Annotated in this window: 64 protein-coding genes (2 of these 64 cut by a window edge); 56 read left to right on the top strand and 8 right to left on the bottom strand. The window is 47.7% G+C overall.

Going from position 1 to position 55,855, the window contains the following annotated elements; translation table 11 throughout:
* The 35 genes from rplC to cysM all read left to right on the top strand — a co-directional run.
* A protein-coding gene (gene rplC / locus J0A67_RS18940; RefSeq protein WP_206570958.1) for a 50S ribosomal protein L3 crosses the window boundary here: on the top strand, nt 1–126 show its final stretch. Its footprint begins 507 nt before the window's first position; the window shows 126 of its 633 coding nt (coding positions 508–633); its start codon lies beyond the left edge, outside the window; it ends in the stop codon at nt 124–126.
* Nucleotides 127–129: 3 nt separating this feature from the next.
* Nucleotides 130–759: a 50S ribosomal protein L4 gene (gene rplD / locus J0A67_RS18945; RefSeq protein WP_206570959.1), complete on the top strand. Its 630-nt coding sequence runs from the start codon at nt 130–132 to the stop codon at nt 757–759.
* A 4-nt stretch (nt 760–763) separates the two neighbouring features.
* A complete protein-coding gene (gene rplW / locus J0A67_RS18950) occupies nt 764–1,051 on the top strand; it encodes a 50S ribosomal protein L23 (RefSeq protein WP_206570960.1) in 288 nt (95 codons plus the stop codon).
* Between the two features lie 13 nt (nt 1,052–1,064).
* Nucleotides 1,065–1,889 (top strand): 50S ribosomal protein L2, encoded by an 825-nt coding sequence (gene rplB / locus J0A67_RS18955; RefSeq protein ID WP_206570961.1) that lies wholly within the window; start codon nt 1,065–1,067, stop codon nt 1,887–1,889.
* A gap of 2 nt (nt 1,890–1,891) precedes the next feature.
* Nucleotides 1,892–2,170, top strand: coding sequence for a 30S ribosomal protein S19 (gene rpsS / locus J0A67_RS18960; RefSeq protein ID WP_206570962.1), 279 nt, complete (start codon nt 1,892–1,894; stop codon nt 2,168–2,170).
* Nucleotides 2,171–2,172: 2 nt separating this feature from the next.
* A complete protein-coding gene (rplV, locus tag J0A67_RS18965) occupies nt 2,173–2,562 on the top strand; it encodes a 50S ribosomal protein L22 (RefSeq protein ID WP_206570963.1) in 390 nt (129 codons plus the stop codon).
* An 8-nt stretch (nt 2,563–2,570) separates the two neighbouring features.
* On the top strand, nt 2,571–3,314 hold the full coding sequence (gene rpsC / locus J0A67_RS18970; RefSeq protein ID WP_206570964.1) for a 30S ribosomal protein S3: 744 nt from the start codon (nt 2,571–2,573) through the stop codon (nt 3,312–3,314).
* Nucleotides 3,315–3,341: 27 nt separating this feature from the next.
* Nucleotides 3,342–3,761, top strand: coding sequence for a 50S ribosomal protein L16 (rplP, locus tag J0A67_RS18975; RefSeq protein ID WP_077346316.1), 420 nt, complete (start codon nt 3,342–3,344; stop codon nt 3,759–3,761).
* Between the two features lie 9 nt (nt 3,762–3,770).
* Nucleotides 3,771–3,953, top strand: a complete 183-nt coding sequence (gene rpmC, locus J0A67_RS18980) for a 50S ribosomal protein L29 (protein WP_206570965.1) — start codon at nt 3,771–3,773, stop codon at nt 3,951–3,953.
* A gap of 19 nt (nt 3,954–3,972) precedes the next feature.
* Nucleotides 3,973–4,236 carry a 30S ribosomal protein S17 gene (rpsQ, locus tag J0A67_RS18985; RefSeq protein WP_206570966.1) on the top strand — a complete coding sequence of 88 codons (264 nt, stop codon included), beginning with the start codon at nt 3,973–3,975 and terminating at the stop codon, nt 4,234–4,236.
* A gap of 2 nt (nt 4,237–4,238) precedes the next feature.
* Nucleotides 4,239–4,607, top strand: a complete 369-nt coding sequence (rplN, locus tag J0A67_RS18990) for a 50S ribosomal protein L14 (RefSeq protein WP_026966248.1) — start codon at nt 4,239–4,241, stop codon at nt 4,605–4,607.
* A 2-nt stretch (nt 4,608–4,609) separates the two neighbouring features.
* The gene (gene rplX / locus J0A67_RS18995) at nt 4,610–4,951 is read left to right on the top strand and encodes a 50S ribosomal protein L24 (RefSeq protein ID WP_236021340.1); all 342 of its coding nucleotides are present in this window, start codon (nt 4,610–4,612) and stop codon (nt 4,949–4,951) included.
* The gene (gene rplE, locus J0A67_RS19000) at nt 4,944–5,504 is read left to right on the top strand and encodes a 50S ribosomal protein L5 (RefSeq protein ID WP_206570967.1); all 561 of its coding nucleotides are present in this window, start codon (nt 4,944–4,946) and stop codon (nt 5,502–5,504) included. Before rplX ends, rplE begins: the two co-directional genes overlap by 8 nt.
* 2 nt (nt 5,505–5,506) lie before the next feature.
* Complete coding sequence (gene rpsN / locus J0A67_RS19005) at nt 5,507–5,776, top strand: 30S ribosomal protein S14 (RefSeq protein ID WP_206570968.1); 270 nt, start codon at nt 5,507–5,509, stop codon at nt 5,774–5,776.
* An 81-nt stretch (nt 5,777–5,857) separates the two neighbouring features.
* Nucleotides 5,858–6,253, top strand: a complete 396-nt coding sequence (rpsH, locus tag J0A67_RS19010) for a 30S ribosomal protein S8 (protein WP_206570969.1) — start codon at nt 5,858–5,860, stop codon at nt 6,251–6,253.
* A 9-nt stretch (nt 6,254–6,262) separates the two neighbouring features.
* Nucleotides 6,263–6,820: a 50S ribosomal protein L6 gene (gene rplF, locus J0A67_RS19015; RefSeq protein ID WP_206570970.1), complete on the top strand. Its 558-nt coding sequence runs from the start codon at nt 6,263–6,265 to the stop codon at nt 6,818–6,820.
* 6 nt (nt 6,821–6,826) lie between these two features.
* A complete protein-coding gene (gene rplR / locus J0A67_RS19020) occupies nt 6,827–7,177 on the top strand; it encodes a 50S ribosomal protein L18 (RefSeq protein WP_119476301.1) in 351 nt (116 codons plus the stop codon).
* A 5-nt stretch (nt 7,178–7,182) separates the two neighbouring features.
* A complete protein-coding gene (rpsE, locus tag J0A67_RS19025; RefSeq protein WP_206570971.1) occupies nt 7,183–7,701 on the top strand; it encodes a 30S ribosomal protein S5 in 519 nt (172 codons plus the stop codon).
* 5 nt (nt 7,702–7,706) lie between these two features.
* Complete coding sequence (rpmD, locus tag J0A67_RS19030) at nt 7,707–7,886, top strand: 50S ribosomal protein L30 (protein WP_111392761.1); 180 nt, start codon at nt 7,707–7,709, stop codon at nt 7,884–7,886.
* A 2-nt stretch (nt 7,887–7,888) separates the two neighbouring features.
* Complete coding sequence (gene rplO / locus J0A67_RS19035) at nt 7,889–8,335, top strand: 50S ribosomal protein L15 (protein ID WP_206570972.1); 447 nt, start codon at nt 7,889–7,891, stop codon at nt 8,333–8,335.
* Nucleotides 8,336–8,339: 4 nt separating this feature from the next.
* Nucleotides 8,340–9,659, top strand: a complete 1,320-nt coding sequence (gene secY / locus J0A67_RS19040) for a preprotein translocase subunit SecY (protein ID WP_206570973.1) — start codon at nt 8,340–8,342, stop codon at nt 9,657–9,659.
* Nucleotide 9,660: 1 nt separating this feature from the next.
* On the top strand, nt 9,661–10,434 hold the full coding sequence (gene map, locus J0A67_RS19045; RefSeq protein ID WP_206570974.1) for a type I methionyl aminopeptidase: 774 nt from the start codon (nt 9,661–9,663) through the stop codon (nt 10,432–10,434).
* Nucleotide 10,435: 1 nt separating this feature from the next.
* The gene (infA, locus tag J0A67_RS19050) at nt 10,436–10,654 is read left to right on the top strand and encodes a translation initiation factor IF-1 (RefSeq protein ID WP_009183359.1); all 219 of its coding nucleotides are present in this window, start codon (nt 10,436–10,438) and stop codon (nt 10,652–10,654) included.
* A gap of 6 nt (nt 10,655–10,660) precedes the next feature.
* Nucleotides 10,661–10,777 (top strand): 50S ribosomal protein L36, encoded by a 117-nt coding sequence (gene rpmJ, locus J0A67_RS19055; RefSeq protein WP_013927415.1) that lies wholly within the window; start codon nt 10,661–10,663, stop codon nt 10,775–10,777.
* 2 nt (nt 10,778–10,779) lie between these two features.
* Nucleotides 10,780–11,157, top strand: a complete 378-nt coding sequence (gene rpsM, locus J0A67_RS19060; RefSeq protein WP_206570975.1) for a 30S ribosomal protein S13 — start codon at nt 10,780–10,782, stop codon at nt 11,155–11,157.
* Nucleotides 11,158–11,172: 15 nt separating this feature from the next.
* Nucleotides 11,173–11,571, top strand: a complete 399-nt coding sequence (rpsK, locus tag J0A67_RS19065) for a 30S ribosomal protein S11 (RefSeq protein WP_026953287.1) — start codon at nt 11,173–11,175, stop codon at nt 11,569–11,571.
* A gap of 18 nt (nt 11,572–11,589) precedes the next feature.
* Nucleotides 11,590–12,195 carry a 30S ribosomal protein S4 gene (gene rpsD, locus J0A67_RS19070; RefSeq protein WP_206570976.1) on the top strand — a complete coding sequence of 202 codons (606 nt, stop codon included), beginning with the start codon at nt 11,590–11,592 and terminating at the stop codon, nt 12,193–12,195.
* 36 nt (nt 12,196–12,231) lie between these two features.
* A complete protein-coding gene (locus J0A67_RS19075; protein ID WP_206570977.1) occupies nt 12,232–13,221 on the top strand; it encodes a DNA-directed RNA polymerase subunit alpha in 990 nt (329 codons plus the stop codon).
* A 6-nt stretch (nt 13,222–13,227) separates the two neighbouring features.
* On the top strand, nt 13,228–13,752 hold the full coding sequence (gene rplQ, locus J0A67_RS19080; protein ID WP_206570978.1) for a 50S ribosomal protein L17: 525 nt from the start codon (nt 13,228–13,230) through the stop codon (nt 13,750–13,752).
* 116 nt (nt 13,753–13,868) lie between these two features.
* Entirely contained in the window at nt 13,869–14,966 is a 1,098-nt protein-coding gene (gene carA, locus J0A67_RS19085; protein ID WP_206570979.1) for a glutamine-hydrolyzing carbamoyl-phosphate synthase small subunit, read from the top strand.
* A gap of 22 nt (nt 14,967–14,988) precedes the next feature.
* A complete protein-coding gene (eno, locus tag J0A67_RS19090; RefSeq protein ID WP_206570980.1) occupies nt 14,989–16,272 on the top strand; it encodes a phosphopyruvate hydratase in 1,284 nt (427 codons plus the stop codon).
* Between the two features lie 95 nt (nt 16,273–16,367).
* Nucleotides 16,368–16,655, top strand: coding sequence for an FtsB family cell division protein (locus J0A67_RS19095; protein ID WP_206570981.1), 288 nt, complete (start codon nt 16,368–16,370; stop codon nt 16,653–16,655).
* On the top strand, nt 16,636–17,184 hold the full coding sequence (locus J0A67_RS19100) for a hypothetical protein (RefSeq protein ID WP_206570982.1): 549 nt from the start codon (nt 16,636–16,638) through the stop codon (nt 17,182–17,184). Before J0A67_RS19095 ends, J0A67_RS19100 begins: the two co-directional genes overlap by 20 nt.
* Before the next feature lie 19 nt (nt 17,185–17,203).
* Nucleotides 17,204–18,052 carry a serine O-acetyltransferase gene (locus J0A67_RS19105; protein ID WP_206570983.1) on the top strand — a complete coding sequence of 283 codons (849 nt, stop codon included), beginning with the start codon at nt 17,204–17,206 and terminating at the stop codon, nt 18,050–18,052.
* A gap of 76 nt (nt 18,053–18,128) precedes the next feature.
* Nucleotides 18,129–19,007 (top strand): cysteine synthase CysM, encoded by an 879-nt coding sequence (gene cysM / locus J0A67_RS19110; RefSeq protein ID WP_206570984.1) that lies wholly within the window; start codon nt 18,129–18,131, stop codon nt 19,005–19,007.
* A 182-nt stretch (nt 19,008–19,189) separates the two neighbouring features.
* Here the strand turns inward: cysM and J0A67_RS19115 are convergent, their stop codons facing one another.
* On the bottom strand, nt 19,190–20,104 hold the full coding sequence (locus J0A67_RS19115) for a sugar phosphate isomerase/epimerase family protein (RefSeq protein WP_206570985.1): 915 nt from the start codon (nt 20,102–20,104) through the stop codon (nt 19,190–19,192).
* A gap of 116 nt (nt 20,105–20,220) precedes the next feature.
* Between J0A67_RS19115 and J0A67_RS19120 the strand changes: the two genes are divergently transcribed.
* The 5 genes from J0A67_RS19120 to J0A67_RS19140 are packed head-to-tail and all read left to right on the top strand — an operon-like array spanning nt 20,221 to nt 27,679.
* On the top strand, nt 20,221–20,910 hold the full coding sequence (locus J0A67_RS19120) for a hypothetical protein (RefSeq protein ID WP_206570986.1): 690 nt from the start codon (nt 20,221–20,223) through the stop codon (nt 20,908–20,910).
* Nucleotides 20,911–20,934: 24 nt separating this feature from the next.
* Nucleotides 20,935–23,655: a TonB-dependent receptor gene (locus J0A67_RS19125; protein ID WP_206570987.1), complete on the top strand. Its 2,721-nt coding sequence runs from the start codon at nt 20,935–20,937 to the stop codon at nt 23,653–23,655.
* Nucleotides 23,655–24,809 carry a DUF4249 domain-containing protein gene (locus J0A67_RS19130; RefSeq protein ID WP_206570988.1) on the top strand — a complete coding sequence of 385 codons (1,155 nt, stop codon included), beginning with the start codon at nt 23,655–23,657 and terminating at the stop codon, nt 24,807–24,809. Before J0A67_RS19125 ends, J0A67_RS19130 begins: the two co-directional genes overlap by 1 nt.
* A complete protein-coding gene (locus tag J0A67_RS19135; RefSeq protein ID WP_206570989.1) occupies nt 24,802–26,055 on the top strand; it encodes a DUF4249 domain-containing protein in 1,254 nt (417 codons plus the stop codon). Before J0A67_RS19130 ends, J0A67_RS19135 begins: the two co-directional genes overlap by 8 nt.
* 31 nt (nt 26,056–26,086) lie before the next feature.
* A complete protein-coding gene (locus J0A67_RS19140) occupies nt 26,087–27,679 on the top strand; it encodes a hypothetical protein (protein ID WP_206570990.1) in 1,593 nt (530 codons plus the stop codon).
* On the opposite strand, the gene J0A67_RS19145 is transcribed toward J0A67_RS19140, so the two are convergent.
* The 5 genes from J0A67_RS19145 to tilS form a co-directional block, all read right to left on the bottom strand.
* Nucleotides 27,676–29,331 carry a mechanosensitive ion channel family protein gene (locus J0A67_RS19145; RefSeq protein WP_206570991.1) on the bottom strand — a complete coding sequence of 552 codons (1,656 nt, stop codon included), beginning with the start codon at nt 29,329–29,331 and terminating at the stop codon, nt 27,676–27,678. The genes J0A67_RS19140 and J0A67_RS19145 overlap by 4 nt on opposite strands.
* A gap of 65 nt (nt 29,332–29,396) precedes the next feature.
* Nucleotides 29,397–32,102, bottom strand: coding sequence for a hypothetical protein (locus tag J0A67_RS19150; protein ID WP_206570992.1), 2,706 nt, complete (start codon nt 32,100–32,102; stop codon nt 29,397–29,399).
* Between the two features lie 102 nt (nt 32,103–32,204).
* Complete coding sequence (gene mdh / locus J0A67_RS19155; protein WP_206570993.1) at nt 32,205–33,140, bottom strand: malate dehydrogenase; 936 nt, start codon at nt 33,138–33,140, stop codon at nt 32,205–32,207.
* Nucleotides 33,141–33,284: 144 nt separating this feature from the next.
* The gene (locus tag J0A67_RS19160; RefSeq protein WP_206570994.1) at nt 33,285–33,800 is read right to left on the bottom strand and encodes a Crp/Fnr family transcriptional regulator; all 516 of its coding nucleotides are present in this window, start codon (nt 33,798–33,800) and stop codon (nt 33,285–33,287) included.
* A 3-nt stretch (nt 33,801–33,803) separates the two neighbouring features.
* Nucleotides 33,804–35,117: a tRNA lysidine(34) synthetase TilS gene (tilS, locus tag J0A67_RS19165; RefSeq protein WP_206570995.1), complete on the bottom strand. Its 1,314-nt coding sequence runs from the start codon at nt 35,115–35,117 to the stop codon at nt 33,804–33,806.
* A 134-nt stretch (nt 35,118–35,251) separates the two neighbouring features.
* Between tilS and J0A67_RS19170 the strand changes: the two genes are divergently transcribed.
* The 13 genes from J0A67_RS19170 (at nt 35,252) to J0A67_RS19230 (ending at nt 48,392) form a co-directional block, all read left to right on the top strand.
* Entirely contained in the window at nt 35,252–36,919 is a 1,668-nt protein-coding gene (locus J0A67_RS19170) for an OstA-like protein (RefSeq protein WP_206570996.1), read from the top strand.
* A gap of 134 nt (nt 36,920–37,053) precedes the next feature.
* Complete coding sequence (locus J0A67_RS19175; protein WP_206570997.1) at nt 37,054–37,764, top strand: T9SS type A sorting domain-containing protein; 711 nt, start codon at nt 37,054–37,056, stop codon at nt 37,762–37,764.
* Between the two features lie 62 nt (nt 37,765–37,826).
* Nucleotides 37,827–38,732 carry an outer membrane protein assembly factor BamD gene (locus J0A67_RS19180; protein WP_438839595.1) on the top strand — a complete coding sequence of 302 codons (906 nt, stop codon included), beginning with the start codon at nt 37,827–37,829 and terminating at the stop codon, nt 38,730–38,732.
* Between the two features lie 27 nt (nt 38,733–38,759).
* Nucleotides 38,760–39,074, top strand: a complete 315-nt coding sequence (locus tag J0A67_RS19185; RefSeq protein WP_206570999.1) for a DNA-directed RNA polymerase subunit omega — start codon at nt 38,760–38,762, stop codon at nt 39,072–39,074.
* Between the two features lie 5 nt (nt 39,075–39,079).
* A complete protein-coding gene (gene coaBC / locus J0A67_RS19190; RefSeq protein ID WP_206571000.1) occupies nt 39,080–40,288 on the top strand; it encodes a bifunctional phosphopantothenoylcysteine decarboxylase/phosphopantothenate--cysteine ligase CoaBC in 1,209 nt (402 codons plus the stop codon).
* A gap of 28 nt (nt 40,289–40,316) precedes the next feature.
* Nucleotides 40,317–41,219: a type IX secretion system protein PorD gene (gene porD, locus J0A67_RS19195; RefSeq protein ID WP_206571001.1), complete on the top strand. Its 903-nt coding sequence runs from the start codon at nt 40,317–40,319 to the stop codon at nt 41,217–41,219.
* A 39-nt stretch (nt 41,220–41,258) separates the two neighbouring features.
* Nucleotides 41,259–42,911 carry a DNA repair protein RecN gene (gene recN, locus J0A67_RS19200; protein WP_206571002.1) on the top strand — a complete coding sequence of 551 codons (1,653 nt, stop codon included), beginning with the start codon at nt 41,259–41,261 and terminating at the stop codon, nt 42,909–42,911.
* Nucleotides 42,912–42,973: 62 nt separating this feature from the next.
* Complete coding sequence (locus J0A67_RS19205) at nt 42,974–43,789, top strand: enoyl-ACP reductase FabI (protein WP_206571003.1); 816 nt, start codon at nt 42,974–42,976, stop codon at nt 43,787–43,789.
* A 122-nt stretch (nt 43,790–43,911) separates the two neighbouring features.
* Nucleotides 43,912–45,501 (top strand): amidohydrolase family protein, encoded by a 1,590-nt coding sequence (locus J0A67_RS19210; RefSeq protein ID WP_206571004.1) that lies wholly within the window; start codon nt 43,912–43,914, stop codon nt 45,499–45,501.
* A gap of 191 nt (nt 45,502–45,692) precedes the next feature.
* A complete protein-coding gene (locus J0A67_RS19215; RefSeq protein ID WP_206571005.1) occupies nt 45,693–46,145 on the top strand; it encodes a MarR family winged helix-turn-helix transcriptional regulator in 453 nt (150 codons plus the stop codon).
* Nucleotides 46,146–46,222: 77 nt separating this feature from the next.
* The gene (locus J0A67_RS19220) at nt 46,223–46,777 is read left to right on the top strand and encodes a YceI family protein (RefSeq protein WP_206571006.1); all 555 of its coding nucleotides are present in this window, start codon (nt 46,223–46,225) and stop codon (nt 46,775–46,777) included.
* A gap of 60 nt (nt 46,778–46,837) precedes the next feature.
* Nucleotides 46,838–47,788, top strand: coding sequence for a ring-cleaving dioxygenase (locus tag J0A67_RS19225; protein WP_206571007.1), 951 nt, complete (start codon nt 46,838–46,840; stop codon nt 47,786–47,788).
* On the top strand, nt 47,781–48,392 hold the full coding sequence (locus J0A67_RS19230) for an alpha/beta hydrolase (RefSeq protein WP_206571008.1): 612 nt from the start codon (nt 47,781–47,783) through the stop codon (nt 48,390–48,392). Before J0A67_RS19225 ends, J0A67_RS19230 begins: the two co-directional genes overlap by 8 nt.
* A 169-nt stretch (nt 48,393–48,561) precedes the next feature.
* On the opposite strand, the gene J0A67_RS19235 is transcribed toward J0A67_RS19230, so the two are convergent.
* Nucleotides 48,562–51,594: an SbcC/MukB-like Walker B domain-containing protein gene (locus J0A67_RS19235; protein ID WP_206571009.1), complete on the bottom strand. Its 3,033-nt coding sequence runs from the start codon at nt 51,592–51,594 to the stop codon at nt 48,562–48,564.
* Nucleotides 51,591–52,820, bottom strand: coding sequence for a metallophosphoesterase family protein (locus J0A67_RS19240; protein ID WP_206571010.1), 1,230 nt, complete (start codon nt 52,818–52,820; stop codon nt 51,591–51,593). Before J0A67_RS19240 ends, J0A67_RS19235 begins: the two co-directional genes overlap by 4 nt.
* A gap of 209 nt (nt 52,821–53,029) precedes the next feature.
* Between J0A67_RS19240 and J0A67_RS19245 the strand changes: the two genes are divergently transcribed.
* From J0A67_RS19245 to J0A67_RS19255, 3 genes are all read left to right on the top strand, one after another.
* Complete coding sequence (locus J0A67_RS19245) at nt 53,030–53,554, top strand: septal ring lytic transglycosylase RlpA family protein (RefSeq protein WP_206571011.1); 525 nt, start codon at nt 53,030–53,032, stop codon at nt 53,552–53,554.
* 571 nt (nt 53,555–54,125) lie between these two features.
* On the top strand, nt 54,126–55,025 hold the full coding sequence (locus J0A67_RS19250; protein WP_206571012.1) for a hypothetical protein: 900 nt from the start codon (nt 54,126–54,128) through the stop codon (nt 55,023–55,025).
* Nucleotides 55,026–55,157: 132 nt separating this feature from the next.
* Nucleotides 55,158–55,855: the 5' portion of an efflux RND transporter periplasmic adaptor subunit gene (locus J0A67_RS19255; RefSeq protein WP_206571013.1), read on the top strand. It continues 370 nt past the right edge of the window; 698 of the gene's 1,068 nt are visible here — the first part of the coding sequence; it begins with the start codon at nt 55,158–55,160; its stop codon lies beyond the right edge, outside the window.

The raw sequence follows: 55,855 nt of genomic DNA on the forward strand, positions 1-55,855 counted from the left end.
ACTGGTGGTGACAGAGTAAAAGTGATCAACCTGAGAGTGTTGAAAGTCTATCCTGAGCAAAACCTTCTGTTGGTTTCTGGTTCAGTGCCTGGTCCTAAAAACTCTTTCGTAATTCTTGAGAAATAAGCCATGGAATTAGCAGTAATCAATCAAAAAGGACAAGACACAGGTAGAAAGGTGACTCTTTCTGACGAAATCTTTGCAATCGAACCAAACGATAACGCAATCTACCTGGATGTGAAGCAGTACCTGGCCAACCAAAGACAGGGAACCCACAAATCAAAAGAAAGAAACGAAGTAGCTGGATCCACCAAGAAGATCAAGAAGCAGAAAGGTACCGGTGGTGCCCGTGCAGGATCCTTGAAGGCTCCAAACTTCCGTGGAGGTGGTAGAGTATTCGGCCCTAAGCCAAGAGACTACTCTTTCAAACTCAATAAAAAAGTGAAGCAGTTGGCTCGTAAGTCCGCACTTTCTTACAAAGTGATCGAAAACAGCCTGGTGGTATTGGAAGACCTCGCATTTGATGCTCCAAAGACCAAAAACTACATCGCGTTGTTGAATGGACTTTCTCTTTCCGACAAGAAGACTCTTTTGGTTCTTCCTGAAGACAACAAGAACGTGTTCTTGTCAAGCAGAAACCTTCCAAAGGCGAAAGTAGTGACTGTGAATGATATAAATACTTACCAACTCCTCAATGCTGACCACTTGGTGCTGTGCGAAGGATCTGTAAGTAAGTTGGAAACCATTTTAGCGAAATAAGACAATGGATATTCTAAAGCAGCCTTTGATTACAGAAAAGATTTCTGCTGGAAACGAGAAGGGGGTCTACGGATTCATCGTGGAAAAGACCGCCGACAAGATCCAGATCAGAAATGCGGTGGAAAAAACCTACGGAGTGAAGGTGGTATCAGTGCGTACCATCCGCTATGCTGCGAAGCATAAGACTCGCTACACCAAGAACAAAATCGTATCAGGCTTCACCAATTCTTTCAAGAAAGCAATCGTGCAGGTAGCTGATGGTGAGGTAATTGATTTTTACGGAGAAATTTAATTGAATCAATATCATGGCAATTAAAAAGTTGAAGCCTGTAACTCCAGGGACAAGATTCAGAGTGGCTCCCGCTTTTGACGAGATTACCAAGTCAAAACCGGAAAAATCACTCCTTGCTCCTATCAAGAAGTCAGGCGGAAGAAATAATACAGGCAAGATGACCGCTCGCTACATCGGTGGTGGTCACAAGAGAAGACTCAGAATTGTAGACTTCAAAAGAAACAAGTTTGGTGTACCTGCGACAGTGAAAGCTATCGAGTACGATCCAAACAGAACGGCACGTCTAGCCCTACTATATTATGCTGACGGAGCTAAGGCCTATATTATCGCCCCGGAAGGTTTGTCAGTAGGGCAGACAGTGATTTCCGGCGAGCAGGTTGCTCCAGAAGTGGGCAACGCCATGCCAATGGCCAATATCCCGATGGGTACAATCGTGCACAACGTGGAGTTGAAGCCAGGTAAGGGTGGAGCCATGGCAAGAAGTGCCGGTGGATACGCTCAGATCGTAGCTCGTGACCCTAAGTATGTCACTGTGAAGCTTCCTTCTGGCGAAATGAGACTAGTGCTTGGTGCATGTATGGCTACCATTGGTACCGTGTCCAACGCTGACCACATGAACGTGGTGCTAGGTAAGGCAGGTCGTAAGAGATGGCTTGGAGTGAGACCTCGTACTAGAGGTGTGGCTATGAACCCAGTCGATCACCCTATGGGTGGTGGTGAAGGCCGTTCTTCAGGTGGACATCCTAGATCCCGCAAAGGTCTTCTTGCCAAAGGAAAGAAAACCAGAGCACCTAAGAAGTATTCAAACAAGTTCATCATCAGCAAAAGATCTAAATAATTATGGCACGTTCATTAAAAAAAGGTCCTTATATCGAGCACCATCTGGTGAAGAAAGTAGATGTCATGAACGAGTCCGGCAAAAAATCTGTCATCAAGACTTGGTCAAGAAAATCTATGATTTCTCCGGATTTCGTAGGCCATACCTTCGCAGTGCATAACGGCAACAAGTTTATCCCGGTGTTTGTCACTGACAACATGGTAGGTCACAAGCTGGGTGAATTTGCTCCTACCAGAAACTTCCGAGGCCACGTTGCTAAAAAAGATAAAGGAAAGAGATAATCATGGAAGCAATAGCAAGATTAAAAAACGTTCCTACATCCCCGCGCAAAATGCGCCTTGTGGCTGACCTCGTGAGAGGCAAGAGAGTAGGATTGGCACTTAGTATCCTGAAATTCACTCCTAACCATGGAGCTATGAAGTTGGAGAAACTTCTCCTTTCAGCGGTTGCCAACTGGCAGGCTAAAAACCCTGACGCGAAACTTGAGGAAGCTGATCTGTACGTCAAGACTATCATGGTAGACGAAGGCAGATCTCTCAAGAGATTGAGACCCGCTCCTCAGGGACGTGGTCACAGAATCCGTAAAAGATCCAATCATGTAACCCTCGTGGTCGACGCTTTTGTCGCAGGAGACGTTACCGCTGATGTAGTTACAAACGAAAAGGCAAATTAAGAGAGACTATGGGACAAAAGATTAACCCAATAGGATTTAGACTTGGTGTAGTCAAAGGCTGGGATTCCAACTGGTATGGTGGGAAAGACTTCGCCGAGAAACTTGCCGAAGATCAGCAAATCCGTAAATATGTCCTTGCCAGAATCCCTAAGGGAGGTATTGCCAAAGTGATCATCGAGCGTACGCTTAAGAGAATCACCTTGACGATCCACACTGCCCGTCCAGGAGTAGTGATTGGTAAAGGCGGAGCCGAAGTAGACAAGCTGAAAGAAGAGCTTAAGAAGATCACCAACAAGGATATTCAAATCAATATCTTCGAAATCAAGCGTCCTGAACTGGATGCCAAGTTGGTTGGTGAATCTATCGCACAGCAGCTTCAGGCTAGAATTTCCTTCAGAAGAGCAATGAAACAAGCCATTGCGGCATCCATGAGAGTGGGAGCGGAAGGAATCAAAGTTAAACTTTCTGGTCGATTGGGTGGTGCCGAGATGGCCCGCTCTGAAATGTACAAAGAAGGAAGAATTCCCCTTCACACCCTGAGAGCTGACATCGATTACGCACTTTCCGAAGCACTTACCGTGTACGGAATCATCGGAATCAAAGTCTGGATCTTCAAAGGTGAAGTGTACGGAAAAAGAGACCTTTCTCCTAACCAAGGTGCTGCAAACGAGCCAAAAGGCCAGCGCACTCCAAACCCTAAGGGTGGTCGTGGTGACAGAGAAAACGGTCCAAGACGCAGAAATAAGAAATAACTATTTTCACCGAATAAGTGAGAAATCATGTTACAGCCGAAAAGAACGAAATTTAGGAAAATGCACAAGGGCCGTGTCAAAGGCCTTGCTACTAGAGGGGCGGAACTCTCTTTTGGCAACTTTGGCATCAAATCCCTTGAGCCAGGATGGATTACTTCTCGCCAGATCGAGGCAGCACGTATTGCCATGACAAGAGCTATGAAGAGAGAAGGTCAGGTTTGGATCAGGATTTTCCCTGACAAGCCGATCACCAAAAAGCCCGCAGAGGTTCGTATGGGTAAGGGTAAAGGTGCTCCAGAATACTGGGTGGCTGTTATCAAACCAGGTACAATCCTTTTCGAAGCTACAGGCGTCAGCCTGGAGATTGCTCAGGATGCGTTGAGACTTGCGCAGCAGAAGCTACCCGTAAGTACAAGATTTGTGGTTCGTAGAGATTACGCAGAATAATCAGAAACTATGAAAAATACTGAAATCAGATCACTTTCCGTAAGTGAGATCGCAGAGCGAATTGTCGCAGAGCAGGAGAATCTAAGCAAGCTGAAATTTGCCCACTCGATTTCTCCAATTGAGAATCCTAACAGAATCAGAGAAGCCAAGCGTCTGGTCGCAAGATTGAAGACTGCATTAGCTTCCAAATAACTAGCTAACAGAAAAGAAAATGGCTACGATTGAGAGAAATCTTCGCAAAGAGAGAATTGGTAAAGTCGTAAGCAACAAAATGGACAAGTCTGTGACAGTCGCTGTGGAACGTAAAGTGAAGCACGGCATTTACGGAAAGTTTGTTGCCAAGACTACCAAATTTATGGTTCATGACGAGAAGAATGAGTGTCACCCAGGTGACATCGTAAAAATCAGTGAAACTCGTCCGCTGAGCAAGAACAAGCGTTGGAGATTGGTTGAAATTATTGAAAGGGCTAAGTAATCATGATACAGCAAGAATCCAGACTAGGCGTTGCAGATAACTCAGGTGCTAAAGAAGTACTTGTGATCCGCGTATTGGGAGGAACTGGGAAGCGTTATGCTTCGATCGGTGATAAGGTAGTCGTTACTGTAAAGTCGGCCCTATCTTCCAGCAACATGAAAAAAGGTACCGTTTCCAAAGCGGTAATCGTTCGGACTAAAAAAGAGATCCGTCGCAAAGATGGTTCTTACATCCGATTTGAAGACAATGCTGCCGTGTTGTTGAACAACAACGATGAGCCAAGAGGTACCCGTATCTTCGGCCCAGTGGCCAGAGAGCTCAGAGAGAAGCAGTTTATGAAAATCATTTCCTTGGCCCCTGAAGTATTGTAATCATGGAAAGAAAGACAAAAAAGCAGAAACTGCATATAAAGACCGGAGATACCGTTAAGGTGATCTCAGGTGATGACAAAGGAAAAACAGGGAAAGTCCTTTCTGTCGACACAGAAAAAAGCAGAGCTTACGTAGAAGGAATCAACATGATCACCAAGCACGTGAAGCCAACTGCTGCTAAACCACAAGGCGGCATCGAGAAGAAGGAAGCAGCATTGCACATCAGCAATCTGATGCTTGTCGATCCAAAAACTGGCGAAGCAACCCGTACAGGTCGTAAGGCTGGAGAAAACGGCAAACTAGTGAGGTATTCAAAGAAAACCGGGGAGGTGATCAATGGCTAATCCAAGAATGAAAGAAAAGTACCTGAACGATATCGTTCCGGCTTTGAAAGAAAAATTCCAGTATTCTTCTGTCATGCAGGTACCTGCTTTGACTAAGATCGTCCTTAACAAAGGGATCGGTGCCGCGGTAGCTGACAAAAAGTTGGTAGACCAAGGCGTGGAAGAGCTGTCTTTGATCACTGGCCAAAAAGCTGTGGCTACCAAGTCCAAGATTGCAGTTTCCAACTTTAAGTTGAGAGAAGGCATGCCTATCGGTGCTAAAGTGACCTTGAGAGGCGAGAAGATGTACGAATTCCTTGATCGTTTGATGACCGTAGCGTTGCCACGTGTTCGTGACTTCAAAGGAATCTCTGACAAAGGCTTCGACGGAAGAGGTAACTATACCCTCGGCGTTACTGAGCAGATCATCTTCCCTGAGATCTCTATCGAAAAGGTAAACAGAATCTCCGGTATGGATATCACTTTTGTGACTTCTGCCAAGACAGACGAAGAAAGCTTCACCTTGTTGAAGGCTTTCGGAATGCCATTCGTTAACAAAAACAAAGAAGAATAATCATGGCAAAAGAATCCATCAAAGCTCGTGAGAGAAAAAGAGAGCGTCTGGTAGCCAAGTATGCCAAGAAGAGAGCCGAGCTGAAAGCTGCTGGTGACTACGAAGCACTTGACAAATTGCCAAAGAATGCTTCCCCCGTAAGACTTCACAACCGTTGCAAGCTGACCGGTAGACCTAAGGGCTACATGAGGAAGTTTGGTATCAACAGGGTTACCTTTAGAGAGATGGCCTCAGCAGGCAAGATCCCTGGAGTGACCAAGTCTAGCTGGTAAAAAAACGACAGTAGTTTTTATTCTAAAAATCAATTCGTAACTTTGCACGCCCAAAATGGGTGGAGCTAGACTATAAATATCATGACTGATCCAATAGCTGATTATCTGACCAGGTTGAGAAACGCCATCAAGGCTTCTCACCGAATCGTTGAGATACCTGCTTCTAACATCAAGAAGGAGATCACTAAAGTACTGCACGACAAAGGGTACATCCAGAACTATAAGTTTGAGCAAAATGGCCCGCAAGGGACTATCAAGATCGCTTTGAAGTTCAATCCTACTACCAAGCAGAACGCTATCGTGAGCCTTGAGAGAGTTAGTACTCCAGGTTTGAGAAAATATGCCAAGCATGATGAGCTCCCTAGAGTCATCAACGGTCTGGGCATTGCAATCGTATCCACCTCCAAAGGTGTGATGACTGACAAAGAAGCCCGTACCGAAGGTATCGGTGGCGAAGTACTTTGCTACGTATATTAATTTACTATCATGTCTAGAATAGGTAAAAAACCAATAAATCTACCCAGCGGTGTTACTGTAGACGTGTCAGCTCATGGAACTGTCACTGTTAAAGGTCCAAAGGGTACACTGACTCAGGATGTGAATCCCGATATTCAGGTGAAGGTAGAAGGCAACGACATCGTTGTCACTAGACCTACCGAGTCCAAGAGACACAAGTCTATGCATGGACTGTACAGAGCATTGATCAACAACATGGTGATCGGTGTATCTACAGGCTACAAGAAAGACTTGGAATTGGTCGGTGTAGGTTACAAGGCTTCCAATCAGGGCCAGGTGCTTGAGCTTAGCTTAGGCTATTCTCACAGCATTTTCATGGCATTGCCTAGCGAGATTTCCCTTAAGACGGAGACTCCAAAAGGTAAAAACCCGGTGATTACTTTGGAAGGAATCGACAAGGAGTTGATCGGCCAAATCGCTGCGAAAATCAAATCCCTGCGTAAGGTTGAACCTTACAAAGGAAAAGGTGTGCGCTTCGTTGGTGAGCAAGTTAGACGTAAGGCTGGTAAAACTGCCGGTAAAAAATAATAGGTTATGGCATTTAATAAGAATTCCAGAAGACTTAGAATCAAGCAGGGTATCCGCAGAAAGATCTCCGGTACCGATTCCAGACCTCGTTTGTCAGTATTCAAGAGCAATACCGGCATCTATGCGCAATTGGTGGACGACCTTAAAGGTCAGACCCTGGCTCAGGCCTCTTCCAAAGAGCTTGGCGCCAAAGCCAATACCAACGTGGGAGTTTCCAAAGAAGTAGGCAAGAAACTTGCCGAAAGAGCCATAGCAAATGGCGTATCTGAAGTAGTTTTCGACAGAAACGGCTACTTGTATCATGGTAATGTAAAAGCTTTGGCAGACGGCGCCAGAGAAGGAGGCCTTAAATTCTAATCGTTATGTCTCAAGTAAGAAGAAAACCCATTAGGGCTACAGATACAGAATTGAAAGAGAAAGTAGTAGCTATCAACCGAGTAGCCAAAGTGGTAAAAGGTGGTAGAAGATTCTCCTTCTCAGCAATCGTAGTAGTAGGTGATGGCCAGGGTGTAGTAGGTTACGGATTGGGTAAAGCCAACGAAGTGACTGATGCGATCACCAAAGGCATCGAAGACGCAAAGAAAAACCTGGTGAAAGTACCGGTTTTGAAAGGCACTATTCCACACGAACAAATTGGTAAATTTGGTGGAGGATTTGTGTTGATCAAGCCAGCAGCGGCAGGTACCGGTGTTATCGCCGGTGGTGCGATGCGTGCAGTATTGGAATCAGCCGGCGTTACCGACGTATTGGCGAAATCCAAAGGATCTTCCAACCCACACAATGTGGTGAAGGCAACCATCGATGCGCTAGTTCAGCTAAGAGATGCAATCGCTGTATCACAGCAGCGTGGTGTGAAAATGGCTAAAGTCTTTAACGGATAATCATCATGGCGAAGATCAAGATCACACAGGTAAAAAGTACGATTGACAGACCAAAGGATCAGAAAGCAACAATCACTGCTTTGGGCCTCGGTCGTATCAGCAAATCTGTCGTAGTGGAAAACACTCCACAGATTGCAGGAATGGTAAATAAAGTGAATCACCTTGTAAAAGTGGAGGAAGCTTAATTATGAAACTATATACATTAACTCCAAACGAAGGATCTACCAAAAACCGAAAAAGAATCGGTCGCGGTACCGGATCTGGTAGAGGTGGAACTTCCACAAGAGGTCATAAGGGAGCCAAGTCACGCTCTGGATACAAGTCCAAGATCGGTTTTGAAGGTGGTCAGATGCCACTTCAAAGAAGAGTTCCTAAATTTGGATTCAAATCCATCAACAAGGTTGAGTTCAAACCGGTAAATTTGGATACATTGCAGGCCCTTTCCGAGCAATACTCTCTTACGGCGATCAATCTGGAAGCTTTGGTTTCCCATGGTATCGCTTCTAAGAATGACAAGATCAAAATCCTCGGAGGTGGTCAGTTGACAGCCAAATTAGACGTGACTGCCCATCAGTTTTCCGCTTCGGCTGTTGAAGCTATAGAGAAACTAGGCGGTACTGTAAACAAGATTTAAGTAAATGAAAAAGTTTATTTCGACAGTAAAGAACATCTTCTCAATCGAAGATCTGAGAATCAGGATCCTGAATACCATCGGATTTCTCATCATCTTCAGATTAGGGTCATTCATCGTTCTTCCCGGTGTGGATCCCTCCAAGCTGGGCGGGACTCCCGAAGGGATTTTCGGATTGATTGATACCTTCCTTGGAGGCGCTTTTAGCAATGCCTCCATCTTCGGTCTTGGGATCATGCCTTACATTTCTGCATCCATTGTGCTGCAGCTTCTCACTGTCGGAGTACCCTATTTTCAAAAAATGCAAAAAGAGGGTGAGTCCGGTAGAAAACGAATCAACCAGATCACTCGCGTATTAACCATTGCTATCACCGTGGCCCAAGGTATCGGGTACGTAAGTGCCACGATCCTTCCTACCGGTGCGGTGATGGTTAGTACCTCTCTTTTCATGTTCAGTTCCTTGGTTTTGCTTTCAGCCGGTACCATGTTCTGCATGTGGCTGGGTGAAAAGATCACTGAGAAGGGCATCGGGAATGGTATTTCCATGTTGATCATGATTGGTATCATCTCCAGATTCCCAGGAGCATTGATTGCCGAAGGCGTTGAAAAGGGCTCTTCAGGCATGCTCTTGTTGATCATTGAAGCTGTTGTCTTGTTCTTTGTGGTTGTTGGTGTGATTGCACTGACAGAAGCTACGAGAAGGATCCCGGTTCAATATGCTAAGCAAGTAGTAGGTGGTAAGGTGTACGGCGGTCAGCGCCAGTATATCCCAATTAAGGTGAATGCTTCTGGTGTAATGCCAATCATCTTTGCCCAGTCTTTGATGTTTGTGCCTGCTTTGATCGCTCAGATTTGGGCTGGGGAGAGTGACATTGCAAACTATATCGGTACCACTTTCAGTGATTTCACATCTTGGCAGTACAACCTCTTGTTTGCTTCTTTGATCATTATCTTTACCTTCTTCTACACAGCGATTACGGTAAATCCAGAACAGATAGCTGAAGACATGAAGCGGAACGGTGGTTTTGTACCAGGTATCAAGCCAGGCGCGCCTACTGCCGATTTCATCGATGGGATCATTTCTAAAATCACTCTTCCTGGTTCGGTTTTACTTGCTGCAGTGGCGATTTTGCCCGCTTTGGCAATCATCGCCGGGGTAGGTGGAGAGTTTGCCCAATTCTATGGTGGAACCTCCCTGTTGATCATGGTCGGTGTGATCATGGATACTTTGAGACAGATCGAGAGCTACCTGTTGATGAGACACTACGAGGGAATGATGAAAAGCGGTAATATGAAGAACAATCCTTCTAATTACCAAGTAGCTTAATATGATTCAATACAAGACTTCGGAAGAAGTTCAGTTGATTAAAGAAAGTGCTGACATACTCGGCCAAGCTCACGGAGAAGTTGCCAAGTATGTCAAAGAAGGGGTAAAGACCTCTTTTCTTGACAAGATTGCTGAAGAGTTTATAAGGGATCATAAAGCAGTGCCTTCCTTCAAAGGTTACAATGGCTTCCCTTCATCACTTTGTATCTCTGTGAACGAAGTTGTTGTCCACGGTTTTCCCAGTGATTATGAATTGAAAGATGGCGATATAATCTCAGTAGATTGTGGAGTCTTTCACCAAGGTTTTCATAGCGATTCCGCTTATACGTACCCTATCGGTGAGGTTTCCCCTTCTGTCATTGCATTATTAAAGGCCACCCGAGATTCGCTCTATCTAGGAATCGAGCAAGCCGTAGTTGGAAATCGAATCGGCGACATCGGACATACCATCCAAAAATTTGTCGAGGCTAAAGGCTACACGGTAGTCAGAGAGCTGGTCGGACATGGTTTGGGCAGGAAGTTGCATGAGGCACCCGAGGTTCCCAATTACGGAAAAAAAGGAAGTGGTCCCCTGCTCAAGGCAGGGATGGTGATTGCAATTGAGCCAATGATCAATCTGGGTACGCGAAACATCGTACAGGAGAGAGACGGGTGGACAATCCGAACTGCAGATCGGAAACCTTCAGCTCACTACGAGCATACGGTTGCAATATTGGAGAATAAAACAGAGGTCCTGACGACCCATAAATACATAGAAGAGAATTTTAAATTCTAAAATGGCCAAACAGACATCAATCGAGCAAGACGGAACCATTATCGAGGCGTTGTCAAACGCAATGTTTAAAGTGGAACTGGAAAACGGACATCAGTTGATTGCTCATATTTCCGGTAAGATGAGGATGAATTACATCAAGATCCTTCCTGGGGATAAGGTCAAATTGGAATTGTCTCCCTATGATTTGACAAAAGGCAGAATAGTATATCGATATAAATAGACTGACATGAAAGTAAAGGCATCTATTAAGAAGAGAAGTGCTGACTGTAAGGTGATCAGAAGAAAAGGAAAACTTTACGTCATCAACAAGAAAAATCCTAAGTATAAACAAAGACAAGGTTAATCATGGCTAGAATTGCAGGTGTAGACATACCAGACAATAAGCGCGGCGAAATCGGACTCACCTATATCTTCGGAATAGGAAGAAGCGCCGCCAAAGCGATCCTGAGCAAGGCCGGTATCTCTTTTGACAAAAAAGCTGGAGAGTGGAATGACGAGGAGTCTACCGCGATCCGTAACATCATCGCTGAAGAATATAGAACCGAGGGTGTATTGAAGTCGGAGATCCAATTGAACATCAAGCGTCTGATGGACATCGGGTGCTATAGAGGTTTGAGACACAGAAAAGGACTTCCTGTACGTGGTCAAGGCACTAAAAACAACGCCAGAACAAGGAAGGGTAAGAGAAAAACTGTTGCTAACAAGAAGAAGGCAACTAAATAAAACCTGATTTAGATTATGGCTCAGAAAAGAAACGATAAAGCAAAAGGTAAAAAAAGAGTAGTAAAGGTAGAAGCTGTAGGTCAGGCGCACATCAGAGCCTCCTTCAACAATATCATCATCTCTATTACCAATAATGCAGGTCAAGTGATCTCTTGGGCTTCTGCCGGTAAAATGGGCTTCAGAGGTTCTAAGAAAAATACTCCTTACGCTGCTCAGATGGCCGCCCAAAACTGTGGCCAGGTAGCATACGACTTGGGTTTGAGAAAAATCGAAGTGTTCGTAAAAGGTCCGGGTGCTGGTCGTGAATCTGCGATCAGAACATTGCAAAACGTAGGATTGGATGTGACCACGATCATCGACGTGACTCCAATGCCGCACAACGGTTGTCGTCCACCTAAGCGTAGAAGAGTTTAATTTTAAAAAGCTAACAGAATGGCAAGATATACAGGTCCTAAAGCTAAGATCTCCAGAAAATTCGGAGAAGCAATCGAAGGGCATAGCAAGGCGCTTCAAAAGAAAAACTACCCTCCAGGCCAGCACGGCCGAGGTAGAAGAAAGAAGCAGTCTGAATATGCAGTTCAGCTGGCAGAGAAGCAAAAAGCAAAATACATCTACGGTGTCTTGGAAAGACAATTCGCTAAGATGTTTGACATCGCTTCCAGAAAGTCCGGTATCACCGGTGAAAACCTCCTGCAGCTTCTTGAAGCACGTTTGGACAACACGGTGTACAGATTAGGAATCTCCCCGACCCGTCGTGGCGCAAGACAGCTTGTATCCCACAAGCACGTCCTGGTCAACGGAGAGGTGGTAAACATTCCTTCATATACATTGAAGCCAGGTGACGTAGTTTCCGTAAGAGAGCGTTCTAAGTCTTTGGAAGCAATCACCAGCAGCCTCGCAGGCAAAGCAGCAAACAGATATCCTTGGTTAGAGTGGGATAATGCTTCTTTGGCAGGCAAATTCGTCAGTGTTCCTGGTAGAGATGATATTCCTGAGAATATCAAGGAGCAGCTCATTGTCGAACTTTACTCTAAGTAATTTTACTATTTTCAGCTAAAAACCAGAACGAGATATATGTCCATACTAGCATTTCAAATGCCCGAGAAAGTGGTGATGGAAAAAGCCGATGACTTTCATGGCTTGTTCACTTTCAAACCACTCGAAAAAGGCTATGGAGTTACCATCGGTAACGCCCTGAGAAGAATATTGCTTTCTTCTCTGGAAGGATACGCCATCACTTCTATCAAAATCCCGGGAGTGGTTCACGAATTCTCAACCATCGAGGGCGTAGTGGAAGACGTGACTGATATCATTTTGAACCTGAAGCAAGTGAGATTCAAGAAAGTGCACGAAGCATTTGACGGAAAAATCACTGTGGAGATCAAAAACCAGTCTGTTTTCACCGCAGGGGACATTGCTAAGTTCACTTCTTCCTTCGAGATCCTTAACCCAGAGTTGGTCATTTGTCACATCGACGAAACCAAAAACTTCGAGATCGAGATCACTATCGAAAAAGGAAGAGGTTATCTACCAGCTGAAGAATCCAAACCCAAAGAGCAGGTATTCGGGCAAATCGCAATCGACGCGATCTTCACTCCTATCAAGAACGTGAAGTACAGCGTAGAAAATACCCGTGTAGAGCAGAAGACTGACTTCGAAAAACTGATCCTTGAAGTTTCTACGGATGGTTCTATCCACCCTGAGAAAGCTCTTCAGGAATCTGCCAAGATTTTGATCCAGCACTTCATGCTATTCTCCGACCAGACTATGGTCCTTGATTCTACCGGTGTAGCTGAGCCAGAGCCTATCGATGAGGAATTCCTTCACATGCGCAAGCTTCTCAAGACTTCTTTGAGCGACCTGGATCTTTCAGTCCGTGCGTTCAACTGTCTGAAGGCTGCCGACGTGAGAACTCTCGGAGATCTTGCAAGACTTGAGATTTCAGACATGATGAAATTCAGAAACTTCGGTAAGAAGTCCCTTGCTGAACTCGAGCAACTGATCCAAGAGAAAGGTCTGACCTTTGGGATGGACATTTCTAAGTACAAACTTGACGAAGAATAATATACAATGAGACACGGTAAGAAAATTAACCACCTAGGAAGAACTGCCTCCCACCGGAAGGCAATGCTTTCTAACATGGCAACTTCCCTGATTCTTCACAAGCGTATCTCCACTACGCTTGCCAAGGCAAAAGAATTGAAGAAGTTTGTTGAGCCCCTGGTGACCAGAGCTAAAGAAGATACCACACACAATAGACGTATAGCTTTCTCCTATCTGAAAAGCAAAGATGCCATCAAGGCACTTTTCGGTGAGGTGATCGAGAAAGTATCTACTCGTCCGGGAGGTTATACCAGAATCATCAAAACTGGTTTCCGTCTGGGTGACAACGCTGAGATGTGTATCATCGAGCTGGTAGATTTCAATGAATTGATGCTGAAAGACGCTAAGCCTGCTAAGAAGACCACCAGAAGATCCCGTCGAGGAACTACTGCTGCCAAGGCCGACGCTCCTGCAGCTCCCGTTGCCGAAGCCAAGACTGAAGAGCCTAGTGCTCCTGAAGCTTCCGCTGAAAGCGAAAACGAAGAAAAATAAATTGAAGATCACTTTAAATATCAAAAGGATTGGACGCCCGTTCAATCCTTTTTTTATACCCAAACCCCTTATCCTCCTTCCCAAGAATTGGTTAACTTTGGGCAACTTTCAAGAAAATGATTAAACAGAAAGCAACACTTCTTCTGGCCGATGGAACAGTTTTCCACGGCTCCCTCATTGGCAAACCTGGTACTAACGGCGGTGAAATTTGCTTTAACACCGGGATGACCGGATATCAGGAAATCTACACCGACCCCTCTTACACGGGGCAGATCGTGGTGACCAGCACGCCACATATCGGCAACTACGGAGTACATGCCGAAGAGATTGAGTCGGACCATCCCTGTGTAGCGGGAATCGTCGTCAATTCATTCTCCGACGTGCACTCAAGACATGATGCCTCTGGCACCTTGCAGGATTACTTGGTGAATTACGGGATTACCGGTATTGCCGATATCGATACGCGCATGCTTGTAAGACACCTCAGGTCAAAGGGCGCTATGAACGCGATTATCAGCTCTGAGTTTGAAGATAACTTGGAAGGGCTAAAGGCAGAGTTGGACAAGGTGCCCGATATGAATGGGCTGGAGCTATCCTCGACAGTTTGTACTCAGGAGCCATATTTCGTAGGCGATGAAAAATCTGATATCAAGGTAGCCTGCCTGGACTTCGGGATCAAGAAAAATATTTTGCGCAACCTGGTTTCTCGTGGCGCTTATTGCAAAGTTTACCCCGCAAAGACCAAGCTGGCTGAGATCCAAGCTTGGGGGCCTGATGCCTATTTCCTTTCCAACGGACCCGGTGATCCCGCTGTAATGGAATATGCGGTAGATACAGTGAAGGATATCCTTGAGACCGGTAAGCCGGTGTTTGGGATCTGCCTGGGCCATCAGCTACTGGCTGAAGCGGTAGGGATCAAAACCTACAAGATGCACCATGGCCACAGAGGATTGAACCACCCGATCAAAAACCTCCTCACAGGCAAGAGTGAAATCACCTCCCAAAACCACGGCTTCAATGTAGTGAGAGAAGATACCGAGAACCACCCCAACGTGGAAATTACCCACGTGCATCTGAATGACAACACCGTAGCTGGAATCAGGCTCAAAGACAGACCGGCCTTTGCCGTGCAGTACCACCCGGAATCCTCCCCAGGTCCCCACGACTCCCGCTACCTTTTTGACGAGTTCATCGCGCTGATAGACAAAAACTAATTTTCATAAACCTTTTAAAACTATGACGTTGATTCAATCAATTCATGCAAGACAAATCCTTGATTCCCGAGGTAACCCAACCGTAGAAGTAGATGTAGTCACCGAAAACGGTGCCTTTGGCCGTGCAGCTGTTCCGAGTGGAGCTTCTACCGGTGTCAATGAAGCAGTCGAACTCCGTGATGGAGACAAAAGCAAATATTTGGGAAAAGGCGTTCTGAAAGCCGTTTCTAATGTGAATGACATCATCGCTCCAGAATTGGTGGGAATGGATGTTTTTGAGCAAAACACCATTGATCAGATCATGATCGACCTGGATGGTACGTCTACCAAAAGCAAGCTTGGAGCTAACGCAATCCTTGGGGTTTCTTTGGCTGTAGCCAAAGCTGCTGCCATGGAAGCAGGCCAGCCGCTTTACCGCTACATCGGTGGAGTGAATGCCAATACACTTCCAGTTCCCATGCTGAACATCATCAACGGTGGTTCCCACTCTGATGCGCCTATCGCTTTCCAAGAGTTTATGGTACGTCCAGTAGGGGCTCCTAGCTTCTCTGAGGCGATCAGAATGGGGGCTGAGATCTTCCACAACCTGAAGAAAATCCTTCATGACAAAAACCTGAGTACTGCAGTAGGTGACGAAGGCGGTTTCGCTCCTAACTTCTCTGGAGGAACTGAGGAAGCTTTGGCTTGTATCCTCGATGCAATATCCAAGGCTGGCTACAAAGCAGGTGACGACGTGACCATCGCTTTGGACTGTGCATCTTCTGAATTCTACAAAGACGGTAACTACGACTATTCCAAGTTCGAAGGTCCTACCGGCAAGGTAAGATCCCGCGAAGAGCAAGTGGCATACTTGGCCGAATTGACTGAAAAGTACCCTATCGATTCTATCGAAGACGGTTGTGCTGAGGAAGATTGGGCTGGTTGGGCGATGTTGACCGCCAAGATCGGTGATAAAGTTCAGCTGGTGGGAGACGATCTTTTCGTGACCAATGTGAAATTCCTGAAGCGTGGAATCGAAGAGAAATCCGCTAACTCCATTTTAGTCAAAGTAAACCAAATCGGAACCTTGACCGAAACCTTGAACGCGGTAAACTTGGCCCATAAGGCTGGATTCACTGCCGTAATGTCCCATAGATCCGGTGAAACTGAAGACTCCACCATCGCGGACCTTGCAGTTGCAACCAACTGTGGACAGATCAAGACCGGTTCTGCATCTAGATCTGATCGTATGGCGAAGTACAACCAGTTGCTCAGAATCGAAGAGCAGTTAGGCGAGTCTGCGGTGTTCAAGGGCAGATTGAAATAATTCGGAATCTTTCTTTTAAATGGACAGCCCGTCTCTGGCGGGCTGTCTTTTTTTTTGCACCATTTTTGTACCTTGAGCATGCAATACGATACGAGATGAAGAAGTTTCTGAAGTACAGCAGTAATTTTTACTTTCTGGCCATTCTGTTTTTTATGTTCTGGATGCTCTTTATCGACTCCAATAATGTGATCAACCATTTCCGCCTGAGCTTAAAGCTAAACCAGTTGGAAGACCAGAAAGAGTTTTATCTGGAGAAAAAGGAAAAAATCAAGACCGAACGGGAAGAATTGATGAGTAATCCACAACTACTGGAGAAATTCGCCCGTGAGAGATACTTGATGAAGAAGCCAACTGAAGATCTCTATGTCATTGTTGAGAAGTAGTCTACTCGCATTCGCCCTGTTTGGGGCTTTTTTGCTTTCTCACCAGGCATCCGCCCAACGAGAAATCTATTCCGATTCCATCCCCTTCAAGGACCGGCTTTATTTTGGTGGCAATCTAGGGCTTCAGTTTGGGACGGTGACCCTAATCGATGTGTCGCCCTTGGTCGGAGTGATGATCACGCCCAAGCTATCTGGAGGAGTAGGAGCTACTTTTCAATACTACGATGACAATAGATTCTATGGGGCCGAAGGAACCTCCTACGGTGGCCGCGTATTTGGGAGGTACAATATTCTGCCAAACATTTTCGCCCAGATGGAATACGAGTCGATCAACTGGGAAGCCTACGACTATTTTGTGGAGGATTACCGTCGGACTTGGTCAAATGCGCTATTTCTCGGAGCTGGATACTTTGCCCCTTTTGGAAATCGGGGTGGAGCCAACTTCACCTTCTTGTACAATGTCCTGCATGACAATCATAATTCCTACTACGCCGAACCTTATGTGATCCGTGTCGGTTTTGTCATGTGACCACATCAAATTCTGCAGAATGGACTCTTTGATCAAAAAAATACATCAGGCTCACCAAAACTCGTCTGATTTCCCCACTCCTAAGACCATTCACCAGTTTTTTGAAGACTTGCTGGGCTTGATGTTTCCCGAGTTTTCAGCGCATAATATCCGGGAGGAAGATGCGGTCAGGTCAAATTTGGAAGAGCTCCAGGCTAGCCTCACCCATATCCTCTCCCGAAATCTACACTTGCATTCAGGAGACGGAGAACAACTCGCCCAGTCTTTTTTCAAAAGATTGGAAACCGTCTTCGATTGGATCAATCAAGATGTGGAGGCAATGTTTGCAGGCGATCCCGCGGCTAAGTCGAGAGCGGAGATCCTTAGAAGCTATCCGGGATTTTATGCCATCTCGGCCTATAGAATCGCGAATCTCCTGCATCGCTTGGGGGTTACGCTCGTTCCGAGGATGATCACTGAGTATGCCCATAGCAAGACTGGGGTAGACATCCATCCAGGAGCCACGATCGGCCAATACTTTTGCATAGACCACGGCACCGGCGTGGTAATCGGAGAGACTACCATCATCGGAGATCATGTGAAAATCTACCAAGGAGTGACCCTTGGCGCCTTGAGTGTGGACAAAGCGGACGCAGATGTCAAGCGCCATCCTACCATAGAAGACCATGTGGTGATCTACTCCGGCGCGACCATCCTCGGAGGGAGAACTGTCATCGGAAAAAACAGCGTGATCGGCGGGAATGTGTGGCTGACCAAATCCGTAGCTCCCGGCTCCAAAGTGTACTACCAAACGCAAATGCACCACGAGGCAGGAACAGCTACTGATCTCTATATTTTCAAAAATGACTTCGAAGAACTGGGCGAGTAGATTTTCGTCCTATTGATTGGGTTCGATTCCCTTTCGCTGCATTGTGCCATCGGAGCATCACTTTACCGACAGAATTATGAAACTCTTTGAACTGATAGGCAATACGCCGCTCGTAGAGCTTGAGCATATCCCGCAAAACCCCAAGGTGAAAATCCTTTGCAAGATGGAGGGACAAAACCCCGGTGGAAGTGTCAAGGATAGGGCAGCCTATAATATGATCCGCTCTGCTTTGGATAGAGGGGATATCAAGCCTGGGGATAAATTGGTAGAGGCGACCTCCGGCAACACTGGCATTGCCTTGGCCATGGTAGCCAAAGTCCTCGGCCTGGACATGACGCTGATCATGCCGGACAACTCTACCAAGGAGCGGGTACTTTCTATGGAGGCCTATGGTGCCAAAGTGATCCTTACGCCCGCAGCCCAGACAATAGAATATTCCAGGGTTGTGGCGGACCAAATGCGGGATGAGCAGGGCTATTATATGCTGAACCAGTTTGCCAATGCGGACAACTACTTGGCACACTACTATACCACCGGCCCGGAGATCTGGAAAGACACCGGGGGTAGTATTACTCACTTTGTCTCCGCGATGGGGACTACTGGTACGATCATGGGAGTATCCCGGTTTCTGAAGCAGGTCAATCCGGAGGTTCAGATCGTGGGTACCCAGCCCACGGACGGATCCAGCATTCCGGGTATCCGCCGCTGGTCGCCCGAATTTTTGCCTGAAATCTTTGATTCATCTAGGGTAGATCGAGTGATCGACGTGAGCCAAGATCAGGCGACCGAGATGACCCGTCGCATGGCTAAGGAAGAAGGGATTTTGGCAGGAATGAGCAGCGGGGGAGCGCTTCACGCTGCGATCGAGCTTTCCAAAGAATTGGAGGAAGGGGTGATCGTCTGCATCACCTGTGACCGGGGCGATCGATATTTGAGTTCGGATTTGTTTGGGTGAAATAGTTCGGGGCTTAAATGCCGAACTATTATATTCTATCTAAAAAGTCTCCCTATTTTCCCCAGCCCTCTTACGCCACGACTTCCTAATCTATAACACAATAGGTAAAATGGCTAAAGCCATTGCCCTGAGACAACGCACCTAAACATAGCCCACGATTTAAATCGTGGGCTATGTTGTTATCACCCGAAAAACCTCCTCATCTTCCCAATCCCCTCCTTTACCACCACTTCTGCATCCATCGCGTAGTAGGTCGGGTTGAAGAGTTCCAGGGAAAGGATAATCTGTCCTCCTTTGGACTTGAGTGTGTTGGCGATTTCCTGCATGGGAGCGGCTCCGTCGCCGGGCATCACCCGGTCCTTGTCCTGCTGTTCGGTGCGGGGAATACTGGCAGGAAAGTCGTTCATGTGGAAGATATCGATCGCATGCCCATCCAGCATTTTCATGCCTTCGAAGCCCGATCCGCCACGGAATAGGTGGTAAATGTCCGCCAGAATCTTTGCGTCCTTGTCGTCGGCAGCGGCCGCTACAGCCATGGCCTGACCCAAGTGATAGAAGGATGGAAAAGCTCCCCAAAACTCCAGCTGGGGCATCACGCCAGTCTTTCGGCCCAAATCCAACAGCTGTTTGTATTTCTCGCCGGTCTTTAGCAGATCGAGGGGAGCCTCCGAGCCGATGGCAGGAGCAGCTACCCGGGGACAGCCCAGCTCAGCGAGAATTCCCATCTCTTTTTCCATTTGTGCAAAACCGGCCTTGCTTTTCGCCTCGTCCTGAGCCATCCAAGTGGGAAATCCTATGCAATCGAAAAACTCCAAGCCGGCATCCGAAGCCATCTTTTTCAGTGAAGCCAGGGTCTTGCCCCCTTCCACATAGGCTTGGATTTCCATCATCCAAGGCTCAAACCCATCGTAGCCTGCCTTGGCCGCAAGCTCAATAATCTGAGGAAGGGAGAGTTTTTGTCCGCGGATCGTACTCGTGTTCAGTGAAAACTTGAAGGTGCTTTCCTTTTTTTCTTCTGCCTGTGCCAATGCCGGTACAGCGGACAGTGCTATCGGAGTGAGAGCAAGGGTTTTCAGTAGGTTTCTTCGGGTAGTCATGGGTCTCAGGTTTGATTTTTCATTCCTCTTAAACTGGAATTTTGCCGTTTATACATATTCCGTCCAAATCCATCGGGTTAGGATTTTCAATCGTAATTTAAGTCATGCGAAAAATAATGTTTTTCTTTTTCCTGCTTTCCTTTTTTGTTGGGAAAGGACTGTTTGCCCAGGTAGTCGGAAGCAATCTGGCGTTTTTGCCCGAATACAAAGAGCAGCTGCCTTACTTTCAGGAGCTGATCACAGGCGGGCAATACCAGGAACCCTCCCGTCTGATCGAGGGAAATCCCTACTTTTTTTCCAGGCAATTTGAAGAGGGAAGTTTGACGATCAACGGGATCACCTACCCAGAGGTGCCGCTTTTGTACGATGAGTATAGGGATCAGGTCATCACTTTCCATCCCGTATTCAACCAGAAAATCCTCATCAAGCCAGAGAAGATCGATGCTTTTCAATTGGCCAACGGCAGCCGCTTCAAGTACTTTTCAGGAAATGAAAGCCATTTGCGCGCCGGAAATGGGATCTACGAGATCTTGGGCACCGGGGAGTTTGTTGCATTGGCAAAGCGGTATAAAACCACCAAAGCCCTACGTGAGTTTTCCAAGTTTGACGAGGTGTATGTCGAGAAGGCGGATTATTTTCTTTGGAAAGACGGGGAGTTTTTTCCGGTGGGAAAAGAGTCCAGTGTGTTGAAGGTAGTGGGGCTGGAGAAAAAAGAAGTCCGAAAGGAACTGAAGGCCAATGGACTAAATTTCAAGCGTAACCCCGAGAGCTATCTGCGATACATCATTGCAGTAAACTCCAAGTAGTACATACAGTGAACCCAAAATAGGATGAGAAAACATTTACGGTTTTTTCCGACTCTCTTTTTTATGCTTTTTGCCCAGGTCGCGTTCTCCCAGCAGGCAGATCGCATCACGGGATTTTTCCCGGGAATCAGCTTTTTGAGATTTGTAGAGTTGGTGGAGGGCGAGACCTCCTATCGATTTTATCTCAAGGAGCTGGACGTGAAAGATCTGACGGTCAACCTCCAGGCCAAGGAGGATAAGCTGGAGGATGTGCTGACGGTGATCTTTGACAAGACCGATCTCAAATTCTCCATTTCCAATCAAAAGGAAGTGTTTATCAGCAAGGGCGAGAAGTTGGTCGTCAAGTTTGCGCCCGACTATTTCCTACAAAACACCGCCAGCAGTTCCTCTTTGGTTCAGGATGAGTTTGTCCGCAACAGGAGATATACCCTAGGAACCCCCGGCCCGGGTACCGAGGCCACGCTATCCGGCGTGATCACCAGCCTAGAAAACCAAAAGCCAATAGAAGGTGCCATTGTCTACGAAAGAGAAAGCCAAAGGCAGACGCTCACCAACCGGGAAGGACGCTATGAGATCACGCTTCCGAAAGGAGACCAAACCCTGCTCATCCAAAACATTGGGGGATACACCGAGCAACGGCTCCTCAATATACAGGGTGACGCTGCCCTGGATATCACGATAGGAGAGGGGATTTTTTCCCTGAGCGAAGTCATAGTCCGATCTGGAGCGCTGACCAACGTGAGCAGGCCGGAGATGGGAGTCCAGTCCCTATCGGTGCAGCAGCTCCGGAAGTTGCCAGCAGTCATGGGCGAGGTGGACATCATTCGGGGTATCCTCACGATGCCGGGTGTCAACACAGCGGGTGAAGCCAGCGTGGGCTTCAACGTACGCGGCGGCGCAGCAGACCAGAACCTCATTTTGCTGGACCAAAACACACTCTACAATCCTTCCCACCTATTCGGGTTTTTCTCGGCCGTGAATTCCGACATGGTTCAAGGCGTGGAACTTTACAAGGCGGGGATTCCGGTCAGCTATGGAGGCCGTCTGTCATCCGTCCTGCAGGTCACGCCCAAGGCCGGAAGACAAGACAAGATCGGCGGCTCAGGCGGGATCGGGCCCATGACGAGCAGGCTTAGTCTGGACGGGCCGATTGGGAAAAACACCACCTTTGTCGTGGGAACCCGATTGACCTATTCGGATTGGCTACTGGATTACCTGGAGGAAAGGGCAGATCTGGGAGCGTCGCGGGCACAGTTTGGTGACTTCAATGCCAGCATTCAGCACCAGCTGGGCGAAAAGGACAAAATCCGCGCTTCGGGCTACTTCAGCAAGGACAAGTTCCAGTTTGACCCGGACACGGTGTACAGCTACTCCAATCTTAATTATGCCCTTACTTGGACTCATTATTTCAATGATGACTTGGAGGCGGATTTTTCGGCAGGTCAGGACAAATATGATTTTGAGGTTCAAGGGGAAGACAATCCCCTAAATTCCTATCTCTATGGCTTTGATATCACACAGACATTTCTCAAGGCACTGTTTCGTCATGAAAAGGGAGACCGCCACATTTTTACCTATGGTTTCCATGGGATTCACTATGATTTGAACCCTGGGAAAATCGACCCTTTGGGGGCGGAAAGTATCGTCATTCCCGACGAGGTCCCAAGGGAAAAGGGGCTGGAAGCTTCCCTGTTTCTGGGCGATGAGTTTGAAGTCAACGAAAAGCTGACGCTTAGTGGGGGGATTAGACTGAACTGGTTTGGGTATTTTGGGCCGCAGACCCTTCCAGAATATGCGCCCGGAGAACCTTTCCTGCCGGAAAATATCATCGGGGAAACCAACTATGGAGATGGAGAACTGGTCAAATCCTATCTAGGGCCGGAAATGCGCCTATCGGGTCGCTATGCGCTGAACAACTGGTCTTCGATCAAAGCTGGAGTAAACACCATGCGTCAAAGCATCCATCTCCTGAGCAATTCCTCTGTCATCACGCCCACAGATACCTGGAAGCTGAGCGATACCTTCATCCAGCCGCAGACAGGGATCCAATACGCGTTGGGTTACTTTCGGAATTTGGAAAACAACGCCATTGAGTTTTCCGCGGAACTCTATTATCGAACGATGAACAATCTGCTGGACTACCGATCAGGGGCAACCCTTGTGCTGAACGACCGGATCGAGCAGGACGTCTTGGTCACCAAGGGCAAGGCCTATGGCGTGGAGCTCTACTTGAAAAAAGTCACCGGGAAGCTCAACGGATCGTTTGCCTATACCTACAGTAGATCCTTGATGCTCACTGACCCGACTGAGAGGAAAGAGCAGGTCAACCGATCAGAATGGTATCCGAGTAATTTTGACCAGCCCCATACCGCAAACCTTGTACTGAACTACGAGCTAAGCCGTCGGGTCAACACCACCTTGGCAGGAAAATACAGCACAGGAAGGCCCGTGACTTTGCCGGTCGCCAAGTTTGAATACGGTGGATCGGAGCGGGTATATTTTGCAGATCGGAATTCCTTCCGAATCCCGGATTATTTCAGGTTGGATCTTTCCGTCAATCTGGAGGGCAATCACAAGGTGAACAAGGTCGCCCACGGCTCATGGTCCTTTGGCGTCTATAATATCCTGGGGAGGGACAATGCCTATTCGGTGTACTACATCCCGGAAGAAGGCAAACTGAACGGCTACCAACTTTCCATTTTTGCCGAGCCTATCCCCTTTGTCAGCTATAATTTCAGATTCTGATGAGAAAAGCGATTTGGAGTTTTCTTTTGCTTTACGCAACGCTTCAGGCTTGCAGGACCCCCTTTGATCCGGAAGTTTCTTCAGAGCAGACTAGCTTTCTGGTAGTGGAGGGATATCTGGACTCAGATGGCAAGCGGAGCGAAATCAAAATGAGCCGATCGGCTCCTCTGAATGTAGAGACGCCATTTGTAGTGGAGTCCGGAGCCTCCCTTACGCTCACGTCGGCTTCAGGGGAGAGCTATGGACTCCAAGAAAGTGAACCTGGTACCTATGTGTTCGAGGCCGATATCCCGGAGGGTCAAACCTACACTCTTGAAATCCTCCTTCGCAGTGGTGAACGCTATCAGTCTGACGCGATGAAGCCTATTCTCACGCCAGACATCATCGACGCTGGATATCTCCAGGACGAAGAGGGGGTTGAGGTTTTCGTCACCACCCAAGGCGACGAAAATGCCGATGATTTTCTTTGGACCTATGATGAGACCTGGATCTATAGGCCCCGAATCCGCGTACCCTACATCTATGATGCATCCATCGGCGACGTGAGAGATCGGACTGAAGCAGAGCAGATTGCCCTTTGTTTCAAAAGTGAGGTGAGCTCAGACATCCTGCTGGAGACCAGTTCGAGATTTGAGGAACAGGTTGTCTTCCGGCAGACCATCACCGAGATACCAAGAGGGGACGAGCGGATAATGGAGCGGTACAGCATTCTAGTCTCCCAGAAAGCAATAGAAGAGGAAGCGGTGAAGTTTTGGGAAATTTTGAAAAAGAATACCGAGGACATCGGCTCGATCTTCAGCCCCCTCCCCTCCCTCATCGCAGGAAATATCAAGTCGCTCGACGATGGCGGTATACCTGTCGTTGGGCAGGTGAGCATGGGTGTAGTAAGGCAAAAAAGGTTGTATATCAACTTGGTCGATGTAGCTCCTTGGAATTATCTGGATCCTGAATTCAACGACTGCATCATCGAAGCTGACTCCGTTTTGGCGAGATTTTATGATCCTATTTTTGTAAGCGGTGCTGTGCTTCCGGCCAGACCCTACATTCCACCGGGAGGAACGGTGATTCTGGGATATTTTCCCACATCCCGTCGATGTGCGGATTGTACGCTCTATGCTTCGCCGATAACGCCTGATTTTTGGGAAGATGACTGAGATGAAGAGCGTGGTGGAGAAACTTTTGGGAGCCTTTCCCAATCGAGCCTTAATAAATATTTCTAGCGTCGCAATGGGCTATTTGGGTCGGATATGTGGCGTTGGAGGGATTTTGCTTTTTCTTTTTTCGTGTAGGACTCCGTTTGATCCAGAGCCTCAAGGCAAGTCCGTTGCCATTTTGGTGGTAGAGGGCTATCTCGATGCGGATGGAAAAAAAAGTGAGCTGAGGCTAAGCCGAATGACTGATCTGGATTCTTTGAACGCCTATTCCCCGGAACTTAACGCGACGGCATACCTCGAGTCTTCCGCTGGGACTAGATACTATCTGGAGGAAAAAGGAGACGGGATATATTTGTTTGAAGAGACACTGTCATTCGACCTGAGCTACAGACTGTCCATCCAGCTCCAAAATGGAGAACAATACCAATCGGATGAGATTATTCCCATTGAAACTCCGGAAATCTTTGATGCAGGATTTGTGAAAGACGAGGAGGGAGTAGAGATCTTCGTCAATACTCAAGGCAATGAGCAAGCAGATGATTTCCTTTGGACTTTCCAGGAAGACTGGATTTTCCGGCCCTATACGCTGGCTCCCTTTATCTATGACCAAACACTGAGGGAGGTGAGGGATAGGACTCCCGCTGAGGATATTTATACCTGTTTCAGGACTGAACCTAATCCTGGCATTTTGCTCGAGACCAGTTCTAGGTTTCAGGAACAGGTGGTGTTTAGACAGACGATCACCGAAATTCCTACTGGAGATGAGAGGCTGCAAGCGCGTTACAGTATTTTGATCAATCAGATGGCCATCCCCTCCGACGCGGTCAAGTTTTGGGAGATATTGAAGAAAAATACGGAGGAGATTGGCTCGATCTTCAGTCCATTGCCGGCTGTGATTTCCGGGAATATCCATGGACTCGAGACAAGTAACCTTGCCGTAGGGCAAGTGAATATTGGAAAGGTGCGACAGCGGAGAATCTACATCAATCGAGCCGATGTCTCTCCCTGGAATTACAGCAATAAAGTTTTTTCAGGTTGCTATGTCGATGACGTGCCTTTGCTCATCGGAAGTTTCGAATACCACTTTTTGTTTGGAAGTGGTAGCCATCTTCCAGCCCGACCCTTCCTTGGGGACGGTCCCATATTAGCCACCTACATTATCGGCTATAATCCTATAGAAACGCGCTGTGCCGATTGCACATTGTATGCAAGCAAAGTAAAGCCTGAATTTTGGGAAGATGAATAAGCCAACCAAAGGATTTAAAAAATTGAAAAGCATGAATGCAGTCAAGGTTTTCTTAGTGCTATGTCTTGGTCTGATTTCCGTTGACCATGTTTTTGGGAGACAGGAGCAGCGGGAAAAAGAATCGGTATCGTTCTCCATCCCCAAGACCCTTTATTTCACCGGGGAAAAAATCTGGATAGACGCGGCTGTAGTATTGGGAGACGCTCCGACGAGCTCCCAAGTATTGTATGCAGAATTGGTCAACAGAGACTCCAAGTCCATGGCCTATGTGAAATTGCCCTTGCTGCACGGAAAGGCGTTCAACTATTTCCAGATAAAATCCGATATTCCCTCTGATCACTATCTGCTAAGGGTTTATACTCGAATCAGCCCCTATCTTGACCAGGACCTCGGTATTGCCCAGCAGTTTGTGACAATTGTTAATCCCACGATTCCTCCGGCGGGAAAACCCGAGGGGTCAGTGGCGGAGGTGGTCTTACCTACCTCTGAAAAAGCTTTTGCGAAGTCCCAGAGTATATCGTTGCCTCTTGCCGAGGACCTTGGCAAGAGGCAGGTGATGGGGATGTCCATTGCCAATCCCTTTTTGCCCTCCGAACAAGAGCCAATCGCTTCTGCACAAGCATATGAATTCCTTCTCGAAAAAGACCTTGTTCCTGAGCTTTTTGGGCACGTCGTAGAAGTGAATGTGCCCAATCCCAAACTTGATGCTACCTACTTTCTGTCAGTTCATGGAACGCGCAGTGCGCTTTTTACTGATATTCCCAATACCGATGGAAGGGTGCTGGTGGATATCGGAGGCCTGAAACACTGGGACCGTATGGTCATTCAGCTGGAAGATGGAGCAGAAATGCCGGGAATAGAAGTCGTCCCACCACTGATCCAAACTCGCTTTAGGCCGAGTTTTGATTTTCCTGACTTATTTCTTGGAGAAAAGGACTTGCCTAGGTTGGAGTTGCTGCTAAGGGCGTCGCGTGTGGAGAGCTACTATGTAGAGGAATACTTGCAGGACTCCATGGAGGTAGTCGTCGGTTTTGTGGCTGATCACACTTACAATCTGGATGATTACACGCGGTTTGACGACGTGGAGACTGTCCTTCGAGAATACGTTCCCAGCGTGATGGTGCGTACCCACGATAGAAGGAAGGAGTTTCGCCTGACCAATGAAGCGGTCAAGGGGATGTTTGATACCAACCCACTGATCTTGGTGGATGCTATGCCTGTGTTTGATTCCGACCTTTTGGCTTCCTTCAATCCCAAGTTCATGAAGCGGCTCGAGGTGCTCAATCGGGAATTTTACCTGAACCAGCGTATTTATTCTGGCGTGTTGAGCTGGAGCAGCTACGAAAACAACTTTGGACTTTTTCCTCTCGCGCCGAGTGCCCGGTTTTTTGACTACTACGGTTTGCAGCCCAAGATACTCATGGATAGGGGGCAGTTTTCCAAGCCGAACCAAAATGGAAAATACCCGGATTGGAGGACAGTGCTCTTTTGGGAAGGCAATGCGGGAAGACTTCCTGATATCGAGGCACCTGACTTGGAAGGATTGTTTGTCTTTTGGGTGAGGTCAAGCGATGACGATGGGAAGTCGCGCGTCAGCCGCAGCTATTTCACAGTTTTACCTTAATCTGGCTTTTTCTTCAGCTCCGTGTCGAGAAATTTTCTCAGGTTTTCCTGATAGGAAGCCTGCCCGGGATACTCGGGAACCAAGCCTTTTTTCTCCGGGAATGTCTCCATATGAAGTGTCTGGGTCGGAAATGCAAAGCGAACGCCGAGAGTATTGGCTAGCTTGACGATCTGGATGAGCAGCTCGTGTCGGGCGTTCAACTCCTCGGGCCAGCCGGGGACTTCGAAAAACACATAGAACATGACGTCTTGGCTGTAGGCCGAAAGGTTGTTGAAATAGATGTTGAAATAGTCTTTTCTGGTATCCGGATGTGCCAAGACAATTTCCCTCAGTCCTTTTACAAACTCTTCGATGAGCTCAGGGGGCGTGTCGTAGGTGATTGTTAGCGTGGTATAAAATCTCCGGTATTTTCGTAGTCCATGGTTGTCGACAACGGAGTCGGCAATTTTCCCATTCGGGACATACATCACCGAGTTGCGGAAAGTGCGAATTCTGGTGGATCGAAAACCGACCTCTTCCACGGTGCCGTCAATATCTCCCGAGGTCACCCAATCGCCGACCTGAAAAGGCTTGTCGATGAAGATCATGATGGAGCCAAAGAAGTTTTTGATCGTGTCTTGTGCAGCCAATGCGATGGCTACTCCACCAATCGATAGGCCAGTCAAGAATGGAATAATGTCGAAGTTCAACCCGTCCCTGAGGATAAACAGCGTACCAATAAGAATGACCAAGGCCTTGAGGGTCTTTCTGATCAAAGGTACCAGCTGATCGTCCAGGCTTGATTCAGTTCTGGAGGCGAGTCGACTGAAATAGGCGGCGATGATATCGACGATTTTGTAGAAAATCACCGTGATCAGAAACGGCTTCAACGTATTGAATACCATCACCACCCATGACCATATCTCCGCTGGCAGCTGCAAGACGCGCATCAGCAGGGAGAGCACCACCACGATCAGGTAGAAGCTTGTGATTTTGGCGATAGGAAGCAGGTAGTTTTCCCCGATATAGCCGTAGCCGAGTCGCTTGGTCAGGTAGATCAGGACGCGATCTACCAAAAAGGTAAATACCAAATGGGCCAAAAAGGTCAAAAAGATCAGGATGCCCAGGCCGACCAATTGCCAGAGCTGTAGGCCGAGGTATTCGGATGTGCCGATTTTAGGTAGGATGTTCAGCAGCTTGTCCGTGCCAAAGGGGTAGGTCTCTCGATGGATTTCTTCAATCTGTGCCACCGTAAAGGGAGAGAACTTCCATTGTTTTCCTCTTTTGACCAAAAAGATTCCCGGCATCGCATTTCGGTCAAAATAGAATTTGTGTTCGCCGCCTGCTGATGAATCGGCGTAGTCAGGGTCATTTGGGATTTCACTGGTACGGACGATGACCCCTTTTCCTTCAAAGATCTGCTGGAGTTTGATCGCCAGATCTTTTGGGTCTTGGTCTATATTTCTTGTGTCCAGGGTCTTTGCCGCTAGATCTGGGGAGAAATTGGTTCGCTCGAGATTGTAGAAAAAGGAGAGTGTCGTGTGGTATGGGGAGCTCAGATCGACTCCTTCCTCCAGTTGCAAGAGTTTTTGATCATCGGTGATGAGCTGTGAAAAAGCCGATTGGGAAAACGCAAAAAGGGAAAAGAAAAGAAGAAAAAGCGGTTTGTTCATTGGGATGGGGTTGGCACGAGGTCGGCAATTTACTCAATGAGGAGTGGCTGATCAACTTTGGAGCCTCAGTCAGGCATTCTGTATTCCAGGATGTTCTTGCCGGTGATTGTTCGGATCAGGTACTGGCTCTTGGTCGGTTGATGGGTGATTTGGATGGTGCCTTCACTCTCGAGTGGAGTCGTGGTAAGCATATTTCCTTTGAGATCATAGAGGTAGCCAAAGCCCTGCTCGGGATCTGATACTGCCAGTATTTGTCTTTTCGATCCAAAATCAAAATATCCGAACCGCAGGTTTTTACCCGCTAAGGGCAGCGTGAACAATTCCCTTTCCCGTTCATCCAGCACCAGGGTCTTTGAATATTGGCGGGACAGTATGACCTGGGAATTTCTTCCCTGATCGGCTAGGATCTGAAATTGTGTATCGCGATCAGGCTTGACCAGTTGGTTTCGGTAGGTAATCTCACCGCCAAAACTAGCCTGAATCACTTCCCCGGTTGCTGAGATTGCGGATATTTTCAGAGAGTTGCCCCCAGTGCCTGGGGTAATTTGGATAGGCGTGACGAAGTCGCCCCCAAGTGTCAGTGGAGATCCGGATTGCTTTTCCCCACGGCGGTTGAAGAGATGGATCTTTCCATTTTCAGACTGCGCAACCATGTAATCGCCCCTTCCCGGTACCCGAACATGGCTTGGGGCTAGGATGGATTTTTCTCCCAGCTTCAATGGATTCCAGCCTTCCAGAGCTTCGCCGTTGCGGTCGAGGAGCCAAAGGTTGCCGGAGTGGGTAGCTAGGAAGTAGCGGTAGTCCCGCGTATTGTCATAGTCAGCCAGGCTAAGGTGGGTGATTTTCTCATTTCTTATTTCCACTGGAAAGCCCGGCAGAGGATTTCCCAGGCGATCGATTCCGTATAGACGGTCAGCGGTGGCGACGAGTAGCTGGAGTTTCCCGTTTTTGAGAAAGTCGATTTGAAAGGCATCGGAGACGATAGGGCCAGAGAGCTGCTGCGTGTACACTACTTCGCCTCCTGAACTGATCAGGTAGAGATTGTCCTGGGCATCCTGAACCACAATGTCCTCAGTATTGTCGTTGAAATTAAGTACTGACTTCGGGCCGTAGGTGATTCTTTCGGGCAGCGTGACTGTGGAGGAAGGGCTCAGGCTCAGCCCAGTTTGGTCTACAACGGTCGGCTTTTCACCACCTTCGTAGGGTAGGGTCAAAGTAGCTACCGGTTTGCCGCCTATTTGGTTTACTTTGAGGCTGAGATAGGGAAAGGCTTTAAAAATCGAGCCGTATTTCTGCAAAAAGGGGCTCCAAGCTGAATTGCTTTTGTCTTCCCATTTTTCCCAGATCTTTCGCAGGTAATAGTTTTTTGAGTACCCGGAAGCCGGATTGATCGATTTTGGCTCGATGGCCGACTCGGGTGCCTTGAACCAAGTGTTGCCGATGGCAATGTCATCCAGCATCGTCTTCATTCCCTGCGCCGAGTTGGTTAGGATGAGGATTTGCCCACTTAGACTGATATGCGTCTGGGGAAAGCCGGTGAATTTTCCGCCAAAAAGGTGGGCAGGAAACTCATCCTCCGGGAAAAACAGAATTTCCGAATCGCGATAAAAGTCGGACTGGTCGGAGTCGGTTCCGCTTCGGAACTCCTTCAGAAAGGCAAAAGTCTGGGCGGGTTCGAGCGTTCTAGCCAGCAAAGCCTGGTTTTGGATTTGGTTCCCCAGGTTTTCCAATTCGAGAAAATACATCTCCCCGGAAAAATTGTCCAAGAAACCCCTGTCCGTGAGCCGGGTCTGCATTTCTCCGCTTACGGTTGACTTCGGGGTAAATGCCCTGTTCTGGAGCCGCTGCGCTTCGAATATCCCATTCATGTTGATTTGAGTGAGGGATTGTGTTCGGTTGGAGATCAGCTTTTGGAACTCGGGAAAGTTCGCGCCAACTGAGGGGCTGAAGTTGATTTCCTCATTCTGGATCATCGGGCCTTCGAAACTGAGCTGTCCCTCCTCGAAGGATAGAGCCATCGAAAGATAGACCTCATTGATGGCCAGCTCGGCAGCCACCGGATTTTCGCGATTTGCGCTGACTCCCCCAATTAGTTTGGCAATGCCGTGGGATGAGAGAATCAGCCTTCCCAAACCGGAGTTTTCATCCAGTTGATCGCCGAGTTTGGACGCGATGGATAATTTTTCTTCACTGATATACAGGCGGATCGCTTCCTCTATAATAAAGGACGAGGAAGAAGCTAGCAGAACGTTGCCCAGAATCGTCGCCGACCAATTTCTGGAGTTTTCTATCCCTGAAAATTCGACAATTTCCAAATCACTGTATTTTCTGGATTGTACCCGAACGGACTTTGGAGTCCTGCTTTTGATTTCGCCGAGTAAAGTCTCAGGCGAGCTAGCCCCGAAATTGACTGTGAAGAGTAGCTCGAAGCTATCCACACCGCTGGGGTGACAGCTGATCGTGACCTGCCTGCCGCTGAGGGTGCGAGAGATTTCACCATTGCCCCCAACTAAGCTGTCGAGGTTGAGCAGCTTTTCTGCGGTTTCCGAGAATGCGGGAAGCTGGGAAAGAAGGCTCCAGGCGGGTTGATTGACCAGTTCGTTCCATGTCTGGTCGGCCTGCTTGGTCTCGAATACGAAGACTGCATCTGTGCGGATCAGCTCCAGACTGTTGATGTTTTTGGAGGAAAAAAAATTTTGAAATACCCAGTATCCTCCCCATGCGCATAGGACAACTGCAAGAAGAACCAAAAGACTTTTCCAGATTTTCACTGAGCTACGAGGGGTGATTCGATCGGGTTAATATAAAAAATAGACCTAAGAAACTCCGCCTTTGGAGGGAGAATCTTAGGTCTAAACGTTTAAGGAGAAGGATTATTTGGACAGTTTGTCCAGTACATTCATTACCTCCTTCACATGTCCGCGGGAAGTTTCCAGCAGGGCTTTTTCTTCTTCGTTGAGGTCAAGCACGATAACTTTTTCCACACCGTTTTTGCCGAGGATTACCGGCACTCCGAGGTAGCAGTCCTCGATGCCATACTCGCCTTCCAGCTTGATGCAGACAGGGAATACTCTTCTCTGGTTTTTCAGGATGGCCTCTACCATTTGCGCTGCAGCAGATCCTGGAGCATACCAAGCTGAAGTACCCATCAGCTTCACCAGTTCACCGCCACCGAATTTGGTTCTTTCGATGATTGCGTCCAGTTTATCTTTTTCTACGAGCTCAGTCACGGGAATGCCTGCCACGGTGGTGTAGCGGGGAAGTGGCACCATGGTGTCACCATGACCGCCCATGAGGATAGCTTGGATCTCTTTGCCTGAAATATTCAGTTCCTCGGCAAGGAAAGCTCTGTAGCGGGCTGTGTCCAGGATTCCGGCCATACCAATCACTTTGTTTCTGTTCAAGCCAGAGGTCAAGTGCGCTTGGTAGGTCATCACGTCCAGCGGGTTGGATACGACGATGATGATGGCGTTTGGAGAATATTTTACGACGTTTTCGGTCACAGACTTCACGATGCCGGCGTTGGTCTCAATGAGGTCGTCGCGGGTCATCCCTGGCTTGCGGGGCAGGCCGGAAGTGATCACCACCACGTCAGAATTCGCAGTTTTGCTATAGTCGTTGGTGCTGCCTACAGTGCGGCTGTCGTACTGGTTGATGGGGGCTTTTTGCCAGATATCGAGGGCCTTGCCTTCGGCAATACCTTCCTTGATGTCGATTAGTACGATTTCTTCGGCTACTTCGCGATACGCCAACACATCGGCACAGGTAGCACCTACGTTGCCTGCACCGACTACGGTTACTTTGCTCATGATTTTATCGGTTTTTATTTTGATTACTTCGTTAAAAAGCGGCGCTAAGATATTAAACAACAACTAGGAATCGAAGCTCACCGGAGAATTGTTTGGCGCGTAAGCGGGATTTTTGATGGACGAAATAGGAGGTCGACCCAAGGGCTATTCAAACATCTGCCGCAGGCTGAAAAACCCGAACGATTCGCGGTAGGATCTGAAAAGTCGCTGGTTGTTGGAGTTGAAAAACTCAGCGAGGGAAGTCATCATTTTGGCCTTGATCTTTGGGTTGCTTTCGAAGATCTCCTGTATGGCAAAGTGGGGGATGACGATCAGTTCGGCTTCATCCGACACGATGAGCGCCGTGTAGGTTCGTTTGGCATTTTCCAAGAGCGAATTCTCACCAAAAGCTTCGCCCTGCTTTACTTCCATGATGGTTTCAAAGTTGTCTTTGATGTCTATCGTCAGATTTACCTTCCCGCTTTTGATCAGGTAAAGCGCCTGCGCGGGATCTTTGCTAAAAAAGACGACTTCGTCCCGGACATACTTGCGGTGATGCATCGCGGGCAGGAATCGGGACAGCTCGTTTTGCCGGAGCCGCTCAAAAAAATTGATCCCCTGCATAAAGTCGAAGGTTCTAAGTTGATCCTCGTCGTAGGTTTTGGAAAATGGATTCAGCATGGATCAGCATTTTTTGAAGTAAAGGATTCGCTGGGTTGCCGGGGTGCACTTGACCCAGTCGGCGATTCTTAGTCCAATGACCCAAGCGATTTCCCCTCCTGAAACTAAGACTTTTACGCTTTGTTTTTTCGCTAGAGGCATTTTTATATCAATGAGAAAATCGGAGACTTTTTTTGCTGCATTCATTCCCAAGGGTACAAACCTATCCCCTTCTTGCCAAGTTCGGACTTCCAGTGGGAAGTTGAGTCTACTCGCATCCAGCTGCGCATGAGACGGGTTCCGATCCAATTCAGTTGGATAGGGGAGGCAGCTTATCGTATACCCCGCTTCCGGTAGCTTGAATCCGGAGTCTCCGATTTCCAGTGAGATAGGGACAAATGGATGGGGCTCTTCCGCCAAAATGAGCTCGCTGCGATCAAAGTACAACAGATGTCCACGGCTTTTGAAGACGATACCGGATTTGGGTTGGTGCAGTGCGTCGGCGATTGCCTGTGCCTGGTCGGAGTTGAAGCCAAAAGGTCGCAGCCAAAAATAGAGCAGGGTGGATATACCAGCTTGTCCCCGGATGGCAGTGTAGGGTAATGCTTGAAAGCTGTCTTCTTGCCGGATCGCTTCTTCCTTCCAAAGTTCAAAAAGGCCCTGAAAAGCCCTGCCTGTTTCCTTGAGTCTGTTAAAGCTCGTCAAGAGGTTTTTTCTCGCGTCTGGTTCGAGGCCGTAGATCACGGGCAGTCCGTTGATTCTTAGGTTGTTTCGTTTGTATTCATCTTTAGAATTCGTGTGGTCCTCTCTCCATTCCAGCCTATTTTCTATCATGAAGGCCTCGATTTCTGCTCTAGAAAAACCAAGAAGAGGTCGGATCAGCCAACCTTTTTGCTCCGCCATTCCGTAGATACCCTCAATCCCGGTTCCCCGCAGCAGGTTGAGGAAGATGGTTTCTATCTGATCGTCTTGGTGGTGCGCCAGTAGGATTCCTGCGAGGTTTCGTTCTGATCTTACTTCCTCAAAAAATTGGTATCGAATCTCCCGGGCAGCCATCTGGATTGAAATGCCCTTGTCGTTGGCAAGAGCTTCGGTTCTTGCGAGGTTTAGGTGAAATGGAATTTGGTTGCTTTCTGACCAGTTTTGGACAAATTCCCGATCCCCTTCACTTTCGGCTCCCCTGAGCTGGAAATTGACATGGGCGATCTCAAATAAAACCCCGGCCTTGAGCAAAAGATTGGCTAGGCACATGCTGTCCATCCCTCCACTGCAGGCCAAAAGGTAAGTCGAATTTGGATCGAAGAGATTTTGGGTATGGGATTGAAAAACGTCAAGCATTGACCAAAAATAGACTTTTCTCTGGGAATTGTTTTAGGTTTGGGCGGCTTGGCGAGACCCTTGTCTCACCGAATGCCGTTCAGTGATTGAGCATTCCTCGGCTTTCTGCTAATTTTGCGCACATTCTACAAAATATGAACATCCGTTTTCTCCGCATTTCCTGTCTCCTTTTGCTGTTGCTTTCGGGTATTGGTAGGGGCTTTGGCCAGGAAAGTTCAGTCTTGGAGATCCTGAATTCGACATCGCTGGAAGGTACTCGCGGGATGGAACGTCTGCTTGGAGAGGTGGAGATGAAACACCAGAGTTCTCTGATTTTTTGTGACTCGGCTCATTTTTATCGGGCAGAAAACCGGGCGAGACTTTTCGGAAACGTGAGAATCCAGGATATCGAGGATCCAATCACCACCACCAGTGCCTACGCGGAGTATGACGGCAACACCAAAGTCGCCAAGCTTAGGCGAAACGTCGTTTTTACCAATCAGGAAACCACGCTCTATACCGACTATCTGGACTACAATCGGGAGTCGAATATCGCTACCTATTTCAACAAGGGACGCGTCGTGGATTCGACCAATGTACTGACGAGTGAACGTGGGATTTACGAGGTCAATATTGAGCGGATCACTTTTCGCCAGGATGTGGTGCTGGTCAACCCGGACTACACCATGAAGACGAATGACTTGATTTATCTTACCATTCCCAAAACAGCCGAGACTAAAGGCCTGACCAATATTATTTCGAAGGCAGGGTACAAACTGGATGCGCAAAAAGGCAGCTTCTACGACACCCAGCAGAAGCAATTCAGGTTTTTTGAGGGAATCGTGGAGACTGAGGAGAGTCGGGTAAAAGCGGAAGAGCTATTTTATGATGAGGAAAAGGCCTATTATGAAGGCAAGGAGGACGTCCGTGTCCTAAACAAGGAAAGGCAGGTGGAGGTGTTCGGGGAGAGGGGCCAATACTGGGAAGACCGAAAGTACAGTTTGGTCCATGGCAATGCTTTGGTGCGAAAGTATTTCGAGTCTGACACGCTGTTTATGGCGGCGGATACATTGATTTCGCATGACAGCGAGGCGGACACCGCAAAATACCTTTTGGCTTTTCACTCCATCAAGCTGACCAAAACGGATTTGGCGGGGATCGCGGATTCTTTGGTGTACAACTACTCCGATTCGTCCATTCGCTTGTTCCAAGATCCGGTGATGTGGAATCAAAAAAGCCAGATTTCGGCCGATTCGATGGTTTTTTTCATCGCAAACGAGGAGTTGGATCGGGTCTACATGAAGGACAAAGCCTTCGCAATCATGACCGACACGCTGCTCAATCACAACCAAATGAAAGGGCGAACGATGACCGGATATTTCAAAGAAGGACAAATCGAGACGCTGGACATAGACGGGAACGGAGAATCGCTCTATTTTGCCTTGGAGGCCGACACCCTGACACAGGGGATAAACCGGATCTTGAGTGCCAATATCAAATTGACTTTTCAAGAAGGAGCGATTCGGAAGGCCAATTTTGGGATCAGGCCTGATGGGCAATTTACCCCCGTGCAGAAGATCGATGAAAAAATCTCCAGGTTGGAAGGGTTTCAATGGAGGATTGAAGAAAAACCCGACCGGACCAGCATCGATGCTTGGAGAAAACCGATAGAAATCGACCCGGATCAAGAAAATTTATTCAATGAGCCGGATGTGAGATTGGAGATGCCGACGGAGGAACAAATACAGAAAAAACTTGGAAAACCGGTTTTGAATCCGGCAAAAAAGAAGTTAATCCCTGATTCAGGGAAAGTCGATTTTTGAGGGCGTTTGTTTTTTGAGGAGGTTAACAACAATTAACCCGCATTTTTATTGTATAGGGAATCAAAAAAGTAATTTTGTCCGTATATTATATCTCTTGGAAACCAATTTACAGCCCCTATTGATAAAAGTTTTACATGAAGTCCTTATTCCGATTTTTGACATGGCTGTTGTTGTTTGCGCCCATATTGGCTGGTGCGCAACAGGTGCGCGTGTTGAGTGAGGCGGTAGAATTCTCCGGTGACATTGGTTCCTCGCAGCGCAAAACGGTCATTCTCCAAAACGAGTCCAATCAGACCAAGACCTATTTTCTGAAAAATGTCAGGGGAAGCGTGGGGTCCTCGCAGAAGGTAAGGGTTTGCCTGAATGACCAATGCTTTGATCCCAAAAAAGACCTGGCGAAAATTTCCATCAAGCTAGCTCCAGGTGAAATAGTCACTGACTTGTACTTGGAATTTGAAATGGGCATAGCGGAGACACGTGGAAGTTTTGACTTGTTTTTTGTGAACTCGGAAAATATCCGCGAAAACTTTGTCGTTGAAGCTAGGTATGAAGTGGCGTCCGGAGCAGGTGCTGACTTTCTCCATAAGGACATCAAATTAGGTGAAATATACCCGAATCCGAGCAATAGGGTAGCCCAGATAGACTACGAATTGGTAAACCCGGCCACCAAGGCTAAGATTTCGATTAACAGCTTTATCGGCAATCCGATAGCTGAATACGAATTGGACCCTGAGCGAAACTCATTGCTGATCAACGTGACGGATTTCCAGCCTGGTGTTTATTTCTACACACTATTCATTGACAACAAAAACGTAGTGACCAAAAAACTACAAGTCAAGAAGTAACTTCCCCGCCAATTCAGACATTTGAATACGAACAATTTACCCGTATATTTGCGGTCTTGAAAATGAGTATGCAGTCAAAATCCCTTCTTTTCCTCTCCCTTCTGTTTCTGATCATGTCCTGCGGGCCTTTTACCAAGCTAGAAAAAAGCACGAACTGGGAAGAGCTCTACAACGGAGCCAACAAGTACTATCAGGAAGGGGAATACAGTAAGGCGATTATCCTCTACGAGAAAGTTCTTCCGGTCATCAAAGGATCCGAGAAGGCTGAATTGGCAGAATATAACTACGCCAATTGCCATTTCAAGACCAAGAGATATATCGAGGCGGCAGGCTATTTCAGTACCTTTTACCGGACTTACAACAGAAGCCCATTGGCTGAGGAAGCATTGTTTATGAATGCGTATTCCCTTTACCTTGATGCCCCAGATTACAATTTGGACCAGCAAAGCAGCCAGGAAGCGGTGGCCGCGATCCAGCAGTTTGTGACCAGATTCCCCGCATCAGCGAGTTATGAGCGGGCTATGGAAATGCTGACCGATCTCGAAGGCCGATTTGAACAAAAGGCTTACAGTGAGGCTCAGATGTACTATAAGTTGAAAGACGGGCTTTTCCCCGGAGATTTTTATCGCGCCTGTATTATTAATTTCCAAAACTTTGCTAAGGACTATCCTGAAAGCAAGTACAATGAAGAGCTGGCCTATAAGCTGGTTGAAGTGGGCTATGGCTATGCGGAAAACTCCGCTTTTGCCAAAAAGGAAGAGCGACTCAATGACGCGTTGGGCTTTGCTGCGACCTTCTATAGAAAGTATGGCAATAGCCAGTATCTAGACGAAGTGAAGAAATTTGAGGAGGAGACCCGCAAGGAACTTGAAGCCCATATGAAGCTCAAATCGGAACAAGCTGAGCGCCTTGCCGCTGCCGAAGCCAAAGTCGCTGCGGAGTCTAAGTCCAATGAAGAAAATAAATAATTAGGAATATACATAACCAAAAATAGTATGGCTATCAACCCGTCTATCGTTACACGTGATCTTGACAAAGTTGCGGACAAAACTGGCAACATCTACGAGTCTCTTCACATCGTGGGGCAGCGCGCAAAGCAGATTTCCACTAATCTGAAAGAAGAACTGAACAACAAACTTTCGGAGTTTGCATCCACCGTAGACAATCTTGAGGAGGTGTTTGAAAACAAGGAGCAAATCGAGATCTCCAAGTTTTATGAGCGTATGCCAAAGCCCTCTACCATTGCCATGGAAGAGTTTATGGAGGGAAAGGTCTATTTCAGATCCCCTGAGCAGGAGGGAGCGGAGTAATCCCCATGAACCTGCAGGGAAAGCGGATTCTACTTGGAGTGACCGGCAGCATTGCTGCATATAAGTCTGCCCTTTTGACCCGCTTACTCGTCAAATCCGGAGCTGAAGTGCAAATCATCATGAGCACTTCAGCTCTTGATTTTATTACCCCACTCACTTTAGCGACTCTTTCCAAACGCCCGGTTCTCTCCGAATTCTCCAAAAAGGATACTGGGGAATGGAACAATCACGTGGAGTTGGGGCTTTGGGCGGATCTATTTGTCGTCGCCCCCCTCAGTGCCAATACCTTGGCGAAATTTGCCAACGGGCTATGTGATAATCTCCTCACGGCTACATATTTGTCTGCCCGGTGTCCAGTAATGCTCGCGCCGGCGATGGATCTGGATATGTACCAACATCCCGCTGTGAGAGCCAATCTCGCCAGAGTGACTTCTTTTGGCAATGTCCTGTTGGATGCGGAAAGCGGCGAACTCGCCAGCGGACTTCGAGGCCAGGGAAGGATGATGGAACCGGAGCATATTCTGGCTGAAGTGGAGACTTTTTTTTCGAGGGCAAAAGATTTTTTCGGCAAAAAGATCCTGATTACCATGGGGCCGACCCAAGAAGCCATCGATCCTGTTCGCTTTATCAGTAACCATTCCAGCGGCAAAATGGGATTGGCAATAGCAAGGAATTTTAAAAGCCGAGGGGCTGAAGTATTTCTGATTTCAGGCCCAGTTTCGCTTCCAATCAATTCGGAAGATTTTCATCTGTATCGGGTAAAATCAGCCTCGGAGATGTATGAGGTAGCAAATCGCCTACATCAACAGATGGATTTTTGTGTCTTTGCGGCTGCGGTTTCTGATTATGCGCCAGCGGAGGTAGCTGCGCAGAAAATAAAAAAAGACGAGTCGGAGATGACGATCTCACTTAGGAAAAACGTTGATATTGCCAAGGAGCTGGGGAAGGCAAAGCGTCCGGGTCAGATTCATGTTGGATTTGCTTTGGAAACCGAAAGGGAGGAATTCCATGCAAAGGGCAAGTTGGAAAGGAAAAACTTCGACCTGATCGTTTTGAATTCCACTAGAGATGAGGGAGCGGGATTCCAGCATGACACCAACCGGGTGAAGATTTTTCATCGGGATGGCAGAGTGGTCGAATCGGGCTTGGAGTCGAAGTCTAGAATTGCCGAATTGATTTTGGAGGAAATCAAAAAGGCTCCGGTTTGGATTTGAGCTTTGGAAATTTAGCTATTTTAGGCAAATGACAAGATTCGGATTACTGGCAGTGTTCTTTTTTTTGATCCTAAGGATACAGGCCCAGGAATTGAATTTCACGGTAACTATCAACTCCGACCGGTCTAGAATCCAGAATACCGATGTATTCAACCAGATGAAGACCAATTTTGAGCAATTTCTCAATGGTCGATCATGGACGAATGACGAGTTTCGGCCTGAGGAGCGGATCAAGGGAAACCTTCTCGTCACCATAAACGAAGTACCTCAGGTAGGAGTGTACAATGCAACGGTTCAGATCCAGGTCGTCAGGCCAGTGTACGGCACCAATTATGAATCCCTGGTATTCAATTTTGCCGACAGAAACTGGACGTTTGAGTATATCGAATCACAGCCGCTGGAGTTTAATCGGTTTACTTTCTTAAACAACATCAGCTCGCTCTTGGCTTTTTATGCGCATATCGCCTTGGGGATAGATTATGATACCTTCGCCAGTCGTGGCGGGGATGAGTATTTCGCGGTAGCCAATGACATCGTCAACAACGCGCAACAGTCAGGACGGGCGGGATGGGTCCAGAGCCAGTCCGACAGGAGAAGCCGCTACTGGTTGATCAATGATATCTACGTGTCGACGATCTATTCGACGATCAGGGATGCCTATTACCTCTATCACCGGCAGGGGATGGACTTGGTTTTAGGCGATCCTGAAACTGCCTACAAGAATATCCTGGAAGCGATTCGAATGGTGGCAGAGGCCAACAAACTGCAGCCTAACGGGATTTTTACGATTTCATTTATGGATGCGAAGTCGGAGGAAATCTCACAGATCCTGAAGGAGGCACCGTTCGAAATCCGTGATGAAGCGGTGAAACTTTTGCTTGAAGTTGACCCAAATAACGCCAGAAAGTACAATGAGCTGCTGAGAAGCTAAGCCTGATTTTTTTAGCTTTGCCCAAAGCCTTTTCCACCTATGCTCACATCGCTTAGCATTTCCAATTACGCCCTGATCGATCAATTGCACATGCAGCCCGCCAAGGGACTGAGTATGATTACCGGCGAAACCGGTGCCGGCAAGTCGATCATGCTAGGTGCGGTTGGGCTTCTGCTAGGCAATCGATCCGACACCAAAGTGCTGCTTCACGAAGACAAAAAGTGTGTGGTAGAGGGAGTTTTTGAGATTGGGGAGTATGGACTTCGAGATCTGTTCGACCAAGAAGAGCTGGATTACGAAGACGTTTGTATCATTCGGAGAGAGATCAGTCCAGGGGGGAAGTCCCGTTCTTTCGTCAATGATACCCCGGTATTGCTGGATTTTTTGAAAACCCTCGGGTCGAAATTGATGGATGTGCATTCCCAACACGACACGTTACAGTTGGGTGATGGGGCCTATCAGCTGGCTTTGGTCGACGCTTATGCGCAAAGTTCTGAGGAACTTGGCCAATATCAGCGGGCATACAAGGTTTTCAGAAAGTCGAAAAATACCTACGATGAGCTGAAGCGAAAAGCTGTGGAATTGCAAAAGGAAGCCGATTTCAACCAGTTTCAATTGGATGAGCTGAGCTCTCTGGCCCTTGTCTCAGACGAGCAAGCTGATCTCGAATCCACACAAGAAGTTCTTGAAAACGCAGAAGAGATCAAGCTAAAAATCAATGAAATGCTTTCCTTGTTTCAGGAAGAACAATTTGGGGTTTTGCAGGGGATGGCTCAGATCCAACAGGGTATGCAAAGCCTTGAGCGACTGGCTCACAAGTTTTCGGAACTGAAAGACCGCTTTCAGAGTGTGCTGATTGAGGTGAAGGATTTAGTGGATTCGCTGGGTAGCGAAGATAGCAAAGTGGAGATAGACTTTGAAAAGCTGGATCAAATCCGCGAAAGACTGAGCAAGATCTACCAGCTTCAGAAAAAACATGGGGTAAATTCCGTCGAGGAATTAATGAAGATAGAAAGTGATCTGGCAGACCGGGTGTTTCAATTTCAAAATCTGGATGAAAGTCTTCTGCTGGCGGAGAAAACGCTGAAAGAGTCCGAGTCGGCGATGCATGCTTTGGGAGAAAAATTGACCAACGAGCGAAAGTCTTGTTTTCCATCCTTTGAACGTGAACTTCAGGGTTTGCTGTCCGGGCTGGGCATGGAAAATGCCAAGATTGTCATCGACCACAAATTAATACCGGCGGCTACTTCTGGCTTGGATGAGATTGAGCTGCTCTTTTCTGCCAACAAGGGAGGTAACCCTCAGCCGTTGAAAAAAGTCGCATCGGGAGGTGAATTTTCGCGCTTGCTTTTTGCGATCAAGTATCTCATGGCTGACAAGATGGCCCTGCCAACTTTGATTTTTGATGAGATTGATACCGGGATATCCGGCGAAGTGGCCCTGCAGATGGTCAGGATGATGAAGGAAATTTCTGGCCGGCATCAGGTGATTTGTATTACCCATCTGCCGCAAGTTGCGGCCAAGGGAGAGCAGCATTACTTTGTGTACAAGGACAATTCCTCGGAAAAAACCGTGAGTAAGATCCGCCTTTTGTCTACAGAAGACCGTGTCGCAGAGCTGGCAAAGATGATCGCCGGAGCCAATCCATCGTCATCAGCCGTGGAAAGCGCCCGGGAGCTCCTGCTCAATTGAGGGGCGAAATCGCGAATTTTCTCTATTTTTACCCAGAATTTTTGAAATCAACCCAAAGCTATATGCCAGAAAATTTGCTCAAAGGAAAAGTGGGAATCATCACAGGTGCACTGGATGAAAACTCAATTGCCTGGAAAACTGCCCTAAAAGTAAAAGAACAGGGTGGACGGTTTGTACTCACCAACGCACCGATTGCGATGCGGATGGGCGCTATCAAGGAACTTGCCGAGGAATGCAATACCATTGTAATACCGGCAGACGCGACTGTGGTCGAGGATATCGAAAAACTGTATGTGGAGGCAAGGGAGTTTTTGGGCTCAAACTTTGACTTTCTGCTTCACTCCATCGGGATGTCTCCGAATATCCGAAAAGGGCGTAACTACGGCGATTTGAACTATGAGTGGGCGATGAAGTCCTATGATGTTTCCTCCATTTCTTTTCACAAGATGATGCATGTGGCGGAGAAGATGGATGCCATGAACGAATGGGGTTCTATCGTCGGACTCTCCTACATTGCTGCGCAGCGTGTATTTCCTTTCTACACGGACATGGCAGACGCCAAAGCTCTGCTCGAAAGTATCGCAAGAGGGTATGGCTATAGATACGGCAAGCTGAAGAAAGTCCGTGTCAATACCATTTCCCAGTCCCCAACCAAGACTACTGCGGGATCTGGAATCGGAGGATTTGATTCTTTCTACAACTTTGCTGAGGCGCTATCTCCATTGGGAAACGCTTCGGCTGAGGCATGTGCGGACTATATTGTCACGATGTTTTCCGATCTTACCCGCATGGTGACCATGCAGAACCTTTTCCACGATGGCGGCTATTCCTTCACCGGGATTTCCGAAGACATAATGGAGAAATTCAGCGATTTGTAAAGAACAAATACAACTGTCAAAACCCCGGATTTTCCGGGGTTTTTGTTTTTCTCCCTGTCCCAAAGACTTTTTTTGGTTTCCGATTTTAGGGTATCTTATCCTGCAAAAGAAACCACCAAACCATGTTCAGGAAATTTTGTCTTTTTCTGATTGCCACGGCATTTTTAGTCGTATCGGCAATTTCCCAAATCAAGCCCGCGCCGGATAGGGCAGAGGGCGAAGGCCCCTACGATCGGCTGATTATTCGCGGGGTTACCCTGGTCGACGGGACAGGAGCGCCGCCCATTGGTCCTGTAGATATTGTGGTTGAGAAAAACCGGATCGTGCAAATTCAGACGGTTGGCTATCCTGGGCTCCCCATCAATGAAAACCGCAGGCCCAAGGCAGATGATAACACCAAGGTTTTGGATTTGGAAGGACACTATCTTCTGCCCGGCTTTGTGGATAGCCATGGACATATCGGTGGGACGGGGCAAGGTACACCAGCAGAATATGTGTATAAGCTTTGGATGGCTCACGGCATCACAACGATTAAGGATCCATCGGCTGGAAATGGAATAGATTGGGTTTTGGACCAGAAAAAGAAATCTCTGGTCAATACTATCACAGCTCCTAGAATTTTTGCCTACACCTCTTTCGGGCAAGGTGCTACTGTGCCGATTACGAATACGGAGCAGGCTAGGGCTTGGGTAAATTCCAACAAGGCAAAAGGTGCAGATGGGATTAAGTTTTTTGGGGCAAAGCCCGATGTGATGGAGGCTGCGATCTCCGAAAACAAAAAGATCGGACTAAGGTCGATCATGCATCACCAGCAGATGGACGTGGCGCGATGGAACGTGCTTCATTCCGCAAGAGCCGGCCTGACCTCCATGGAGCACTGGTATGGCTTACCGGAGGCCTTGTTTGAAAACCGCACAATACAGGATTTCAGGCTGGACTACAACTACCAAAATGAACAGCATCGCTTTGGCGAGGCAGGCAAGCTTTGGAAGCAGGCCGCTCCGCCCTACTCGGAGCACTGGAACAAGGTGATGGATGAGCTTTTGGCGCTGGATTTTACCCTTGACCCGACTTTCAACATCTATGAGGCCAACCGCGACTTGATGCGAGCAAGGACACAGGAATGGCATGAGGTCTACACTCTTCCGTCCCTGTGGCGATTCTATGCCCCGAGCCGCCAATCCCACGGCTCGTACTGGTTTGACTGGACAACCGAGGAGGAAGTACAGTGGAAAGAAAACTATCGCCTCTGGATGGCTTTTGTCAACGAATATAAAAATCGAGGAGGTCGTGTGACGGCGGGATCTGACTCCGGCTTTATCTATCAATTGTATGGGTTTGCGTACATCCGGGAATTGGAATTGTTGAGAGAAGCCGGCTTCCATCCTTTGGAAGTCATTCGGTCCGCCACAATGTATGGAGCAGAAGCATTGGGCATGGAAAAGGAAATCGGCACCGTAGAGGTAGGTAAATTGGCGGACTTCGTCATTGTGGAGGAAAATCCTTTGCAAAATATTAAGGTTCTCTATGGAACGGGGACGATTCGAATCAATGAAAACAATGAACCTGTACGGGTTGGGGGAGTGAAATACACAGTTAAAGACGGAATCGTGTATGATGCCAAGAAGCTGTTGGAAGATGTAAAAGCGATCGTGGATGAGGCAAAAGCAAGCGAAAATGTCCAGCTAAAGCAGCCTGGCTTGGACTGGTAATAGTTTGGGTTTAGATAGAGGAGCTGAATAGGCTCCTTTTTTTGCTCTGGGAAGAAAACTGGCTTGGGTCAAGGTTTTGGCTTTGATAGCCTCTCGCGCAAGGTGGAAGAAAAAAATGAAAAAGTTTTGGGAGAAATGAAACCTTTCAATCCATTTGCATGTATATACATTAAAATCAAATGTAGATAAAGATGGGGAAGATAGAAGACGCAATTCAGCAGAAGGAATTCAAGGATCCATTCAACAAGGCTGTGGTGAATCTGCTTTATACCCATAGCTATCTGGTGACTTCACAAAACAGTTTGTTTAAGCCCTACGATATTTCACCAGAGCAGTATAATGTTTTAAGAATACTCAGGGGGCAAAATGGAAAACCGACGACAGTTTCATCTATTCAGGATAGGATGCTGAACAAGATGTCGAATGCATCAAGGCTGGTGGAGAAGCTGAAGTTGAAGGGCTGGGTGAAGAGGACCGAGTGCCCGTCTGACCGAAGACAGGTGGATGTGTTGATCACGGATGAGGGTCTGGAATTGCTAAAAACATTGGAAAAGCTGGTGGAGGAAAGCAACATTCGGGTAGTCAACCTCGAAGTGGAAGAAGCGATTCAGCTAAATGAACTTCTGGATAAGCTTAGGGGTTAAAAAATTTAGAATTATAAATGTATATACAAATAATGTAAAAACACTCGAATAAATATTCACTTAAAAACAACAAGATTATGAACACCACAAAATGGATTATCGACACCACTCACTCTGAGGTATCATTTAAAGTTAAACACCTTGTAATCTCCACGGTTACCGGCTTTTTCAAAGAATTTGAAGGTGCCGCAGAATCTGCAAATGAAGAGTTTGAAGGCGCAAAGGTGAGTTTCGCTGCCAATGTCGACAGCATCGACACCAATCAAAAAGACAGAGACGCCCATTTGAAATCCGCGGATTTCTTCGATGCGGCAAATTATCCTAAATTGAATTTCGCGGGACAGTTGGTCAAAGTGGGAGGCGAGTATAAACTTGCCGGAGAGCTTGAAATCCGCGGAAATAAGAAGGAAGTCGAACTCGACGTGGAGTTTGGCGGAGTAGTGGCGGATCCTTGGGGTCAAACTAAGGCAGGTTTTGAAATCGAAGGAAAAATCTCGCGTAAGGAATTTGGTTTGACTTGGTCTGCAGTGACGGAAGCTGGCAGTGTCGTAGTCAGCGACCAAGTCAGATTGCATCTGAGCATACAGCTGGTCAAGCAGCAAGTCGAAGTAACTGAAGAAGCGACAGCTTAATTCTCAGAAAGCTGCCTTCGGGCAGCTTTTTTTATAACCTTCAAAAAGAAAGGAAGTACCATGAAACCATTGATCACCGGCATCCACCATATCACAGCGATCGCCGGAAATCCCCAACAAAACATCGATTTCTATACAGGAATCCTCGGACTTCGATTGGTCAAGAAGACAATTAATTTTGACGCGCCCGACGTGTATCATTTCTACTTTGGAGATGAGCTGGGACGGCCGGGGACCGTTTTTACCACTTTCCCTTTCGCAGGAGCGAGGAAAGGGACAAAGGGGACGGGCGAACTGACCTACACAGCGTTTTCCGTGGGCAAAGATTCCCTTGGCTACTGGATTGATAGGCTGAAGAAGTTTGGAATTCCGGTATCTGACGTTCAAAAACGATTTGGTTATGATTTGATCCGCTTCGAGGACCACGATAGCATGGGCATTGAGCTGGTGGCAAATGATGAGGACGAGCGGCCAGGATGGACTTATGGACATATACCAGCGGAGCATTCAATTAGGGGATTCTATGGGGCGACCTTAAATCTTCAATCCAAAGAACTGACTGAGCAGCTGTTGACGCGACATATGGACTATCGCTTGATCGGTCACGAAGGGGAAAGATACCGCTATGGTACAGCTGGAAAACCAGGGGACATTGTGGATATCATCGTCAACGAGACCGGACGTCGGGGTGTACAAAGTGCGGGTACCGTTCACCATATCGCGTTCCGTACTGCCAATCAAACTACGCAATTGGCCGTCCAAGAAATATTGATGCAGAATGGGTACATGGTGACCGAGGTCAAGGATAGAAATTATTTTAAATCTATCTACTTTCGCGAGCCGGGTGGGGTACTGTTTGAAGTTGCGACCGACGAGCCTGGCTTTGCCATAGACGAAGATGAAGCGCACTTGGGAGAGTTGGTAAAGCTGCCTGAGTGGGCTGAGCCTAGTCGGGAGAGAATAGAAAAAGCACTGACACCGGTAAAGCTTGACATAGAATCCTATGTATGAGGTGAGGAGAAGTGGATTGCCTTTGGAGCAGGCGAAAAAGGCAATCATAGTAATCCACGGTCGGGGAGCAACCGCTGAGAGTATCTTATCGCTTAGTTCCCACTTGAATTTGACCGACTATGCAATTTTGGCACCTCAAGCAAACGGAAACTCTTGGTATCCGTATGGCTTTATGGCTTCCGATGAAGGCAATAAAGATGCGTTGCAACGTTCTTTAAAGGCAATTGCTACAGTGCGGGAAGAGGTGCTTGCTGCGGGAATTCCCGATGAGCGGGTTTACTTTCTGGGTTTTTCCCAAGGAGCCTGCCTCAGTCTGGAATTTGTCGCTAGGCACGCTACACGTTTTGGCGGAGTGGTAGCGTTTACGGGTGGTCTTGTTGGAGAAAATCTCCAGCCGGAAAGGTATTCCGGAGATTTCAAGAATACCCCGATCTTTATCGGTAGCAGTAATAGGGATTTTCACGTCCCTGCCAGTAGAATAAAGGAATCAGGTGACCTGCTCCGAAAAATGGGAGCAGACGTTACAATAAAATTATTTGACGATCCGGATCATACGATCCGAGAAGAAGAAATAAACTGGGTAAACCAAAGAATTTTCTTGTAAGGTCTATTTAGTTTAAAAAGTCCCCGGCAGGTTGTCGGGGTATTTTTTTGTCATTTTTTTCCTGAAATGGTCACCATATCCCTTAAAGATATTTTGTGGATCGCTGATGATTACTGACGTGACTTTGGTGCTCTATGCTTCGAAAAACTTTGGTAAAGTAGGTATTTGCCTAAAAGGAGTAGCTGATCTGTGAGCCCAAATCGGGGTCTAATTCGACTTGTGCAAAGACACCGATCTCCTGCTGGAGCTCTTCCACGTGGCTGATGATACCCACGATGCGGTTTTCGTGGCGAAGTGCTTTCAGGGTTTCAAACACAACCCGCAGCGCATTCCGATCCAAGGCTCCAAATCCCTCGTCCAGAAAGAAAAAGCTCTGGTCGGCCTGATTAAGGGCTTTGACTTTTTCTGCCAAAGCCAAAGCGAGACAAAGTGCCGCCTGGAAAGTCTGTCCGCCGGAAAGGGTTTTGAGCAGGCGTTTTTTCCCTCCGTTCAGATAGTCTACAACCCAAAACGTGTTAGAATCGTCGATCTCCAGGCTGAGGCTGTTTTTCGTCAACTTCATGAAGCGCTGGTTGGCGGTATTGCAGAGCTCGCGGAGGTAGATGGAGCTGACAAACTTCACGAATCCCTTGCCCTGGAAGAGCCGCTCCAGTTCTTTCAGATTGCTTTCCCGATTTTCGACCAAGGAAAAGGTTTTTGACAATTCCCTTTTTTTATCCAGATTTTGAGTCAGGGTTTTGATTTCCTGCTTGAGCAGAATGAGTTCATTTTGGAGTTGTGTCGCTTGGGATTTTAGGAGAAGGGTTTGGGATTGCGCTTCCAGAAAAGCGGTCTCGGAAAAATTGCTCACCCCTTCTTCACTTTTCAGCTCGCTGATTCGGCTTTGGGTAGTTGCCAGTTTTTGGTCAAACTGCCGGATCTCCAAATCGACTTTCTCGGCGTCCAAGGAATGGTGAAATAGACGGATCAAAACCGGCTCGTCAGGAAAATGATGTTGTTGTTTCAGTACTTCAAATTGGCTTGCGAATTCGTCTACTTTGATTTCTGATTCAGAGGCTAGGCGTCTATATTGGTCAATATTCGCGAGGTTTTTCGACTGCTCTGCCCGTTTTTCCAGCAGGCGCTTTTGTTTCCCTCGGAGAGACTCGATGGCCGTTTCGATGTCGCGTTCGACACTTTGTATGGCCGCTTGGATCGTATCGTTGTTTTTTGGGAAAAAAGCTTTGCAAAAAGTCGGATCCTTGATTTCGTCGCGCTTGCTCTGGGTTGAGGCCAAGAGTGATTGATGTGAGAGTTGTGCGTGCTGGAGAGACTTTTCGGATTTTTCCAATGATTCTCTTTCAGCCTGCCAAATCTTTCTTTTGGCTTGTATGGCATTGGTGAGCCCATCCCGCTGGCTTCCCGACTGAATGAGTCCTTTGATTTTGGTGGCTAGTTCGGATTTGTCCTTTATGCCGAGCTGGGTCAGCTTTTCGCCAAGTTCTATTCGTTGTTGTTGCAGTTTTTGGAGTTCGGAGGTCTTTTCCAGCTTGTTTTGGAGAAGGGTCTCCAGTCTGGACTCTTCGATTTTTTGGCTTTGAATTAGAGAAGAAATCCGGTCAAGTTTCGCCCTCATTTCCTGGATTTGTTTTTCTTTTTCTTGCAACACGGTGCTTTCCGCTTCGGCTGTCAGGGGATTGGGGTGCTCGGCTGAACCGCAAAGCGGACAGGGTTCCCCTTCTGCAAGCAAATGTGTGTGGGCGGCAAGTCCTTGTTTGCGTAGCAGTTTTTCACGATTCAGCTCCAGATCTTCCAAGACCCTTTTTTCTGAATTTGCCCAAATGTCCAAAGATTCCTCTCGATTTGGGATTTGATCTTTTATCGCTTCCAAAGTCTGTCTTTGCGCAGCTTCAGCTTGGCCGGATTGGTCGAGCATCCCTTGGAGTTCTCGACTCCTTTCTTGAAGTGTTTGCAGCTGGGCGGCGCTGGTTTTTAGCTCGGAGAGAAGGTTGGCATCTATCGCAGGAAGAAAGTCCAGCTGGTCTTCGAGGGTTTGGATTTCTGCTTCTAGCTGCTTCTGGGCTGCTTTTTTGGAGTCGATCTCCGGCCGAAGAGTTTCCAGTGCCCGCTCGGACTCGTCGATTTTTTCCTCCAATGCCTTGACCTCGATCACTTTCTTGAGGTCCCGAATCTTGGCTTCACGCTCTGGTCTTTGCTCGTTTTTTGTGATTAAGTCTCGTTCCTCCTTTTCCAATTCACCAATCTCCTTTTCGTAGGTTTCCTTGAAGCGCTCACAGTCCCTGACACTCACGCGGTATTTTTCCAAATCTGATTTAGCGTCATTCAGACGATCCCAAACCGGTCGGAGGTGGGTTTTGGCGGTGATAAACTCCCGATGGAGCTGGCGCTGTTGGTCGATTTCCGGTTTGCGGGATTGGAGCTGGTCAAGGGTCTCGCTTAGGTCTTTGAGAAGCAAAAATGACTTTCTGCGGGTTTCCAGTGCTCGGAGTTCTATTTCGGCAGTTTTTAAGTTTCGATCGGCCGTTTCACTTTGGGTTTTGAGCTCGGCTTGGGTCTTGTTTTTTTCTTCCAAAACCTCCTCCGATACTTCATCCAAGCCGGCTAGCTGGGTTTCTAACCGGATTTTTTCCTCTCGAGCGGCTTTTAGCAAAATCCCGTTTTTCGAGGAAAGGTCAAAGCGCTCCAATCCAAAAAGCTGCTGCATCATCTCAGCACGTTCGAGGGGCTTTTGATCTATGAACTCGCGGAATTTACCTTGGGGAATAATCACGGTCTGCTTGAAGTGATCCTTGCCCATGCCCAAAATTTCCTCTGCCTTTTGCGCGGTCGCTTGCCAGTTTTCGTTTTCCCAAGCATAAAACACATGCTCCCCTGTGTCGATTTTTTCTGGATCTTTTTTGTTTCGCTTAGCCGAATAGCGGGCTAGATAGGTCTGGGAATTACTTTTCCCAGCACGGAAGGTGAAAATGATCAGCAACTGGTCGCTCTGGAGATTGACCATGCTGGAGCGCTCACCGGTGGCGGCCAGGCGCTCGGTGCTACCGTAAAGGGCAAGCAGGATGGCCTCCAGGATAGAAGACTTGCCGCTACCGACTGCGCCAAATATACCAAACAAGCCCGCTGCCGTGAGCTGTTCAAATTCTACCGTTTGCTTTTGTCTGTAGGAGTAAAGACCTTCGATTTCGAGTCGGACGGGGATCATGCAGGGTCGTTTTGGCTGGTGATTTCTTTAAAGAGTGCGAGGATTTCCGCATTAGGTTCTTGCCCTTTTTCGCTTTGGTAATACATGCGGAAGAGGCTTTCCATGTCCTTGGATAGGTCGTCGACGTGGAGGGCAAAGGCTTCCTGCCCGCTGGGATTTCTAAGGGAAGGGATCAGGCTGACTACGCCGTCGTGGGCTTTGAAGATAGCTTTGCGCGTAGCGGCTTCGATGGACTCCTCGGTTTCGTAGGTGATCTCCACGAAGCAGTAAGGGTTTTGTTCCAGCCATTCTAGGGTTTTGTCCAGCGCATCGAAACGCTTTCGATAGAGCGGTCTTCCCTGCTTCAAGCCAATGGCCCGATAGCTGATGCTATTGTTGGGTAGGGCCTCGACGAGCACGATTTTTTTCTCCTGATCAGCTTCAGAAAAAGAATAGGCCAGGGGCGAACTCGCATACACGACCGGAAAGGGACCGCCGCCCACGGCATGGTGACGGTGGAGGTGGCCCAGCGCCGCATATTGGATTTGGGACGGAACGTTTTTGGTGAAAAGTGCCTGAGTGCCTCCGACATGGAGGATAGGGCGCTCGGACTCGGGCTCGGACTCGATGGGAGCTCCTTCTTTGGCAAAGAAAAAGTGCCCGACAAATAGATTCACCCCTGAAGGATCACAAAACTTGTTGGCAAGTTCAGTCCATTTCTTCGCCATGATTCCCCGAAATTCCTCTTCCCGGTTTTCTTCGCCGAGATAGGTTCGGAGGCTGACTTCATTCGCATAGGGCGCCAAAATCACCCGAATCGGGAAGCTGAACTGCGGAAGTCGGATCTCCACAAAGCCCGGTTCGGACTGGATGATTTCTACTCCGGAGTCGAGCTTTCCGACCGGAATCACCGAGTCGTAGCGGCTGTAAAAAAAGATGCCCAGCTCCCTGGCCAGCGGATCCGGCGCCTCGACAAACTGCGTGCTGTCATGGTTGCCGGAGATGGCGAGAATGGGACGGGTGCCATTTTTGGATAGCTTTCGAAGGGTTTTGTACAGTAGCTCTACGGCCTCGTGGGCGGGATTGAAGCTGTCGAAGATATCGCCAGCCAGAAGCACGAGATCTGCGGCCTCTTGGTCGGCGATTTGGCAGATCTCGTCGAGCACGAGCTTTTGCTCTTCCAATCGTGAATATTCCTGCAGGCGCTTGCCCAGGTGCCAGTCGGCGGTGTGGAGGATTTTTAGCATTTCGTAAACGGTCGACGGCCGACAGTCCACCGAAGAGAGAAGAAGCCGTCGTGCCAGAGTATTTGGTTTTGCAAGAAATCAAAAGGTGTCTACTAAGGTACTCGTGATGGAGAAATCCTCCAAGTAAATAGCGGGAAGCTGACGGGAATTGGCACTTTTCTTGGGAAACGGGGAAAAGCTTAAATTCGGTGGTGAAGATTTCCTTCTTTTTGTTTTTTCTACTCGGACTGATGGCCTTTTCGGCCAGTGCCCAGGTGGACTCCCTGCTGATCCAGGAGGGGACGGCGAGTTTTTATGGGAAGAGATTTCATGGGCGACGCACCGCCAGCGGGGAGATCTTTTCGCTGGACAGTCTCACTGCCGCACACAAGAGACTGCCGCTGGGTACCTGGGTGCGGGTGATCAACAAGAAGAACAACCTCTCCGTAGTGGTCCGTGTCAACGACCGCCTGCCCATCTACTCCAAGCGCCAGATTGATATCTCCCGGACGGCGGCGGAGCGCATCGACATGGTGCATGATGGGCTGGCTAAGGTGAGAGTGGAGGCGGTGGATCTGGATCAACTCGAAAAATTGGTCGAATACTATGCAGACAAAGAACATCCCGGACTGAGGATAAGGCCTTATTATCAGGGGATTGTCGTTTTAAAAAAAGAGTTAGACGTGAATTTTGTTCGTTGTAAACCTAACTATTATAAAATTGATTCATCTGATTATCAGAAAGTTGAAAACTAATTTTAGATTTCTCGTGAACTATACTTGCTTTTTTGGATGGGGGGGGTAATTTAATCAACGAAAGATCAAGGTCGGCGCCGAAGTCTGGATTTTTTAGGGTATTTTTTCTCCGCCCTGCAGGGTGCAAAAGGAGGCATAATATTTTAAATCTTTGAGTAATGAAAGCAAAATTTTCCATTCTCCTGACAGCTTTGGCATTTTTGGGAGGCATTGCAATCCAAACTGAGGCTGTGGGCCAAACGATGACTTGCCGATTGATTCGCGGAAGTGAAAAGACTTTTGAAAATGGGATGCGCTGTGCCCTTTACAATTGTCCAAATGGCGAACAGGTTCAATCATGCATAATGCCTTGACAGGTTTGAGTTGGGGACTCTGCCCAAAAAATTTGGGCAGAGTCTATTTGTTGATCAAATTGTCATTGATTGTAGTTTTACTTCTCTCTAGATGTACCCAAAAGGATATGAAAAGAGACCTTGTAATCGAATTTGGCGAGGTGGATTCCATATTTCTTGAGACGGGAAATGTGGTTTATCAAAATGCCAAGTTTAGAGTTTCAGATCAAAACCAAAAGATGCTGATTCAACACAGCACGCAACTTTTTTTGTATGACTTTGCTGCCGATTCTATTGTCAAATCTATTGAATTGGACACGCTCCCGCTAGTCCTTCCTGAGGTGAATTTGGGAGGCGCTCTGTATTCCGATGTGGATCAAAGTATTGCATTGTTTTTTCCTCAAAAAGCTAAAATATATCATTTGGATTCCGGGTGTAATTTAGTTAAGGAGCTCAGTTTAAGTGGACTGGATGACATAGGTCATATGTTTTTGCCATATGGGGAGGTTTTCTATTATAATCCTGCAAAGAACCTCTATTATATAGGAATGATGAAGAATGAGGGTGACATAGTGGGTTTTTTGGAAGACACGCGGTTTGTGGGGATTTTTGATTCAAAAACGGGTCAATTAATAGACCAATTTGCTGGGTTTTCCGAAGAACGAAAGGCTCATCGATTCGAGGTTTTAAGCGAAGGCTTGTTTTACATGGATGTCCATTCCGATGAGTTTTATATCAGAGATGTCGTTGGCAGTCAGACCGTGACGAAATGGGATCTTTCAGGTAAATGGATGGGAAGCTATAGGCTGGGTTCAGAGAGGATGAATATGGAGCTGCAGCCATATAGCGAAGGTGATTTTGCAGAAGGCAAACGAAGTGACTATTTCTATGGCCTCAAAGTTATCGGCGAAGACCGGGTCGTTTCCAATATCTTCTTGCGGGATTATCCTGACGGAAAAGAGAGGATTGAAGGTTTACTATTAGTTGAGGATTTTACGAAAAATCGGAGCTACTCCAAGGAAATTTACCCTTTTCAAAAAATTGTACATGTAAGCGATTCCACTATTTGGATGGTCAGAAATCACCCTCTTACAGAAGATATGGTCTTAGTGGCGATAGAATATAGTCTGGAAAAATGAGGATAGGCGTTGCCAGTGAGTTTTTTCGGGTGTATTAGTTCTTCTACTTTGGAATCATAAATCTCCGTGCATTATTCACAAAAGGTCATATCTTGGAGTTCCTTTCCCGATTAACCAGAAACGTTACCCTGCATGAAAAACCTGCTGTTTGGTCTTTCCCTATTGCTTTTTGCCTGCTCCGAAGCCAAGGACGGCTCCCAAGAAATCCCCGCAGAGTCCTTCCGCAGCGAAGTCGCCGCCACCGAAGTTCGCACGGCGACTGCCGAGCGCAAGAGCTTCGACTACCTGGTCAATGCCATCGGCAAACTGGAGGCCCAGTCGGAGGTGAAGGCGCTGGTGGAGCGGGAAGGCTATCTGGAAGAGGTGCTGGTGTTGGAAGGGCACTCGGTACAGAAGGGCCAGGTGATTGCGAGACTGGATAGGCGGGAGGCGGAGTTTGCCGTGGAAAAGGCCCGCATCGCCGTCGTCAAGGCCCAGTCCGAGTTGGAAGTGCTGAAAAACCAATACCATCTGGCCTTGGAATCCCAGGACACGGTCGTCGCCAAGTTGGTACAAAACCGCATCCTGGTCAACAGCGGCCTTTCTCTCGCCCAAGTGGAGCTGAAGGAAGCCGAGCTTAACCTCGCCCGCTGCGAGGTACGCGCACCGGTCGCTGGCCAGATCGCCAACATCAAATTCAAACAGGGCAGCCTGGTGACCAAAAACGCCGAGTTTGCCGAAATCCTTTCCACCGATCGGCTTTTGCTTCGGGTGAAGGTTCTGGAGTCGGACATACCTTTGGTTTCCTCTGCGCAGAAGGCCGAAGTCTATCCCATCTCCGATCCCCAGAA

This window comes from Algoriphagus aestuariicola (assembly GCF_017254835.1).
GTDB lineage: Bacteria > Bacteroidota > Bacteroidia > Cytophagales > Cyclobacteriaceae > Algoriphagus > Algoriphagus aestuariicola.

Bases quoted from the DNA above. Each gene is read 5' to 3' on its own strand.
- rpsC (WP_206570964.1), top strand. From the start codon at position 2,571: ATGGGACAAAAGATTAACCCAATAGGATTTAGACTTGGTGTAGTCAAA.
- J0A67_RS19170 (WP_206570996.1), top strand. From the start codon at position 35,252: ATGAACATCCGTTTTCTCCGCATTTCCTGTCTCCTTTTGCTGTTGCTT.
- J0A67_RS19075 (WP_206570977.1), top strand. From the start codon at position 12,232: ATGTCCATACTAGCATTTCAAATGCCCGAGAAAGTGGTGATGGAAAAA.
- J0A67_RS19105 (WP_206570983.1), top strand. From the start codon at position 17,204: ATGGACTCTTTGATCAAAAAAATACATCAGGCTCACCAAAACTCGTCT.
- porD (WP_206571001.1), top strand. From the start codon at position 40,317: ATGACAAGATTCGGATTACTGGCAGTGTTCTTTTTTTTGATCCTAAGG.
- J0A67_RS19100 (WP_206570982.1), top strand. From the start codon at position 16,636: ATGTCATTGTTGAGAAGTAGTCTACTCGCATTCGCCCTGTTTGGGGCT.
- J0A67_RS19120 (WP_206570986.1), top strand. From the start codon at position 20,221: ATGTTTTTCTTTTTCCTGCTTTCCTTTTTTGTTGGGAAAGGACTGTTT.
- rpsD (WP_206570976.1), top strand. From the start codon at position 11,590: ATGGCAAGATATACAGGTCCTAAAGCTAAGATCTCCAGAAAATTCGGA.
- J0A67_RS19095 (WP_206570981.1), top strand. From the start codon at position 16,368: ATGAAGAAGTTTCTGAAGTACAGCAGTAATTTTTACTTTCTGGCCATT.
- recN (WP_206571002.1), top strand. From the start codon at position 41,259: ATGCTCACATCGCTTAGCATTTCCAATTACGCCCTGATCGATCAATTG.
- J0A67_RS19135 (WP_206570989.1), top strand. From the start codon at position 24,802: ATGACTGAGATGAAGAGCGTGGTGGAGAAACTTTTGGGAGCCTTTCCC.
- rplW (WP_206570960.1), top strand. From the start codon at position 764: ATGGATATTCTAAAGCAGCCTTTGATTACAGAAAAGATTTCTGCTGGA.
- J0A67_RS19145 (WP_206570991.1), bottom strand. From the start codon at position 29,331: ATGAACAAACCGCTTTTTCTTCTTTTCTTTTCCCTTTTTGCGTTTTCC.
- rplV (WP_206570963.1), top strand. From the start codon at position 2,173: ATGGAAGCAATAGCAAGATTAAAAAACGTTCCTACATCCCCGCGCAAA.
- carA (WP_206570979.1), top strand. From the start codon at position 13,869: ATGATTAAACAGAAAGCAACACTTCTTCTGGCCGATGGAACAGTTTTC.
- rpsS (WP_206570962.1), top strand. From the start codon at position 1,892: ATGGCACGTTCATTAAAAAAAGGTCCTTATATCGAGCACCATCTGGTG.
- J0A67_RS19160 (WP_206570994.1), bottom strand. From the start codon at position 33,800: ATGCTGAATCCATTTTCCAAAACCTACGACGAGGATCAACTTAGAACC.
- rplQ (WP_206570978.1), top strand. From the start codon at position 13,228: ATGAGACACGGTAAGAAAATTAACCACCTAGGAAGAACTGCCTCCCAC.
- J0A67_RS19215 (WP_206571005.1), top strand. From the start codon at position 45,693: ATGGGGAAGATAGAAGACGCAATTCAGCAGAAGGAATTCAAGGATCCA.
- infA (WP_009183359.1), top strand. From the start codon at position 10,436: ATGGCCAAACAGACATCAATCGAGCAAGACGGAACCATTATCGAGGCG.
- rplX (WP_236021340.1), top strand. From the start codon at position 4,610: ATGGAAAGAAAGACAAAAAAGCAGAAACTGCATATAAAGACCGGAGAT.
- rplO (WP_206570972.1), top strand. From the start codon at position 7,889: ATGAAACTATATACATTAACTCCAAACGAAGGATCTACCAAAAACCGA.
- rplB (WP_206570961.1), top strand. From the start codon at position 1,065: ATGGCAATTAAAAAGTTGAAGCCTGTAACTCCAGGGACAAGATTCAGA.
- J0A67_RS19230 (WP_206571008.1), top strand. From the start codon at position 47,781: ATGTATGAGGTGAGGAGAAGTGGATTGCCTTTGGAGCAGGCGAAAAAG.
- tilS (WP_206570995.1), bottom strand. From the start codon at position 35,117: ATGCTTGACGTTTTTCAATCCCATACCCAAAATCTCTTCGATCCAAAT.
- rpsM (WP_206570975.1), top strand. From the start codon at position 10,780: ATGGCTAGAATTGCAGGTGTAGACATACCAGACAATAAGCGCGGCGAA.
- rpsK (WP_026953287.1), top strand. From the start codon at position 11,173: ATGGCTCAGAAAAGAAACGATAAAGCAAAAGGTAAAAAAAGAGTAGTA.
- J0A67_RS19185 (WP_206570999.1), top strand. From the start codon at position 38,760: ATGGCTATCAACCCGTCTATCGTTACACGTGATCTTGACAAAGTTGCG.
- J0A67_RS19210 (WP_206571004.1), top strand. From the start codon at position 43,912: ATGTTCAGGAAATTTTGTCTTTTTCTGATTGCCACGGCATTTTTAGTC.
- J0A67_RS19225 (WP_206571007.1), top strand. From the start codon at position 46,838: ATGAAACCATTGATCACCGGCATCCACCATATCACAGCGATCGCCGGA.
- rplR (WP_119476301.1), top strand. From the start codon at position 6,827: ATGGCATTTAATAAGAATTCCAGAAGACTTAGAATCAAGCAGGGTATC.
- rplP (WP_077346316.1), top strand. From the start codon at position 3,342: ATGTTACAGCCGAAAAGAACGAAATTTAGGAAAATGCACAAGGGCCGT.
- rplF (WP_206570970.1), top strand. From the start codon at position 6,263: ATGTCTAGAATAGGTAAAAAACCAATAAATCTACCCAGCGGTGTTACT.
- J0A67_RS19250 (WP_206571012.1), top strand. From the start codon at position 54,126: ATGCTGATTCAACACAGCACGCAACTTTTTTTGTATGACTTTGCTGCC.
- rplN (WP_026966248.1), top strand. From the start codon at position 4,239: ATGATACAGCAAGAATCCAGACTAGGCGTTGCAGATAACTCAGGTGCT.
- J0A67_RS19115 (WP_206570985.1), bottom strand. From the start codon at position 20,104: ATGACTACCCGAAGAAACCTACTGAAAACCCTTGCTCTCACTCCGATA.
- J0A67_RS19220 (WP_206571006.1), top strand. From the start codon at position 46,223: ATGAACACCACAAAATGGATTATCGACACCACTCACTCTGAGGTATCA.
- cysM (WP_206570984.1), top strand. From the start codon at position 18,129: ATGAAACTCTTTGAACTGATAGGCAATACGCCGCTCGTAGAGCTTGAG.
- rpmC (WP_206570965.1), top strand. From the start codon at position 3,771: ATGAAAAATACTGAAATCAGATCACTTTCCGTAAGTGAGATCGCAGAG.
- coaBC (WP_206571000.1), top strand. From the start codon at position 39,080: ATGAACCTGCAGGGAAAGCGGATTCTACTTGGAGTGACCGGCAGCATT.
- rpsQ (WP_206570966.1), top strand. From the start codon at position 3,973: ATGGCTACGATTGAGAGAAATCTTCGCAAAGAGAGAATTGGTAAAGTC.
- J0A67_RS19205 (WP_206571003.1), top strand. From the start codon at position 42,974: ATGCCAGAAAATTTGCTCAAAGGAAAAGTGGGAATCATCACAGGTGCA.
- map (WP_206570974.1), top strand. From the start codon at position 9,661: ATGATTCAATACAAGACTTCGGAAGAAGTTCAGTTGATTAAAGAAAGT.
- J0A67_RS19240 (WP_206571010.1), bottom strand. From the start codon at position 52,820: ATGCTAAAAATCCTCCACACCGCCGACTGGCACCTGGGCAAGCGCCTG.
- rpmD (WP_111392761.1), top strand. From the start codon at position 7,707: ATGGCGAAGATCAAGATCACACAGGTAAAAAGTACGATTGACAGACCA.
- rpsE (WP_206570971.1), top strand. From the start codon at position 7,183: ATGTCTCAAGTAAGAAGAAAACCCATTAGGGCTACAGATACAGAATTG.
- J0A67_RS19140 (WP_206570990.1), top strand. From the start codon at position 26,087: ATGAATGCAGTCAAGGTTTTCTTAGTGCTATGTCTTGGTCTGATTTCC.
- J0A67_RS19125 (WP_206570987.1), top strand. From the start codon at position 20,935: ATGAGAAAACATTTACGGTTTTTTCCGACTCTCTTTTTTATGCTTTTT.
- eno (WP_206570980.1), top strand. From the start codon at position 14,989: ATGACGTTGATTCAATCAATTCATGCAAGACAAATCCTTGATTCCCGA.
- mdh (WP_206570993.1), bottom strand. From the start codon at position 33,140: ATGAGCAAAGTAACCGTAGTCGGTGCAGGCAACGTAGGTGCTACCTGT.
- rpmJ (WP_013927415.1), top strand. From the start codon at position 10,661: ATGAAAGTAAAGGCATCTATTAAGAAGAGAAGTGCTGACTGTAAGGTG.
- J0A67_RS19235 (WP_206571009.1), bottom strand. From the start codon at position 51,594: ATGATCCCCGTCCGACTCGAAATCGAAGGTCTTTACTCCTACAGACAA.
- J0A67_RS19180 (WP_438839595.1), top strand. From the start codon at position 37,827: ATGAGTATGCAGTCAAAATCCCTTCTTTTCCTCTCCCTTCTGTTTCTG.
- rpsH (WP_206570969.1), top strand. From the start codon at position 5,858: ATGACTGATCCAATAGCTGATTATCTGACCAGGTTGAGAAACGCCATC.
- rplE (WP_206570967.1), top strand. From the start codon at position 4,944: ATGGCTAATCCAAGAATGAAAGAAAAGTACCTGAACGATATCGTTCCG.
- J0A67_RS19175 (WP_206570997.1), top strand. From the start codon at position 37,054: ATGAAGTCCTTATTCCGATTTTTGACATGGCTGTTGTTGTTTGCGCCC.
- secY (WP_206570973.1), top strand. From the start codon at position 8,340: ATGAAAAAGTTTATTTCGACAGTAAAGAACATCTTCTCAATCGAAGAT.
- rpsN (WP_206570968.1), top strand. From the start codon at position 5,507: ATGGCAAAAGAATCCATCAAAGCTCGTGAGAGAAAAAGAGAGCGTCTG.
- rplD (WP_206570959.1), top strand. From the start codon at position 130: ATGGAATTAGCAGTAATCAATCAAAAAGGACAAGACACAGGTAGAAAG.
- J0A67_RS19130 (WP_206570988.1), top strand. From the start codon at position 23,655: ATGAGAAAAGCGATTTGGAGTTTTCTTTTGCTTTACGCAACGCTTCAG.